46 protein-coding genes (2 of these 46 running past the window's edge) are annotated in these 57671 nt (G+C 72.5%); 19 read left to right on the top strand and 27 right to left on the bottom strand.

Annotated features, from left to right (window positions below; translation table 11 throughout):
* The 3 genes from AC0NH5_RS07365 to AC0NH5_RS07355 all read right to left on the bottom strand — a co-directional run.
* A protein-coding gene (locus tag AC0NH5_RS07365) for an MMPL family transporter (protein WP_474401217.1) crosses the window boundary here: on the bottom strand, nt 1–2335 show its 5' portion. Its footprint begins 62 nt before the window's first position; the window shows 2335 of its 2397 coding nt (coding positions 1–2335); the start codon lies at nt 2333–2335; its stop codon lies off the left edge, out of view.
* Nucleotides 2336–2354: 19 nt separating this feature from the next.
* Nucleotides 2355–2909: a TetR/AcrR family transcriptional regulator gene (locus AC0NH5_RS07360; protein WP_474401216.1), complete on the bottom strand. Its 555-nt coding sequence runs from the start codon at nt 2907–2909 to the stop codon at nt 2355–2357.
* Nucleotides 2910–2991: 82 nt separating this feature from the next.
* Nucleotides 2992–3759, bottom strand: a complete 768-nt coding sequence (locus AC0NH5_RS07355; RefSeq protein WP_474401214.1) for a helix-turn-helix domain-containing protein — start codon at nt 3757–3759, stop codon at nt 2992–2994.
* A 74-nt stretch (nt 3760–3833) separates the two neighbouring features.
* Here AC0NH5_RS07355 and AC0NH5_RS07350 point away from each other — a divergent pair, with 74 nt between their 5' ends.
* Nucleotides 3834–5465: an amidohydrolase gene (locus AC0NH5_RS07350; protein WP_474401212.1), complete on the top strand. Its 1632-nt coding sequence runs from the start codon at nt 3834–3836 to the stop codon at nt 5463–5465.
* Nucleotides 5466–5508: 43 nt separating this feature from the next.
* On the opposite strand, the gene AC0NH5_RS07345 is transcribed toward AC0NH5_RS07350, so the two are convergent.
* Nucleotides 5509–6255, bottom strand: a complete 747-nt coding sequence (locus AC0NH5_RS07345; protein ID WP_474401210.1) for a hypothetical protein — start codon at nt 6253–6255, stop codon at nt 5509–5511.
* 288 nt (nt 6256–6543) lie between these two features.
* Between AC0NH5_RS07345 and AC0NH5_RS07340 the strand changes: the two genes are divergently transcribed.
* The gene (locus AC0NH5_RS07340) at nt 6544–7260 is read left to right on the top strand and encodes a laminin G domain-containing protein (protein WP_474401208.1); all 717 of its coding nucleotides are present in this window, start codon (nt 6544–6546) and stop codon (nt 7258–7260) included.
* Between the two features lie 160 nt (nt 7261–7420).
* Here AC0NH5_RS07340 and araA read toward each other — a convergent pair whose 3' ends face one another.
* From araA to AC0NH5_RS07315, 5 genes are all read right to left on the bottom strand, one after another.
* On the bottom strand, nt 7421–8905 hold the full coding sequence (gene araA, locus AC0NH5_RS07335) for an L-arabinose isomerase (protein ID WP_474401207.1): 1485 nt from the start codon (nt 8903–8905) through the stop codon (nt 7421–7423).
* Nucleotides 8906–9916, bottom strand: coding sequence for a galactofuranose ABC transporter, permease protein YjfF (yjfF, locus tag AC0NH5_RS07330; protein ID WP_474401402.1), 1011 nt, complete (start codon nt 9914–9916; stop codon nt 8906–8908).
* Between the two features lie 11 nt (nt 9917–9927).
* On the bottom strand, nt 9928–10950 hold the full coding sequence (locus AC0NH5_RS07325) for an ABC transporter permease (RefSeq protein ID WP_474401205.1): 1023 nt from the start codon (nt 10948–10950) through the stop codon (nt 9928–9930).
* Nucleotides 10947–12473 (bottom strand): sugar ABC transporter ATP-binding protein, encoded by a 1527-nt coding sequence (locus AC0NH5_RS07320; protein ID WP_474401203.1) that lies wholly within the window; start codon nt 12471–12473, stop codon nt 10947–10949. The genes AC0NH5_RS07325 and AC0NH5_RS07320 overlap by 4 nt, the downstream gene beginning before the upstream one ends.
* 65 nt (nt 12474–12538) lie before the next feature.
* Nucleotides 12539–13534 carry an ABC transporter substrate-binding protein gene (locus AC0NH5_RS07315; RefSeq protein WP_474401201.1) on the bottom strand — a complete coding sequence of 332 codons (996 nt, stop codon included), beginning with the start codon at nt 13532–13534 and terminating at the stop codon, nt 12539–12541.
* 341 nt (nt 13535–13875) lie between these two features.
* Here AC0NH5_RS07315 and AC0NH5_RS07310 point away from each other — a divergent pair, with 341 nt between their 5' ends.
* The 3 genes from AC0NH5_RS07310 to AC0NH5_RS07300 all read left to right on the top strand — a co-directional run bounded on the left by AC0NH5_RS07310 (nt 13876) and on the right by AC0NH5_RS07300 (nt 15969).
* Complete coding sequence (locus tag AC0NH5_RS07310) at nt 13876–14895, top strand: LacI family DNA-binding transcriptional regulator (RefSeq protein WP_474401400.1); 1020 nt, start codon at nt 13876–13878, stop codon at nt 14893–14895.
* 230 nt (nt 14896–15125) lie between these two features.
* On the top strand, nt 15126–15479 hold the full coding sequence (locus tag AC0NH5_RS07305) for a hypothetical protein (RefSeq protein ID WP_474401199.1): 354 nt from the start codon (nt 15126–15128) through the stop codon (nt 15477–15479).
* Between the two features lie 4 nt (nt 15480–15483).
* Nucleotides 15484–15969: a hypothetical protein gene (locus AC0NH5_RS07300; protein WP_474401198.1), complete on the top strand. Its 486-nt coding sequence runs from the start codon at nt 15484–15486 to the stop codon at nt 15967–15969.
* 275 nt (nt 15970–16244) lie between these two features.
* On the opposite strand, the gene araD is transcribed toward AC0NH5_RS07300, so the two are convergent.
* From araD to AC0NH5_RS07270, 6 genes are all read right to left on the bottom strand, one after another.
* Nucleotides 16245–16952 carry an L-ribulose-5-phosphate 4-epimerase AraD gene (gene araD / locus AC0NH5_RS07295; protein ID WP_474401197.1) on the bottom strand — a complete coding sequence of 236 codons (708 nt, stop codon included), beginning with the start codon at nt 16950–16952 and terminating at the stop codon, nt 16245–16247.
* A 20-nt stretch (nt 16953–16972) separates the two neighbouring features.
* On the bottom strand, nt 16973–17998 hold the full coding sequence (gene pstS, locus AC0NH5_RS07290) for a phosphate ABC transporter substrate-binding protein PstS (protein ID WP_474401195.1): 1026 nt from the start codon (nt 17996–17998) through the stop codon (nt 16973–16975).
* On the bottom strand, nt 17995–19248 hold the full coding sequence (locus tag AC0NH5_RS07285) for a hypothetical protein (RefSeq protein WP_474401193.1): 1254 nt from the start codon (nt 19246–19248) through the stop codon (nt 17995–17997). Before AC0NH5_RS07285 ends, pstS begins: the two co-directional genes overlap by 4 nt.
* 38 nt (nt 19249–19286) lie before the next feature.
* Nucleotides 19287–20444 (bottom strand): esterase-like activity of phytase family protein, encoded by a 1158-nt coding sequence (locus tag AC0NH5_RS07280; RefSeq protein ID WP_474401192.1) that lies wholly within the window; start codon nt 20442–20444, stop codon nt 19287–19289.
* 40 nt (nt 20445–20484) lie between these two features.
* On the bottom strand, nt 20485–26646 hold the full coding sequence (locus tag AC0NH5_RS07275) for a DUF3320 domain-containing protein (protein ID WP_474401190.1): 6162 nt from the start codon (nt 26644–26646) through the stop codon (nt 20485–20487).
* A 146-nt stretch (nt 26647–26792) separates the two neighbouring features.
* Nucleotides 26793–28949, bottom strand: a complete 2157-nt coding sequence (locus AC0NH5_RS07270) for a hypothetical protein (protein WP_474401189.1) — start codon at nt 28947–28949, stop codon at nt 26793–26795.
* A gap of 336 nt (nt 28950–29285) precedes the next feature.
* Here AC0NH5_RS07270 and AC0NH5_RS07265 point away from each other — a divergent pair, with 336 nt between their 5' ends.
* Nucleotides 29286–30080, top strand: a complete 795-nt coding sequence (locus AC0NH5_RS07265) for an NADPH-dependent F420 reductase (RefSeq protein ID WP_474401187.1) — start codon at nt 29286–29288, stop codon at nt 30078–30080.
* Nucleotides 30081–30097: 17 nt separating this feature from the next.
* Here the strand turns inward: AC0NH5_RS07265 and AC0NH5_RS07260 are convergent, their stop codons facing one another.
* From AC0NH5_RS07260 to AC0NH5_RS07245, 4 genes are all read right to left on the bottom strand, one after another.
* Entirely contained in the window at nt 30098–30235 is a 138-nt protein-coding gene (locus tag AC0NH5_RS07260; protein WP_474401185.1) for a hypothetical protein, read from the bottom strand.
* Nucleotides 30236–30434: 199 nt separating this feature from the next.
* On the bottom strand, nt 30435–31046 hold the full coding sequence (locus AC0NH5_RS07255; RefSeq protein ID WP_474401183.1) for a TetR/AcrR family transcriptional regulator: 612 nt from the start codon (nt 31044–31046) through the stop codon (nt 30435–30437).
* 31 nt (nt 31047–31077) lie between these two features.
* Entirely contained in the window at nt 31078–31806 is a 729-nt protein-coding gene (locus tag AC0NH5_RS07250; RefSeq protein ID WP_474401181.1) for an ABC transporter permease, read from the bottom strand.
* Nucleotides 31803–32522 carry an ABC transporter ATP-binding protein gene (locus AC0NH5_RS07245; RefSeq protein WP_474401178.1) on the bottom strand — a complete coding sequence of 240 codons (720 nt, stop codon included), beginning with the start codon at nt 32520–32522 and terminating at the stop codon, nt 31803–31805. The genes AC0NH5_RS07250 and AC0NH5_RS07245 overlap by 4 nt, the downstream gene beginning before the upstream one ends.
* Nucleotides 32523–32686: 164 nt before the next feature.
* Between AC0NH5_RS07245 and AC0NH5_RS07240 the strand changes: the two genes are divergently transcribed.
* The gene (locus tag AC0NH5_RS07240) at nt 32687–33076 is read left to right on the top strand and encodes a hypothetical protein (protein ID WP_474401176.1); all 390 of its coding nucleotides are present in this window, start codon (nt 32687–32689) and stop codon (nt 33074–33076) included.
* Between the two features lie 216 nt (nt 33077–33292).
* On the opposite strand, the gene AC0NH5_RS07235 is transcribed toward AC0NH5_RS07240, so the two are convergent.
* Together AC0NH5_RS07235 and AC0NH5_RS07230 are read right to left on the bottom strand one after the other, a co-directional pair.
* On the bottom strand, nt 33293–34666 hold the full coding sequence (locus AC0NH5_RS07235; RefSeq protein ID WP_474401174.1) for a pyridoxal phosphate-dependent decarboxylase family protein: 1374 nt from the start codon (nt 34664–34666) through the stop codon (nt 33293–33295).
* A gap of 102 nt (nt 34667–34768) precedes the next feature.
* Complete coding sequence (locus AC0NH5_RS07230) at nt 34769–35524, bottom strand: DeoR/GlpR family DNA-binding transcription regulator (RefSeq protein WP_474401173.1); 756 nt, start codon at nt 35522–35524, stop codon at nt 34769–34771.
* Nucleotides 35525–35582: 58 nt separating this feature from the next.
* On the opposite strand from AC0NH5_RS07230, the gene AC0NH5_RS07225 reads away from it, so the two are divergent.
* Both AC0NH5_RS07225 and AC0NH5_RS07220 read left to right on the top strand, forming a co-directional pair.
* Nucleotides 35583–36269: an NUDIX domain-containing protein gene (locus AC0NH5_RS07225; protein WP_474401171.1), complete on the top strand. Its 687-nt coding sequence runs from the start codon at nt 35583–35585 to the stop codon at nt 36267–36269.
* Nucleotides 36270–36326: 57 nt separating this feature from the next.
* Nucleotides 36327–37691: a phthalyl amidase gene (locus AC0NH5_RS07220; RefSeq protein ID WP_474401169.1), complete on the top strand. Its 1365-nt coding sequence runs from the start codon at nt 36327–36329 to the stop codon at nt 37689–37691.
* An 11-nt stretch (nt 37692–37702) separates the two neighbouring features.
* On the opposite strand, the gene AC0NH5_RS07215 is transcribed toward AC0NH5_RS07220, so the two are convergent.
* Nucleotides 37703–38620, bottom strand: a complete 918-nt coding sequence (locus tag AC0NH5_RS07215) for a LysR family transcriptional regulator (protein WP_474401167.1) — start codon at nt 38618–38620, stop codon at nt 37703–37705.
* Nucleotides 38621–38722: 102 nt separating this feature from the next.
* On the opposite strand from AC0NH5_RS07215, the gene AC0NH5_RS07210 reads away from it, so the two are divergent.
* Nucleotides 38723–42061, top strand: coding sequence for a bifunctional proline dehydrogenase/L-glutamate gamma-semialdehyde dehydrogenase (locus AC0NH5_RS07210; RefSeq protein WP_474401165.1), 3339 nt, complete (start codon nt 38723–38725; stop codon nt 42059–42061).
* 214 nt (nt 42062–42275) lie between these two features.
* On the opposite strand, the gene AC0NH5_RS07205 is transcribed toward AC0NH5_RS07210, so the two are convergent.
* On the bottom strand, nt 42276–42920 hold the full coding sequence (locus AC0NH5_RS07205) for a maleylpyruvate isomerase N-terminal domain-containing protein (protein ID WP_474401163.1): 645 nt from the start codon (nt 42918–42920) through the stop codon (nt 42276–42278).
* Nucleotides 42921–43124: 204 nt separating this feature from the next.
* Nucleotides 43125–43589, bottom strand: coding sequence for an Lrp/AsnC family transcriptional regulator (locus AC0NH5_RS07200; protein WP_474401161.1), 465 nt, complete (start codon nt 43587–43589; stop codon nt 43125–43127).
* Between the two features lie 169 nt (nt 43590–43758).
* Here AC0NH5_RS07200 and AC0NH5_RS07195 point away from each other — a divergent pair, with 169 nt between their 5' ends.
* The 3 genes from AC0NH5_RS07195 to AC0NH5_RS07185 all read left to right on the top strand — a co-directional run bounded on the left by AC0NH5_RS07195 (nt 43759) and on the right by AC0NH5_RS07185 (nt 45887).
* Nucleotides 43759–44745, top strand: coding sequence for a Glu/Leu/Phe/Val dehydrogenase dimerization domain-containing protein (locus AC0NH5_RS07195; protein WP_474401159.1), 987 nt, complete (start codon nt 43759–43761; stop codon nt 44743–44745).
* The gene (locus AC0NH5_RS07190) at nt 44739–45194 is read left to right on the top strand and encodes a hypothetical protein (RefSeq protein WP_474401157.1); all 456 of its coding nucleotides are present in this window, start codon (nt 44739–44741) and stop codon (nt 45192–45194) included. Before AC0NH5_RS07195 ends, AC0NH5_RS07190 begins: the two co-directional genes overlap by 7 nt.
* Nucleotides 45195–45272: 78 nt before the next feature.
* Nucleotides 45273–45887 (top strand): RraA family protein, encoded by a 615-nt coding sequence (locus tag AC0NH5_RS07185; RefSeq protein WP_474401155.1) that lies wholly within the window; start codon nt 45273–45275, stop codon nt 45885–45887.
* Nucleotides 45888–45900: 13 nt separating this feature from the next.
* On the opposite strand, the gene AC0NH5_RS07180 is transcribed toward AC0NH5_RS07185, so the two are convergent.
* Entirely contained in the window at nt 45901–47355 is a 1455-nt protein-coding gene (locus tag AC0NH5_RS07180; RefSeq protein ID WP_474401153.1) for an aldehyde dehydrogenase family protein, read from the bottom strand.
* A 44-nt stretch (nt 47356–47399) separates the two neighbouring features.
* Between AC0NH5_RS07180 and AC0NH5_RS07175 the strand changes: the two genes are divergently transcribed.
* The 5 genes from AC0NH5_RS07175 (at nt 47400) to AC0NH5_RS07155 (ending at nt 52275) form a co-directional block, all read left to right on the top strand.
* The gene (locus AC0NH5_RS07175) at nt 47400–48194 is read left to right on the top strand and encodes an IclR family transcriptional regulator (protein ID WP_474401152.1); all 795 of its coding nucleotides are present in this window, start codon (nt 47400–47402) and stop codon (nt 48192–48194) included.
* A 96-nt stretch (nt 48195–48290) separates the two neighbouring features.
* Nucleotides 48291–49751: a benzaldehyde dehydrogenase gene (locus AC0NH5_RS07170; RefSeq protein ID WP_474401150.1), complete on the top strand. Its 1461-nt coding sequence runs from the start codon at nt 48291–48293 to the stop codon at nt 49749–49751.
* 76 nt (nt 49752–49827) lie between these two features.
* Entirely contained in the window at nt 49828–50205 is a 378-nt protein-coding gene (locus AC0NH5_RS07165; RefSeq protein ID WP_474401149.1) for a hypothetical protein, read from the top strand.
* A gap of 888 nt (nt 50206–51093) precedes the next feature.
* Nucleotides 51094–51918, top strand: a complete 825-nt coding sequence (locus AC0NH5_RS07160) for an aldo/keto reductase (RefSeq protein WP_474401147.1) — start codon at nt 51094–51096, stop codon at nt 51916–51918.
* An 84-nt stretch (nt 51919–52002) separates the two neighbouring features.
* The gene (locus AC0NH5_RS07155) at nt 52003–52275 is read left to right on the top strand and encodes a YggT family protein (RefSeq protein ID WP_474401146.1); all 273 of its coding nucleotides are present in this window, start codon (nt 52003–52005) and stop codon (nt 52273–52275) included.
* A gap of 60 nt (nt 52276–52335) precedes the next feature.
* Here AC0NH5_RS07155 and AC0NH5_RS07150 read toward each other — a convergent pair whose 3' ends face one another.
* Nucleotides 52336–54333 carry a hypothetical protein gene (locus tag AC0NH5_RS07150; protein ID WP_474401144.1) on the bottom strand — a complete coding sequence of 666 codons (1998 nt, stop codon included), beginning with the start codon at nt 54331–54333 and terminating at the stop codon, nt 52336–52338.
* Between the two features lie 222 nt (nt 54334–54555).
* Nucleotides 54556–55536: an acetylxylan esterase gene (locus tag AC0NH5_RS07145; RefSeq protein WP_474401142.1), complete on the bottom strand. Its 981-nt coding sequence runs from the start codon at nt 55534–55536 to the stop codon at nt 54556–54558.
* 29 nt (nt 55537–55565) lie between these two features.
* Between AC0NH5_RS07145 and recD2 the strand changes: the two genes are divergently transcribed.
* Nucleotides 55566–57671, top strand: the 5' portion of a protein-coding gene (gene recD2 / locus AC0NH5_RS07140; RefSeq protein WP_474401141.1) for an SF1B family DNA helicase RecD2. It continues 75 nt past the right edge of the window; 2106 of the gene's 2181 nt are visible here — the first part of the coding sequence; the start codon lies at nt 55566–55568; the stop codon falls past the right edge of the window.

The raw sequence follows: 57671 nt of genomic DNA, 5'->3' as shown, positions 1-57671 counted from the left end.
CGCCCTCGGCCCCGTCGGACTGCCCGGCGCCGTCGGACTGCCAGGCGCCGTCGGACTGCCCGGCCCCATCGGACTGCCCGGCCCCATCGGACTGAGCGGAACCGGCCGGCCGAGCGGAACCGTCCGGCTGGGCAACACCGGCGGGCTTGACGGCGTCGGCGGCGTGCTTGCCGCGCGGGGCGTCCGCGTCCGGGGCCTTGCGCTGCAGGGCCGCCCCCTCCACGTCGAGCTCCGGGAGCCACCGCAGCCAGCGCGGGAGCCACCAGGCGGACCGGCCGAGGAGCGCGAGCGCCGCCGGCACGGCGATCATGCGGACGATGAAGGCATCGAACGCGATGCCCACCGCCAGCGCGAACGCGATCGGTTTGATCGTGTCGTTGCCCTCCGGGACGAAGGCCGCGAAGACCGCGAACATGATCGTCGCCGCGGCGACCACGACCGGGGCGGCCTGGCGGAAGCCGGTGACGATCGCGTCGCGCGGGGCGGCACCGTGGGCGTGCGCCTCGTGCATGCGGGAGACCAGGAAGACCTGGTAGTCCATGGCGAGGCCGAAGAGGATGCCGACGATGATGATCGGCGCCAGGCTGAGGATGGGGCCGGTGGAACCGGCGTTGACGGCGTCCGCGGCCCAGCCCCACTGGAAGACGGCGACCGTGGCGCCGAACGCGGCGCCGATGGTGAGCAGGAAGCCGAGCACGCCGACGACCGGGACCAGCAGCGAGCGGAAGACCAGCACCAGCAGGACGAAGGCCAGGCCGACGACCAGGGCGAGGTAGACCGGGAGCGCGTCGTTGAGCTTCTGCGACACGTCGATGCTGACCGCGGTGTTGCCGGTGACGTAGACCTCGGCGCCGTCGCGGTCGTCGACCGTGTCGCGGATCGAGCGCACCAGCTCGATGGTCTTCTCGTCCTCGGGGCCGGACGCCGGGATGATCGTGATGAGGGCGGCCGACTGGTCCTGGCTGGGCCGGGCGGGCAGGGTCAACGCGACGTCCGGCAGGCCGGCGACCTGCTTCTGCACCTCACCGGCGTAGCTGACGGCGTTCGGGCCGTCGACGAGGATCAGCAGCGGGTTGCTGACGCCGGGGCCGAAGCGGGTGTCCATGATGCTCTGCGCCTTGGCCTGGGTGCTGCCCTCGGCGGCGCGCTGGTTGAGCGTGGTCTCCATCGAGAAGAACGGGATCGCGATGACGGCGAGCGCGGCGACCGCGAGGATCAGGCTGAGCAGTCGCTGCCGGGTGACCATGTGCGCCCAGGCGCGGATGAAGCCGCGGCCCACGGGCAGGTCCTCCCCGTCGACCGGCGGCAGGTCGCGCACCTTGCGGGGCAGCGCCTTCAGCTTGATGAAGCCGAGGATGGCCGGGACCAGGGTGATGGCGATGAGCACCGCGATGACGATGGTGGCCGCCGCGGCGATGCCCATCTCGCTGAGGAACGGGATGCCGACCACGGAGAGACCGGCGAGCGCGATCACCACGGTGAGGCCGGCGGTGACCACGGCCGCGCCGGCGGTGCCGACCGCCATCGCCGCGGCGGCCTCGACGGGGAGGCCGCGGCGCAGCTCGTGCCGGTGCCGGGTGACGATGAACAGCGCGTAGTCGATGCCGACCGCCAGGCCCAGCATCACCGCCAGGATCGGGGTGGTGGACTGCAGGTCCACGAAGCCGGTGAGCGTGACGATGCCGGCCGCGCCGATGCCGACGCCGACGATCGCGGTCAGCAGGTTCATGCCGGCGGCGACCAGCGAGCCGTACGTCAGGGCCAGCACGATCAGCGCGACCACCACGCCGAGGATCTCGGAGGCGCCGCCGATGTCGGCGGGGTTGCTGAGCGCCTCCCCGCGCGCCTCCACGGTCAGCCCGCCGAAGCGACCGGCGTCGACCGCGCTGAGCACGGCGGCCCGCTGGTCGTCGGTGACCTCGGACGGCTGCACGGTGTAGGTGACCGTGCTGTATGCGGCGCTCTGGTCCCGGGAGACGGCCGGCTGTTGCGGGTCGAGCGGGTTGCTCGCCGAGGCGACGCCGGGCAGCTCCGTGAGGCTGCCGACCACCTTGGCGACCTGCGCGGCGTTGGCCGGGTCGGTGACCTTCTGGCCGGCCGGCGCCTCGAACACCACCTGGACGGTGGCGCCGGACGAGGCCGCACCGAACTTCTCCGTCATCAGGTCGAGCGCGGTGGTCGACTCCTGGCCGGGAATGCTGAACGTGTTCGCCGTGGTGCCGGAGAGCGTGACGGCACCGGCGCCGACGGCCACCAGGGCCACCAGCCAGGCGAGCGTGACGGCTATCCGGTGGCGTGCCGACGCCAGACCGAGGCGATGCAGCAGGGTTGCCATGGTGGGGAATCCCTTTGTGTTAGTGGTGGTGTCCGAGGGCGTCGTAGCCGACCTCGACGAGGACTGCTCTCGCTTCGGGAGTCATGTGGTCGCGCAGCGCCACGCTCGCCACCGCGAGGGCGCCGAGCGCGCCGGTGACCCGCAGGGTCCGGGTCGGGTCGCAGAGGAACTCGACGCCGAAGGCCGCGCCGACGCCGGCGCCGACCTCCTCCAGGGAGGCGCCCATCTCCCCTTCCGGCGAGCTGACCAGCGAGGTGAGCAGGAGCGCGACGGCGCCGGGCTGGGCCAGCGCGAGGCCGGCGAACGCCGTGATCACCGCCCGGTCGCGTTCCGGGCCGGGCGGGAGCCCGGCGACACCGGACGTGATCTCGCGAATCTGCCGGACGCAGCGCTCGACGACCGCCTCCTGCAGCGCCTCCTTGGTGGGGAAGCGGTGCAGCAGGCCGGTCTTGGAGTAGCCCACCGTGTCGGCGATGCGCTGGACCGACGTCTCCTTGAACCCGTGCCGGGCGAACAGGAGCGCGGCAGCGTCCAGGATCTCGTCGTCGATCTGCTGCCTGGTTGGACGCGGCATAGGACCACCGTAGACCGTTGGGGACCAAGTCGGTCCAGGAGGGACCGTGTTGGTCCCCACACTTCATCCGGCAGCGTGGCGGTTACCCGCTGAAGGGGTGACCAACCATCAGGCCCGCGAGGTACGGATCGGGTCCGTCCACCGTCCGCCCGAAGACCAGCGGCCCCTCCTCGCACTCGACCAGATGGACCGGCAGCCACGTCGGGCGCACCCCGGCGGGCTCGGCGGACACCGGCACGACCGGCCCGGTGAAGTCGGCGAGATCGTCGCGAGCGAGCAGGTCGCCCACCGCGCCGGCCGGCAGCGACGTCACCCCGGGCGCGGGGTGGAACCTGGTGCCGTCCGGCAGCGTCAACTCGGGCGCCCGCAGCCATGTCGAGGCGATCACGCACGAGTACGGCACCGGGGCGCCGGCGAACCCGTCGAAACGCAGCAGCAGCCGCCTGCCCTGGTGCAGCTGATATCGGCGGCCGTCGGCGAGCGACCGCCGGCCCAGGGCGGTCAGCGTCAGCCTGCCGTCGCCGTCGCGGGCGAGGTGCCCGATCCCGGCCAGGCACCGCAGCGCCCGAGCGACGGTCGCCTGCTCCACGCCGAAGGACGCGGCCAGTTCGGCGGTGTCCACCAGGCCGCTGTCGTGCACCGCACGGGCGAGATGGCGGTCGAAGACGTCGTAGGGCCGGCTCTCCCGCACCGTGGCGACCACTTCGGTGGCCCACATCGGCAGCAGCAGCGGGACGATCCGCACCGGCCGCACGCCGGGCAGCGCCTCGACCCGCCGGGTCACCTCACTCAACGACAGGCAAACCCCGTCGCCCTCGTCGCGTTTCAGATCGACAGAGGTCGACAGCATCGGACCACCATAGTCGCGGCCCCCGAGGCGGGGAACAGCGGGCGCGGGCCGGCCGCCACGCTAGGGTGCGGATCATGCGCTCTGCTGACCTGATCCTCACGGGTGGCCCGGTCTTCGGCACGCGCGGGTACGCCACCACGGTGGCCGTCCGGGACGGGCGGATCCTCGCGGCCGGCGCCGACGACGTGCGGGAACTGGCCGGCCCGCGCACCGAGATCGTGGACCTGCGCGGGCGGCTGCTGCTCCCCGGTTTCCAGGACGCCCACGTGCACGCGGTGATGGGCGGGATGGAGCTCAACCAGTGCGACCTGACCGGGACGGTCGACGTCGGCGAGTACCTGCGCCGGATCCGCTCCTACGCGGACGCCCACCCGTCGGCCGGGTGGATCGCCGGCGGCGGCTGGGCGATGGAAAGCTTCCCCGGCGGGGTGCCGGGCCGGGAACTGCTCGACCGGGTGGTGCCCGACCGCCCGGTCTATCTGCTGAACCGGGACCACCACGGCGCCTGGGTGAACAGCCGGGCCCTGGAGCTGGCCGGGATCACCGCGGACACCCCGGACCCCGCCGACGGCCGGATCGACCGCGCCGCCGACGGCTCGCCGGCCGGCGGGCTCCAGGAGGGCGCCATGCAGCTGGTGGCCGCGCTGCTGCCCGAGGTGACCCCGGCGGAACGGCTGGCCGGCCTGTTCCGGGCCCAGGAGCTGCTGCATTCGCTCGGCGTGACGGCCTGGCAGGACGCGATGGTCTGCGCGACGAACGGCTATCCGGACGTCTCCGACGCCTACCGGACCGCGGCCGCCGACGGCACCCTGACCGCGACCGTGGTCGGCGCGCTCTGGTGGGACCGGGACCGCGGCGCCGAGCAGATCCCCGAGCTGGTGGACAAGCGTGAGCGGTTCACCCTGGGGCGGCTGCGCAGCGACAGCGTGAAACTGATGCTGGACGGGGTGGCAGAGAACTTCACCGCGGCGATGACCTCGCCCTACCGGGACGGCTGCGGCTGTGCCACCACGAACACGGGGCTGTCGTTCATCGACCCGGCGCTGCTGCCGCGATATGTCACCGAGCTGGACGCGCTGGGCTTCCAGACGCACTTCCACGCGCTCGGCGACCGGGCCGTCCGCGAGGCGCTGGACGCGATCGCGGCGGCCCGCCGCGCGAACGGGTTCCGGGACACCCGGCCGCACCTGGCGCACCTGCAGGTGGTGCATCCGCGGGACGTGCCGCGGTTCCGGGAGCTGGGCGCGTCGGCCAACCTCCAGGCCTACTGGGCGTCGCACGAGCCGCAGATGGACGACCTGACCATCCCGTTCCTGGACCCGGCGCTCGCCGCCCGGCAGTACCCGTTCGGCGACCTGCGGCGGGCCGGCGCGCACCTGGCGGCGGGCAGCGACTGGCCGGTGACCACGCCGGATCCGCTCCAGGCGGTGCACGTGGCGGTCAACCGGGTGCACCACGGCGCCGAATACGAGCCGTTCCTCGGCGAGCAGGCGCTCGATCTGGCGACGGCGCTGACCGCGTACACCGCGGGCTCGGCCCATGTGAACCGGCTGGACGACACCGGCACGCTGCGGCCGGGCAACCGGGCGGACCTGGTGGTGCTCGACCGGGACCCGTTCGCGGCGCCGGCGGACGAGATCGGCGAGACGCGCGTCGCGCTCACCTTCATCGACGGACAGCGGGTGTACGCGGCCCGTGACGCGTGACGGCGCGGTCCGGGACGTGTGACGGCCCGGACCGCGTACCGCCTCACTTCTCGGCGGGCTGGTCCGCGGCGCCGGCGTCCTCGTCGGTCTCGAGCGGCTGCTCACCGGACTGCGCGTGCCGGGCCTGCACCGGGTGCTGGGACTGTGCCGGCTGCGGGGACTGAACCGGCTGCTGCTGAGCCGGCTGCTGCTGAGCCGGCTGCTGCCGGGCCGGGTCGGCCTCGAGCTCCTCGGGAACCGGCTCCGCCTCCAGCACCTCGCCGGTCACCTGCGGCACGTCCATCCAGAGGGCACGCAGCTGGCCCTGCATGAACGCGGTGAGCCGGCCCCGGTACTCCCGGTCGAAGTTCTCCAGCGCCTCGATCTGCTGCTGCAGAGCCTCCCGCTTGACGCCGAGGCTGCCGACCACGTCGTCGTACCGCTGCTGGGCCTGGTGCCGGAGCTGCTCGGCGCCGGCCACCGCGTCCGCGCCGATGGTCTCGGCCCGCGACCGGGCGTCCGCCACGATCTTCTCGGCGTTGCGGCGGGCCTCCTCGGCGTGCGACTGCGCGTCGCGGCCGATCTGCTCGGCCGCGGCACGCGCCTCGGCCAGCACCCGGTCGGCCTCCCGGCGGACGTTGTTCGCGTGCGCCTGGGCGTCCCGGGCGATCTGCTCCGCGGCGGCCAGCGCATCCGTACGGATCTTGTCCGCGTGGTGCTGGGCGCTCGCGACGTGCTCCTCAGCGGTCCGCTGGGCGAGGGCCAGAACCTGCAGCGCCTGGTTCGGCAGGCCGGGGTTGGGTGCGATCACAGCATGCTCCGACGTCTCACCATTCGTACCGTTGAGCAGCAACTTCGACACGATCCTTCACTGATTGCCAGTCTGTCGTCCGCACCGGCCGGGCCGGTGCCGCTCCGGCGACCCTGCACCGGGGCGCTGACATGATCGGCGGATGCTACCAAGCTGACGACGGCGGTCGCGAGAGATCTTCAGTAACCGAACGGGCACACCCGGCAGCCGTTTCGGCCGTTGGGGACAAAAAAGTCAAATCGCCTATTAGGCTCGATATGTTCTGGCCCGACGCCCTGAGGGAAAAGCATGGTTAACCGCCGCTCACTGGTCCTGCTGACCGCCGCCATGATGACCGGGACCGCCCTGCTGGGCAGCGGGGCGCAAGCCGCCGCGCCCCGGTTCCAGGTCGCGGTCTGGAGCATGGACGAGCCCCCGGGCGCCACTCGGATGATCGACAGCAGCGGCCACGCCCACCACGGCACGATCGGCAACGAGGTGGGCACCGGAACGCCGGTCGGCCCCTACAGCGGCGGCTACCACTTCGAGCGTCTCGAGCCGGACACCCCGCCGGCCCGGCCGGGACACCTGGTGGCGGTGCCGCACCACCCGGCCCTGAACCCGGAGAGCCGGGACTTCGGGGTGACGGTGCGGCTGCGCACCACCAACAAGTTCGGCAACATCATCCAGAAGGGCCAGGCCACGGTCGCCGGGGGCAGCTTCAAGCTGCAGATCCCGAACGGGCGGGTGGAGTGCACGTTCCGGGGCGCCAAGGGCACCCGGGAGGTGTTCGCGCCGCGCCCGATCAACGACGGGGCCTGGCACGTGGTCCAGTGTGTCCGGTTGCAGGGCGGGGTCGCGCTGTTCATCGACGGGCAGCGGGTGGCGGCGCGGGCCGGCTGGACCGGGCCGATCGCGAACGCGTGGCCGGTGTCGATCGGCGGGAAGCTGGACTGCGACCAGGTCGAGGTGGGCTGCGACTACTTCGCCGGCGAGCTCGACTACATCTCCCTCGAAGCCCGCTGAGCCGCGTGACTTGAGCTGTGTGTGAAGTTCGGGCTCGATTCGAGCCCGAACTTCACACACTGACGGCGCAGGTCAGCCCGGCGGCCGCGCTGCGGCCCGGACGGACCGCCCGGGCCGCGGTGTAGCGCGAGACTGTACTGGGCGTACCCAAAAGAAGATCTCAGCGCCCGAAGCCGCGGGCCAGGCGATAATAGGCCTGGTTCCAGCGCACCTCCTTGACGAACGACCGGGTGGTGGTCGACCCGTCGATGACCAGCAGCTCGGTGCCGACCATCTCGGCCAGGTCGGCGAGTTCCTCGGCGCCCACCGCGGCCGACAGCACCGTGTGGTGCGGACCGCCGGCCGTCAGCCAGCACTCGGCCGACGTGGAGAGCGACGGCGCCGGCTTCCAGACCGCGCGGGCCACCGGCAGCTTGGGCAGCGGCTCGGTCGGCGGCACCACCTCGATCTCGTTGGCGACCAGCCGGAAGCGCTCGCCCAGGTCGGCCAGACCGAGAACGATCGCCGGGCCGGGCGCCGCGTCGAAGACCATCCGGACCGGGTCCTCGCGGCCGCCGATGCCGAGCGGGTGGATCTCCAGCCGGGGCGTGCCGGCCGCGATGGTCGGGCAGACCTCGAGCATGTGCGCACCGAGGATGACCTCGTTGCCGGGCGTGAGGTCGTAGGTGTAGTCCTCCATGAAGGAGGTCGCACCGCCGGGGGCCATCGCCTTGAGGGTGTGCACCAGGACCGAGGTCTTCCAGTCGCCCTCGCCGCCGAAGCCGTACCCGTCGGCCATCAGGCGCTGCACCGCGAGGCCGGGCAGCTGCCGAAGGCCGCCGAGGTCCTCGAAGTTGCTGGTGAAGGCCTTGAAGCCGCCCTCGGTCAGGAACTGCCGGAGGCCGGCCTCGATGCGTGCGGCGTAGCGGAGGGAGTCGAGCCGCTCGTCCAACAGCTCCGGGGCGATCTCGTAGACGTCCTGGTATTCCGTCACCAGCTTGTCGATCTCACTGTCCAGCACCTGGTCGACGACCGCCACCAGGTCGTTCACCCCGTAGGTGTTGACCGAGACCCCGAAGCGCAGCTGCGCCTCGACCTTGTCCCCCTCGGTGACCGCGACGTCGCGCATGTTGTCGCCGAAGCGGGCCAGCTTCAGGCTGCGCATGGCGGCGTACCCGCGGGCCGCCCGCACCCAGGTCGCGATCCGCGCCACCACGGCCGGGTTGCTGACGTGCCCGGCGACCGTCTTGCGCGGCACGCCGAGCCGGCTCTCGATGAACCCGAACTCCCGGTCGCCGTGCGCGGCCTGGTTGAGGTTCATGAAGTCCATGTCGATCTCGGACCAGGGCAGCGCGACGTTGTGCTGGGTGTGCAGGTGCAGCAGCGGGGCGCGCAGCGCGTCCAGACCGGCGATCCACATCTTCGCCGGGGAGAACGTGTGCATCCAGGTGATCACGCCGAGCACGCCGGGCGTCGACGAGGCCTGCCGGCAGACGTCGAGGATCTGCTCGGCCGACGTGAGCACCGGCTTCCACACGACGTCGGCGTCGAGCTGCGCGCCGAGCGCCCGGGCGATCTCCTGCGACTGGGCGGCCACCTGGTCCAGGGTCTCCGGGCCGTAGAGTCCCTGGCTGCCGGTGAGGAACCAGACTTCCCCGTTGCTCATCTATTTCACCTTTCTGGTGACGAGCCGCTGCATGACGATGAACGCGAAGAGCAGGACGCCGACGATGATCCGGGTCCAGGCCGCGTTCAGGTCGCCCTGGAACGTGATGATGGTCTGGATCAGACCGGTGACCATGACGCCGAGCAGGGTGCCCCAGACGTACCCGGATCCGCCGGTCAGCAGCACGCCGCCGATGACGCAGGCGGCGATCGCGTCCAGCTCCAGGCCGTTGCCCTGCAGTGCCCAGCCGGAGGTCGAGTTGATGCTGAACAGCACGCCTCCGAGCGCGGCGCAGAAGCCGCTGAGCGTGTAGACCAGGATCCTGGTCCGCGCCACGGGCAGGCCCATCAGCAGCGCCGAGTCGGCGTTGCCGCCGATGGCGTAGACGTTGCGGCCGAACCGGGTCCAGGCCAGCACGGCGGCGGCGATCAGCACCGCGGCGAGCGCCACCAGGGCGATCGGCTTGGTGACGACGCCGTCGGCGAGCGGGATCCGGTACTGCGAGATGGCCCGCCAGGTCTCGTCCCGGATCGGGATCGAGCTCTGGTTGATGAACAGCGCGATGCCGCGTGCCAGGAAGAGCCCGGCCAGCGTGGCGATGAACGGCTCCACCTTGAAGTAGTGGATCACCGCGCCCTGGGCGGCGCCGAGCAGGGAGCCGAGACCCAACACCATGATCAGTACGACCAGCGGCGGCCAGCCACCCTGCAGCAGCGTCGCGGTCAGCGTGGTGGTCATCGAGATGACCGCGCCGACCGACAGGTCGATGCCGCCGGTGAGGATCACGAAGGTCATCCCGACCGCGACGACCAGCAGCACCGCGTTGTCACGGAACAGGTTGACCAGCACGCTGGGCTGGCCGAAGTTCTCGTAGCTCGCGACGCCGCCGCCGTACATCAGGATCAGCAGGACGAGGGTCGCGAGGATCGGGATGTACTTGGTGTTCGGCCGGTAGACGCGCCGGCGTGGGTTGGCCGGGTCTCCCGGCTTCTGCCCGGTCTCCGGGCTCATGTCGATGGTGGTCACGCGGGCACCTCCGCCCTGACTGCGGGACGAGACTTGAAGCGCCCGAACACCTTCTCGCGGAAGGCGGGCGACTGGGACAGGCAGAGCGCCACGACGACGACGGCCTTGAACAGCAACGTGGCCTGCGAGGGCACGCCGACCGCGACCACCGTGACGGTGAGCGCCTGGATGAGCAAGGCGCCGATCACGGTGCCGGCGATGGAGAACCGGCCACCGACCAGCGCGGTGCCGCCGATCACCACGGCCAGGATCGCGTCCAGCTCGATCAGGTTGCCGGCCGAGATGCTGTCCGCGCTCTTGATGTTGGCGCTGTAGATCAGGCCGGCGAGACCGGCGAACCCGCCGGCCACCACGTACACCATGATCGTGATCCGCTTGGCGCCGATACCGGCCAGCCGGCTGGCCGTCGGGCTGCCGCCGACCGATTCGAGCAGCAGGCCCAGCGCGGTGCGCCGGGTCAGCAGCACGATCAGAGCCACCGCGGCGGCGGCGATCAGGAACGCCACCGGGAGCGTGAGGAAGAAGCCGGTGGCGATCGTCGCGTACGGCCCGGACTGCACGTTGATGATCTGACCGTCCGTGATCAGCTGGGCGATCCCGCGCCCCGCCACCATCAGGATCAGCGTGGCGATGATCGGCTGGATGCCCACGAGCGCGACCAGCGCGCCGTTCCAGAGGCCGAGCGCCAGCGACACCGCGATCGCGATGCCGATGATGAGCAGCACCGATCCCACGTTGTTCTGGTCGCCCAGGTCGCTGATCAGCAGGCAGGCGACCGCGCCGGAGATGGCCATCACCGAACCCACCGACAGGTCGATGCCGCCGGTGGCGATCACCAGGGTCATGCCGAGCGCGACCAGGACCAGCGGAGCGCTGCCCCGCAGGATGTCGATCAGCGTGCCGAAGAGGTGCCCGTCCTGGACGGTGATGAACTGGTTCGAGGTGAACACGTTGACGGCCAGCAGCACCACCAGGATGGCGGCCGGCCAGAACAGCCTGTTCTTGAGGATGGAGGTCATGGCGTCGCTCCGCTGGCGATGGTCTGCATGATGCGGTCCGCGTCGACGTCGGCGGTGTTGTCGAGTTCCTCGACCAGCCGCCGGTCGCGCAGCACCTCGATCTTGTGGCTGAGCCGGAGGACCTCCTCCAGCTCGGCGCTGACGAACAGCACGGCCATGCCGCCGTCGGACAGCTCGGCGACCAGTTTCTGGATCTCCGCCTTGGCGCCGACGTCGATGCCCCGGGTGGGCTCGTCGATGATGAGCAGCTTCGGCTCGGTGATCAGCCACCGGGCCAGCAGCACCTTCTGCTGGTTGCCGCCGCTGAGGTTGCGGACCGGGCGCTCCGGGTCGGCCGGGCGGATCTGCAGCGCCTTGATGTATTTCTCGACGATCTCGTCCTGCCGCCGGCGCGGGATCGGACGGGTCCAGCCGCGCGCCGCCTGCAGCGCCAGGATGATGTTCTCCCGGACGCTCAGGTCGCCGAGGATGCCCTCGGTCCGGCGGTTCTCCGAGGAGAAGGCGATCCCCCGCTTCATCGCCACCTGCGGGCTGCGCAGGTTCACCGGCTTGCCGTCCAGGCTGACCTCACCCTGATCGGCTTTGTCGGCGCCGAACAACAACCGCGCCAATTCGGTACGACCGGAGCCCAGCAACCCGGCCAGGCCCACCACTTCGCCCTCGTGGATGGTGAGGTCATAGGGGGCGATCGCCCCGGTGCGACCGAGGCCCTTCGCCTCGATGACCGGCTTGGCCTCGGCCGCCCGCACCCGGGTGCGCTGCGCCTTGCCCTCCAGGTCCTCCAGCGCCGCCAGCTCCTTGCCGATCATCTTCTCGACGAGCTGCACCTGGGGCAGGCCGGCGGTCTTGTACTCCCCGATCAGCTGGCCGTTGCGCAGCACGGTGAGCCGGTCGGACACCTCGTAGACCTGGTCCAGGAAGTGCGAGACGAACAGGATCGCGGTGCCGTCGGCCTTGAGCCGGCGCATCACCTTGAACAGCTGCTCCACCTCGGAGGCGTCCAGGCTGGACGTCGGCTCATCCAGAATGAGCACCCGCGCTGAGATATCCACCGCACGCGCGATGGCGACCATCTGCTGGATCGCCAGGGAGTACGTGTTCAGCGGCGCCGAGACGTCGAGGTCCAGGTCGAGCCGGGCGAGCAGCTCGGCGGCGCGGCGGCGCATCACGCTCCACTGGATCCGGCCGAACCGCTTCGGCTCGCGGCCGATGAAGATGTTCTCCGCGACCGAGAGGTTGGTGCAGAGGTTGACCTCCTGATAGACGGTGCTGACGCCGGCCTGCTGGGCCTGCAGCGGACCCGCGATCCGCACCGGCTCACCGCCGAGCTTGATCTCGCCACCGTCGATCTCGTAGACCCCGGTCAGCACCTTGATCAGGGTGGACTTGCCGGCCCCGTTCTCGCCCATCAGGGCGTGCACCTCACCGGGGAACAACCGGAAATCGACGCCGTCGAGGGCGACGACGCCGGGGAAGACTTTTCGGATCCCGGTCATCTCGAGGACCGAGGACTGCTCGCCCATTCTTGCTCCGTTTCGAAGCGCCGCGGGTGTCCCGGCCGGGCCGGCCGGGACACCCGCGGTATCGATCAGTACTGACGGGTGGGGAGGGCTTCCTTGGCCTGCTCCGGGGTGAAGGTGGTCTCCTCGGTGAGGACCCGCTCCGGGATCTGCTCGCCGGCGGCGGCCTTCTTCGCCAGGTCCATCAGCTGCGGGCCGAGGAGCGGGCTGCACTCGACGATGAAGTTGATCTTGCCGGCGGCGAGGGCCGTCATGCCGTCCTTGACCGCGTCCACCGTGATGATCTTGATGTCCTTGCCGGGCACCTTGCCGGCCGCCTCGATCGCCTCGATGGCGCCCAGACCCATGTCGTCGTTGTGCGCGTAGAGCACGTCGATGTCCGGGGTGGACTGCAGGAACTGCTCCATCACGGTCTTGCCGTCGGCACGCTTGAAGTCACCGGTCTGCGACTTGACGACCTTGATGTTCGGGTTCGCCGCGATCGCGTCGGCGAAACCCTTCTGCCGGTCGATGGCCGGCGCCGCGCCCGTGGTGCCCTGCAGCTCCACGACGTTGACCGGCTCGGTCTTGCCCTCGTACTCCTTGACCAGCCAGTCGCCGGCCTTCTTGCCCTCTTCGACGAAGTCCGAGCCGATGAAGCTCTTGTAGAGGGTCTTGTCCTGCGCGTCGACCGCGCGGTCGGTCAGGATCACCGGGATGTCGGCGTCCTTGGCCTCCTGCAGCACCGCGTCCCAGCCGGAGACGACCACCGGCGAGAAGGCGATGACGTCCACCTGCTGCGTGATGAACGAGCGGATCGCCGAGATCTGCTGCTCCTGCTTGCCCTGAGCGTCGGCGAACTGGAGCTTGATGCCGGCAGCCGTCGCCGACTCCTGGATCGACTTGGTGTTCGCCGTCCGCCAGCCGCTCTCGGCACCCACCTGGGAGAAGCCGAGGGTGATCTGACCGTCGCCGCCGCCGCTGTTGGTGCCCGAGCCCGCGTCGTCGCCATTTCCACCACAGCCCGCGAGCGCCGAGACGGCGAGAACACCGCTCAGCACGGCCACGGAGAGTTTGCTGCGCACTATAACCTCCCGAAACTGTTACCGTTCACAAATTAAGCGGCGGCTGGCTGACCTGCCATGACCGCGCGAATCTGGGTGCCGCTGCGACCGGGGTCACAGCTTGCGTTTCGTGAGTGTTACCGTTCTCAAACTCGCAGTCAAGAGATCCTGATCAACGTTTCCGACTCGTTGCAAGAACGGCCCTATCGCTCATGGTCATCGAACCGTCACCTGCTAAACATCCCCCAATGGCTACTCCCGCACCAGCGCCGGGCCCCGACCCGGCCGACGTTTCGCACGCCTCCGGCGGTGCTCCCCGGACGCGTCGCGAGCTCCGGACCGGCAAGGAGCGCGGCACCGTCATGCGCGACGTGGCGAAGCTGGCCGGGGTCTCCCACCAGACGGTCTCGCGAGTGATCAACGAGCATCCGAACGTGCGGGCCGAGACGCGCGAGCGGGTCCTCGCCGCGATGCGCTCGCTGAACTACCGCCGCAACCTGGCCGCGCGGACCCTCGCCACCCGGGAGAGCCACACGCTCGGCATCATCGGGTTCGAGACCACGTTGTTCGGCCCCGAGTCCATGCTGTACGGCATCGAGAGCGCCGCCCGGGCCGCCGGCTACCTGGTCAGCGTGGCCACCGTGCGCGAGCTGGCCCACCGCCCGGTGCTGGAGGCGGTCGACCGGCTCGCCCAGCACGACGTCGACGGGATCATCGCGATCGCGCCGAAGCAGTCGGTCATCACCGCCCTCACCCACGCGCCGACCGGCCTCGCCTGCGTCGCCGTGGGCGGCGCGGCCGCACACTCCGCCGTCGAGGCCTCGGCCGAGCCCTTCCCCACCGTCCGGGTGGACAACATCGCCGGCGCCCGCCTGGCCACCCGCCACCTGCTGGACCTCGGCCACGCCACCGTCCACCACGTGGCCGGCCCACCCGACTGGCCCGAGGCCCAGGCCCGGGTCGAGGGCTGGCGCGACACCCTCTATGCCGCCGGAGCCGTCGTGCCCCCGGTCACCAGCGGCTGGTGGGACGCCGCCGCCGGCTACGAACAGGGCCAGCGCCTCGCCGCCGACCCGTCGGTCACCGCAATCTTCTGCGCCAACGACCGGATCGCCCTCGGCGTGCTCCGCGCCCTCCACGAGGCGGGCCGCCGGGTGCCCACGGACGTCAGCGTCGTAGGTTACGACGACATGCCGGACTCCGGGTACTTCATCCCCCCGCTGACCACGGTCCACCAGGACTTCGCCGAGCTGGGCCGCCGCGCGCTCGCCCTGTTGCTGCGGCACATGGCCCGGCCCGACAGCGACGCACCACCCGAGGCGGTTCTCGTGGCCCCCATGCTGGTGCCCCGGGCCAGCACAGTCGCACCACCACATCGGTGAAACGTCTCAACATCCTTTTCTGGTACGCCCACGCGTCCCACCAGCACGATGCTGCCCGCGGCGCCCGCGCCCCGGGGCCACACGCGACCCGCTGCCACCCCGGGCCGCAGCGCGACCGCCGGGCTGAAGCGCCCGGTCACCCACCGCGGTCCCCTATCCGACAGCGAAGAACTCACCCTGACCGGTGACTGAACGCCGCATGACGGCTGCGGACCGTTAGAGTCCGAAACGTGCTCGACGACGACGCACGACCCTCGGCGCTCCCGGTGCTGCCCACCGGGACGCCGTACCACGTCAGTCGCCGCAACGACGCACCCGCCGGCCTTTCCGGCCCCCTCCGCAACGACGCACCCGCCGGGCCCTCCGTCTCGCGCCGCAACGCCCCGGCTGCCGGCGTCCGGGCCGCCCCCGGCACCGCGCGCGCCGCCGGCAACGCCTCGCCCGCCGGGACTCCGGTCCCCCGCCGCAACGCCCCGCCCGCCGTCGCGGGCCGCAATGCCTCACCCTCCGGCGCCCACAGCAATGCCTCACCCACCGGCGCCGCCACCCCCACCGCGTCCGGCCCATCGACCGAGGGACGGTGACCGAATGAGTCCGGCGCCCTCCGGCTGGCTACGCCGCAGACACCCGCGACTCTCCGGAACCCTGCACATCCGAGACATCGACGGCCACGAGCTGTCCGTGCCACTACGCGGGCGCGCGGCGGTGCTGACAGCGGGCGGCACCGGACTGACCGGCTACGGCGAAGTCTGGGCCGTCCACACCGCACCGTCCGCGGCGGAGACCAGCCTGATGATCGTTTATGGACCCGACGGCCCCGCGGAGAACCGCGAGTCCGGCCTCTGCGCGTCCGGCGAGACAGTCACCCTGGGCAAGGTCGAGTTCACCTGGCGCGGACCGTCGGCCCCCACCGCCGTCACGATCCCGCGTCCCCGCAAAGCCGGCGCCAACGTCCTGCGCATGCCCCCCGCGAAGACCACCAACACCCGCGACGAACCACCGCCGACCGGATCAGCCCGCCTGCGCCGGCAGCTGCGCAACATGGTCCGCATCGTCACCCAGTCCCGCCGCTGACGGCGCTCACCGCCCCATGCAGGGCCACCCCAGCGTGTGAAGTTGCGGCTCGAATCGCACCCCAACTTCACACACCGCTCCACGCTCGGCGGACAGCGCTCACCGCCCCATGCAGGGCCACCCCAGCGTGTGAAGTTGCGGCTCGAATCGCACCCCAACTTCACACACCGCTCCACGCTCGGCGGACAGCGCTCACCGCCCCATGCAGGGCCACCCCAGCGTGTGAAGTTGCGGCTCGAATCGCACCCGAACTTCACACACTGCTCGCCGGGCGCTCAGGTGGTCGGGTTGCCGTAGTAGGCGCCCGGCCCGTGCTTGCGCTTGAAGTGACGCTCCGCCAGGTGCGCCGGGATGGCCGCAGCCGGGTTCAGCGCCAGCGTCTTCAGCGCCATCTCCGCCACCGCCTCACAGATGATCCCGTGCTGCACCGATTTGACCGGGTCAGCCCCCCACGTGAACGGACCATGGTTGGCCACCAGCGCGGCAGGCATCCCCGCGGCAGCCTCGTCGTCCCCGATCAGCTCCACGATCACCCGGCCGGTGTTCAGCTCATAGTCGGTCGCACATTCCTGCTCGGTCAGCCCGCGGCTCACCGGCACCGGCCCGTTGAAGGTGTCGGCATGTGTGGTCCCCAGCAGCGGGATGTCGAGACCCGCCTGAGCGAAGGCCACCGCGTTGGTGGAGTGCGTGTGGGTGACCCCACCGATCGACGGCCACGCGAGATAGAAGGCGCGGTGGCTCTCGCTGTCGACGGACGGCCGCAGGTCCCCGCCGAGGACCTTGCCGGTCTCCAGGTCGACCGGCACGAGGCTCTCCGCGGTCAGGTCCGCGTACGCCACCCCGGACGGCTTGATCAGGTAATACCCGCCGTCGCGGTCGATACCGCTGACGTTTCCCCAGGTCAGCTGGGCGAGCCCGGCTTCCGGGATCATCAGGTTGGCCTGGAGAACAGCCTCGCGCAACGCCTTGGATCCGTGAGTCACCTCGGTATGTTAGCGCTAACTCAGCCCAGTTCGGCGACGGCCTGAGCGACCCGCGCCCGCAACGTCTCCGGCAACGGGACGTAGCCGGCGCCCGCGGCGGCCCGCTGCCCGGCCTCCCCGGCGGCGTACGCCAGGAAGCTGCGCGCCACGGCCGGCGTCCCGGTCCGGCACACCACCTCGTACGTGATGGTGACCAGCGGATAGGCCCCCGCCGGCGGGTCCAGCGTCAACCGCAGGTCGGCACCGGCCCGGGCCGATTCGACGGCCCGGCCGGTGGCGTAGTCGGTCGGCGCCGCGAAGCCCTCCGCCCGGTCCCCGAGCCAGGCCGTGGGCAGGTCGCCGGCCCGGGCGTAGGACGCCTCCACATAGCCGATCGCCCCGTCGGCCGCGGCGATCTCCGCCGCCACCCGGTGACTGCCCCGCCGGCCGGTGCCGACCCGGGCCGGCCACGAGCTGCTACTGCCCGCCGTCCACTCGGGCGCCCGGGACAGATAGCCCGTGAAGTTCGCCGTGGTGCCGGAGCTGTCCGAGCGGTACACCGGCCGGATCCGTGTCGCCGGCAGCACCACGTCCGGATTGTCCAGTACGATCGCCGGATCGTTCCAGACCGTGATCCGGCCGGTGAAGATCTTCGCCAGGATGGCCGGCGTCAGGTTCAGCATCTCCGCCCCGGCCACGTTGTAGGCCACCGCGATCGGCCCGACGACCATCGGCAGGTGGACGACCGGTCCCCCGCACCGCTGCTCCGCCCGGCGCTGGTCCGCCGCCCCGAGCGGCGAGTCGGTCCCGGCGAAGTCGCCCGTCCCGTCGAGGAAGGCCCGCACCCCGGCGCCCGAGCCCACGCTGCCGTACTCCACAGCCGCCTCGGCACAGGCGATCTGATAGTCCTCGATCCACGCGTGCACGGCGCTGGTCTGCGCCGACGACCCCTGCCCGGTCACCGACCCGGCTTCGCACGCGACGGCGGCCGGGGGCGGTGTCGAGAAGGAGGCGCCGCACCCGGCGAGGCTCACCAGGCCCGCGAGGGTGACCGCCAGGCGTCTCATCGGTACTCCGCCAATCTCTTCCGCACTCCCAGCAGGGTCAGGACGATCACCAGCCCCAGCCCGGCGGGCGGCAGCACCACCCATCCGGTGACGGTCAGCTCCGCCGCCCGCAGATCCCGGTCGAACTCGCGCTCGTGCCGGGTGGTGACCGCGGCGACCGCCGCGTCGAAATAGGCGAAGTCGAACGCGGCGTCACCACGCCGGAGGCCGGTCAGCGCCGCGACCGCCTCCGCCCGGCGATCCGCGTCCGCCGCGGCGAGGATCCGCTCGTGGTCGCGTTCGTACGCCTGCCAGCGCCGGTGGGCCTCCGCGCCGGCCAGGACCGGTAACCCGCCGCCGGCCAGGTCGGCGGAGCACACCGCCGCCCCGGTCAGGCACACCGACTTGGCGGTGAAGCCCGCCCGGTAGTACTCGAGGTTCTCGCTCACCACGTACCGGCTGGTGTCGGCGGCGGCGTCGTAGCTGATCGCACGCAGCCGGGACAGCTCCAGATAGGGCGCGAGGTTGTCCGCGCGGGCGCCGGCCAACTGTCGCTCCTGCGCGCCGAGGACCACGACCGCCGCAACGATCAGCAGCGCGCCGGCCCCGGTCGCGGCGAGCAGCGCCGGGTTGACGATCCGGCGGAACCGGCGGGCCAGCCACACCTGCTGCCCGATCAGGAGCAGCAGCAGCGCACCGCCGAGCAGCACGGCGAGAACGGTGCCGGTGGTCTCGGTGCTCCGCTTCGCCGCGTACGCCCGGTCCAGACGTTCCTCGCTCTGTTCCAGCAGACGCCGGGCGCCGGGCAGCAGACGTTGGTGCATGAGGTTCGTGGCCTGGGTGTAGAACCCCCGCTCGCGGGTGGCCAGCGCCTCGCCGACCCGCTGCCGATAGACGGCCAGCCCGTCCGTCAGGTCGACGACCACGCCGAGGTTGGCCGCGGTGAGCGCCCGCAGGTCGGCGTCGACCTGCCGGCCGCGGTCGCGATAGCGGCCCTGCGCGTCGATCCGGCTGCCCGCCGTCTCGTCCGCGTCGCCGGCCAGCAGGATCCGGGTGGCCTGCGCGTCGAGGTCGCTCAGCGCCAGATAGAGGTCGGCGGCCGCGACCGCCTGCGGGGTGGCCTCGTGGCCGATCACCCGCACCTGCTCCTGCACCCGGGACATCACCACGGCCAGGCTCAGCAGCAGGGTGGCCGCCACCGCGACGACCAGCCCGGTCCAGAGGCGCAACCGGGCCGGCGTCGCCGGGCGAAGCACTTCCTCAAGGAACACGCCTTCACCCTAAAACCGCAGGTCAAGACACTTCTTGTTTACCTCAGGGACCTCGGCAGGCTGATTTCGATCCACTCGTTGTTGTCCGCGACCCCGGGGGCACGGCCGCTGGAGAACGGGAAGTTGTTGTCGTTGAGCACAGCGATCCGGCGGTCGTCCAGGATCACGACGTCCTCGATGGTCTGGAACGGGAAGGTGAACGTGGTGCCGAAGCCGCCCAGCCCGCGCGGGTTGGCGATGTTCATCAGGTCGACCAGGAGGGTCTTGCGGAGCGCGTCGCCGTGCCGGGAAGCGATGTAGATCTTCTTGAACACCGCCGTGGCGCCCTGTCCGTTGTCCCGCTCGATGATCAGGAAACGGTTGCGGTCGATCGCGATGGCGTCGCCGATCGCGTTCGACGGCGCCTCGAGCTGATAGGTGAGGCGCTTGCCGGTGTACTTCCCGGTGCGCGTGTCGAACTCGTTCATCCGCAGCTGCCCGGCCGGGTCACCGGTCACGGTGCCCTCCAGCAGCGCCCACAGGTGACGGCCGTCCGGCGCGGCGGCCAGGCCCTCGAAACCCTTGCTGCCGCCCAGGTTGGCGGTGCCGCCGGTGCGGGCCGCGGTCTCCGGGGCGGTCACCCCGGGCAGCGGCACGGGAGCCGACAGCAGCCGGCCCGCGCGGTCGAAGTGCAGCAGGTACGGCCCGAACTCGTCACCGATCCAATAGGACCCGTCCCGGAGCTTGACGATCGACTCCACGTCGAAGTCCGCGCCGGTCAGCACCCGGTCGGCACGCGTGAGCTTCCATGGCACGTGACCGCGCGGGTCGGTGAGGTTGACACCACCGAGCACGTCGACCGTGTTGGTGGCGAACGCCGGGGCCAGCCGCTGGATGCGCAGCAGGAAGTCGCCCGAGTTCGCCTGGTTGCCGTACCCGTTGTCGGAGAGCACGTCGTAGGTGCCGTCGCTGTTGCGGGCGATGCCGGAGAAACCCTGGACCGGCTGGTCGGCGAACGGCACCGGGAAACCGTTGGTGTTGCCGGTGACCAGGCTGCCGGACGGCTCGCTGCCGGGCACGAAGGTGCCGGCCGGCAGCGACGCGAAAGCGGTCAGGGTGGGCGTAGTGATCCTCGAGTGACCGCCCGCGTGGGACGCGTTGCCCGTCAGCGCCAGGCTGAGACCGAGGGCGCCGGCGAGCAGAATGACCTTTCTCATGTGGCCGGACCCTAGGTCTCGCGGGTGAACGGCAGGCGGCTCACCCGCGTCCGGCGGTGGACTTGCGGCGACGTTTCGCCGACGCCTCGTGCCGCGGCAGCGACGCCACGTCCGGCAGGCCGTGGTCATAGGTGAGCCCCTCCCCCGCCTGGACCAGGTGACCCTCGGCGACGAGATCGGCGACCATGCCGGTGAGGCGGGCGTCCAGCTCGGGGGAGCGGCGTGACGCCCAGCCGTAGAGGCGGCCGGTCGCGGTCAGCAGCTCCTCCAGGCTGAGCACGCCGCCGTCGTGGACCAGGTGTTCCATGGCGAGGCGCACCTCGGCGTCGGCGATCTGGTCCGGTTTGCGGGACACGCCCTCGGCGCGCAGGCGCACCGCCGGGACCGGCTGCTCCGGGTCGCTCAGGAACGCGCCGTCCCAGCTCACGCCCGCCTGCCCGGCCTCGAGGAGACCCTCGATGACGGTGCGGGCCTGCTTGGTGATCCGGGTCAGCTCCCACTGCTCCCGCATCCGCTGCAGGACGAGGTCGACGTGCACCGGGCCCTCCACCCGGGCGATCTCCCGCAGGGCCTCGGCGATCTGCGGGCGGGTGCCGGCTTCGGTGAGGCCGGCGCCGGGCCGGATCTTGGAAAGACGGGCCTTCTGGTACGGGTGAGCCCACTCGCTGCTGCGGTCCACCGGTTCGGGAACAGCTGTCGAGGCCGTGGCGGTCTCGGCCACGGGCATCGCGGTCGCCGGCATCTCGGGCCCGAGCGCTTCCGCGGCCGGCGCGGTGACCGTCGGGGCCGCCGGCACCTCCCACTCGACGCCCAGGGTCGCCAAGCCCTCGAAATCCGGTGTGGCCAGGCCCTCGGCGCCCGCGGTCGCCAGGTCCTCGGCGGGCACTGTCCGCGGGCCCTCGAACGCCGCCACCGGCACCACGAACGGCGGCTCCTCCGCCGGCGGGTGCACCGGGTGCAGGTCGGTGACCTCCTCCCGGTGCAGGTGCTCGAAGATCGCCGGCTCGACGTGGTGCTCCTCGGCCGGGGCCGCCACGTCGGCGGCGTGCCGGCCGAAGTCGTCGGTGCCGGCCAGATAGGCGCGAGCCTGCTCGGCGCCCACCTCGAACTCCTCGTCGACCGCGAACTGCTCCTCGCGGCTCGCGGCGGCCACGTACAGCTCCGCCTCCGCCTCCGCCTGCAGGTCCGCCTCGGTCTCCGCGGCCAGGTACGGCTCGCCCTCCGCGGCCACACAGGGCTCGCTGTCCGTGGCCAGGAACGGCCCGTCGACCTCGGCGACGTCCGCACCGGCCGGGTACGGGTCGTCGACCGCCGTGACGTCCTCGGCCGCCAGATACGGCTCGTCGACCGGGGCCGCCTCCTCGTCCGCCGGGAAGCGCTCCGCGACCACGTGACCCGCCACGTCCTCCGGCTCGGCGGGTGCCGTTCGGTCGTACCCCCCGATCTCCTGCTCCTGAACCGGCTCGAAGCCGGCGGCCGGCGACGGTGCCGGCGCCGCGGTCTCCGTCGCCGTGACCGTCAGTTCCGGCGCCTGCTCGACGGGGAACTCGGCGAAGGCCGCGTCCACCGCGGCCCGCAGGCGGTTCTCCTCGTTCTGCCGATCCAGGTACCACGCGGTGCCCCAGATCCGGTGCAGCCGCCAGCCGAGGCTCTGCAGCTCCTGCTCACGCAGCCGGTCCCGGTCCCGGGCGGCGGGCGCGGAATCGTACGTGGTGCCGTCGCACTCGATACCGAGGGCGAACGGGGCGTTACGGCGGGCGTTGCGGCGGATCGCCAGGTCGATGCGAAAGGAGCCGGTACCGACCCGGGTCTGCACCCGGTAGCCCCAGGCCCGGAGCACGTCGCGCACCGAGTCCTCGAACGGCGTCTGCTGGTCCGGGCGGCTGTCCTCGACGCCGAGGGCCGCCTCGCCGCGCACCGCGTAGTCCAGATAGGCGGCCAGGTGCCGGTGGTCGTCGGTGTCCGGCAGGTCCCGCCCACGGACCGCGGAGATCACCTCCAGCCGCCGGGCGGCGCGTGTGGTGGCCACGTTGAGCCGCCGCCAGCCGTCCGGGCCCGCCAGCCCACCCAGCTCCTCGCCGATGGCCAGGATGACCACGTCCCGCTCGTCGCCCTGCACCGTGTCCAGGTCCTTGACGAAGAACCCGCGCAACCGGTCCTCGTCGTGCGCGGCCACCATGTCGTGTACCGCGACCTCGATCTCGTGCGCCTGCTCCGGCGTGCAAGCGACCACGCCGAGGCTCAGGTCGGGACGGGTGACCAGGTGATGGGCGACCCGGCTGGCGACCATGCCGCTCAGCGGGGTGTCGCCGCCGGCCGGGAACAACTGCACCCCGGCGTCCGGGCCGGGCGGACCGGCGGCCGGGAAGGTGCCGAGCCCGCCGCGGTAGAAACTGTGGTTGGCGAACGAGATCAGCGACTCGTGCCGGCTGCGGTAATGGGTGGGCAGGTCGATCACCCGGAACGCGCCGCAGGTGATGGCCAGGTCCAGGATCGACAGCCCGTCGCCCGCGGGCACCGGCGCCGTGGTGAGCTGCCGGTCGTCGCCGACCACGATCAGCGAGCTGCCGCGGTACGCGCAGGCGACGGCGTCCGCCACCGGCATCCGGGACGCCTCGTCCACGATCACCACGTCGAACTGGAGCTCGGCCGGCAGCAGCCGGCTGGCCCCGGCCGGAACGGTCACGAAGCAGGGCTTCACCGCCATCGTGGCGTGCCGGGTCTGCGCGATCAGGTCGCGCACGGCCGGGCGGCGACCCTGCTGGGCGGCGCAGGCCCGAAGCAGCGCGGCCTCGGAGGCGGCGGTGTCCGAAGGCTGCCGGGCGTCGACGGCGTTCATCACGTCGGCAGCGGCGGCCCGCTGCAACCGGGCGTCCCAGAGCCGGAACTCGCTGATCAGCCGGTCGTGACCGATCGCGTCGAGCGGTGGCAGCCGGTCGTCCTCGCGGATCACGGTGTCCGCCCAGGACTGGAAGAGGGCCCGGCCCAGCACCGGCAGGATCTGCTCGACCGGCAGGTCCTCGCGGGCACAGAAGTCGACCACCGCGTCCAGGCCGTGTTCGGACAGCACCGTCCGCGCGGCCTGGTACTCGAACCACTCCTGCTGGCCGCGGCTGTCCTCCAGCAGCGCGTGCAGCAGCTCCCCGGCGTGCTCGAAGTCGTCGAGCGCGGCGGTCAGCGACGGGTGCCGGCGCGGCGCGAAGGCCCGCAGGATCCAGTCCCGCGCCGCCTGCCACTCGCCGACCCGGGACGGCAGCGGATCCGTCGGCCGGGCCTTGCGCAGCACCGCCACCTGCTCGGGGGTGAACGCGATGTCCCCACCGGTGCGCACCCGGCGCGCCTCGGAGGTCCAGGCCATCGCGGCGGCGAGCGCGTCCACGTCGGTCTGGGTGCCGCGGTAGACGGCGCCGAGCACCTTCGCGTACTCGGCGGCGTTCGCGGACAGCGCCGCGGCGGCGTCGGAGGCGCTCTCCCGGAGCATCCCGATCGCGGCCGACTCGGCGAGGGTGAAGTCCCGCCCGGCCGCCGCGCTGTACGCCTGGACCAGCTCCGCCGCCGCGGTGAACGGCTCCACGTGCGCCCGCAGCCAGGTGACCGCGTCGTGGATCGGGCCGGCCGCGAGTTGCGGGCGCGGCGCCGGCTCGGGCGCCGGGCGCAGCGCCGCGGTCCACCGGTCGAACTCCTTGCGCGCCTCGGAGACGATCCGGATGATCGCGCTGTTCGGGGTCGGTGCGCTGACCCGCTCGATCACCGCCGGCAGCGCCTCCGGCGGCGTCACCTGCAGCACCTCCTCGGCGGTGCGCAGGGCGTCGTCGATCGCGTCGAAGTCGGTGTCGAGCCGCCGCCAGTGCCGCCCGAGGATCTTGGCGTGCTGCTTCTCCGCCTCCTCCAGGTCGAGGATGGACCGCTTCCACGCCGCTGCCGCGCTCAGATTGGCGACCGCCTGCGACCGCTTGACGTCCGGCCGGGCGATCTCCGCGGCGGCCTTCTTGTCCCGGCGGTACGGCGCCCGTAGCTTGCGCATCCCCTTGTGCACCGTGGCGAAGCGCTCGGCCAGCTCGTCCACCGGCTCGTGCAGCGCGGCGTCGTTGAAGTGTTCGCGAGCCCTGGCCTCGGCCGCCCGCGCCGCTTCGACCGAGCGTTTGAGCACCGCCGACGCGGTCCGCGCGGCAGCCGTCCCAGCGACGTCGAACCAGCCCGGCTCCGGCTTGTGCGGCCGGGACAACAGGTCGACGATCGCGGCGACCCGGCCGATGTCGGTGAACGCCACGACGTTGGGCAGGCCCAGCCGGGCGGTCACCCGGTCCAGGCTGTGCTGGTGCTGTTCGAGGCGGTCCGCCTCGTCGGCGAACCGGCGGGCCAGCCCCCGGGCCTGGGCCGCGGTGATCGGCAGCAGCTCCACGGCCGGCGGCTCCAGGTGCGCCAGACTCGGCACCACCGGCAGCTTGGCCGGGTTGGGCAGCGACGACCAGGTCACGCCGGCCTTGGCGCGCACCGCGTCCTCGGCCTCGTGCAGCGTCTTGAGGTGACGCAACAACCCCTCGGCGGCGCGGGCCACCGGCTCCAGGCTGGGCAGTGTCAGCCACTCGTCGACGGCTTCGGGCGGGCGCCGGGCAGCGTGCGACACCAGCGTGGTGAGCGTGATCGTGTCGGTCAGCGCGTGCACGCCGAACACCGCGGCCAGGGAATCCTTGGCGGCCGCCTCGACGAGGTGCTCCAGCGCGGTCTGCGCCTGGTGCAGGCGGGCGTCCAGGCGGTTGCGGTCGATCACGTCCCGCCACAGGAAGTCGTCGCCCTGCACGGCGGGCCGCCACGCGCGCCCGAGACGTTCGGCGGCGTCCCGCACGTTCTGCAGCGACTGGGTGGTCAGCGGCACCGGCAGCGTGGACGGCACCGGGGCGGCCGGCACGTCGATCATCTGCGCGCACATGCCGAGCACGTCGTGCAGCCGGTGCCCGAGCGGCTCGCGGACCTCGTTCATCGCCTCCGCGTAAGCGTTGAGCCGGCGCCGGTGCTCGCGCAGCTCCTCACGCTCGTCGGTGGACAGGCTCGGCGGCGGCAGCGGGATGAAGTCGAGTGCCGCGGCCAGCGCGGACGCCACCTGCAGCCGGCCGGTCCGCCCACTGTGCAGCTCGAGCAGATAGTCCTCCAGCCCGGCCCGGGCCAGCCGCTCCTTGACGGTGTCCAGGGCGGCCGCCTTCTCCGAGACGAGCAGCACCCGCTTACCGCCGTGCAACAGGCACGCGACCATGTTGGCGACAGTCTGCGTCTTGCCGGTGCCGGGCGCGCCGCGCATCACGAAACTGCGGCCGGCCAGGGCGGCGGAGACGCAGGACCGCTGGGCGGCGTCGGCGTCGAGCACCAGCGGCACGTCGTCCGGCGGGGCCAGCTCGTCGATGCGCCGCGGCGGGATCGGCTCGAACCTGAACGCGTCGATCTGCGCCTTCGGGTCGGTGGCCAGCGCACGGACCACCGGGTGAGCGAGGATCTGCCGCTCGTTGTCGACCAGGTCGGCGTAGAGCACCTCACGGTCCACCGGGAACCGGGACAGCATGATCGCCTCGTCGGTGCGCCACTCCTGATGCTCGCTGATCGCGGCGTCCAGCCGGGCCCAGAAGACGGTGACGTCCAGGCCGGTCAGGCTGTCCACGGTGGGCAACTCGACGCCGTACGCGCGCAGGCGCACAGCCAGCGCCGGGTTGACGATGGGGTCCTCCGCGCGGGGCCGCAGTCGCGGGTAGTCCAGCGGGTCCGGGTGTTCCAGATCGACCGGCAGCAGCAGGATCGGGCTGGCGAAGTCCTGGTCGCCGTCCCGCCAGTGCAGCGTGCCGACCGCCAGGTAGAGCGCCGACCAGCCGTGCTCCAGCTGATCACGCCGGTCGACGCGGCGCAGCGCGTGCAGCGTCGCATCCATGTCGGCGTCCGCCATCGGGGTCTGGAACACGTGCGCGGCGCGGGGCCGGGGCCCCTCGGCCTGCTCCTCGATGCCGAGGAAGCCGCACTCACGACCCTGCTGGAGCGCCTCAACGACGCTGCGCGGCGACGGGCTGACCACCGGCACCACGGCGGTGCCGGAGGTCTCGACGTCGATCAGCGGGTTGGCACCGGTGAGATCGAGCAGATCGTTCCGCCAGGTTTCGAGCACACCCCGGACACGTGCATCCGGCCGCCCGGCCAGCCCGTCCGCATCATCCCACCGCATCTGCCCATTCCAACAAGGAGAGGTGGGTCACCGTGGCGATTTTGCGGGTTAATCCGACGTTCCGGACGCCAACCGGCCGAAATCAACCCCTTTTCCGGCCCGCTCAGCCCCCTGGAGCAGCTCTCACCACCCGCCGCCCGGCTCGCTCAGTCCCAGGTGGGCACCCACCACTGCCAGCCGGCCGGGGCGAGCGGCCAGCTCGCGTCGGGGCGCCAGCCCTCCGGCGGGAACCAGCCCTCCGGCGGGACCGGCCAGCCCGGCGGCACCACGAACTTGATCCCGGTCGGCGCCGATGGGATCGGCGGGTGCGGGTTGCTCTCCGGCGCGGGCGACACCGGGGCGACACCGCTGCGCCGGGCCGCGTTGCCCTTGACCACAGCGGTCAGCGCCGGGATGACCGTGGTCTCGGCGTGCACCGCCGCTCCCGGGTCGTCCAGCAACGACACCGGCCGGCCCGCCGACCTGGACCGCTCACCGGACCCGAACCGCTCATCCGGCCCGAACAGCTCACCGGGCCCAGAGCGCTCAGCGGGCCCGGAGCGCTCGCCGGACCCGGACCGCTCACCCGATGCAGAACGCTCCGCCGACCTGGCGCGCTCCGCGGGCACGGACCGTTCCTCCGAGGCTGACGGGGCCGCCGGCGCGGGACTGACCGGACGCATCGGTGCGGACGCCGGGCTGACCGGGCGCACCGGCTCCGGCGCCAGCGGCGCGCGAGCGGCCGCACCCCGCGTAGCCAGCAGCGAACCGGCCGGGTCGGTGAAACCCGGCCCGCGCGGATCACCGAAGCCCGGCCCGCGCGAGTCGTTGAAGGAAGAGCCGGGCAGCTCGTTGAAGAAAGAGCCGGGCAGCTCGTTGGAGGCCGGAGCGGGCAACTCGTTGACGGCCGGGCTGGGCAACTCGGTGAAGGCCGGCGCAGGCGGGTCGTCGAAGGACGCGCCGGCCGGGTCGAGCCGCGGGTTCGCGCCGCCGGGCAGGGACCCGGTCGACGGCAGCGTCGGCAGGCCGGAACTCGGCGACGTGGCCCAGCTCGGCACGCCACCGCTGGGTATCGCCCAGCTCGGCATCGCGTCCCCGGCCGGCGCCCACGTCGGCAGCGACTCGGCGGGCGCGGCCCAGCTGGGCACCGGCTCCCCCGCGGGCATCCAGCTCGGCGCCGGCTCCCCCGCCGGACCCCGGCCCGGCGTCACAGGGAAACCGCCCGAACCCGACGCCGAGGAACCAGCCGGGCCCGGCGTCACGGGGAAACCACCCGAGCCCGGCGTCACAGGGAAGCCGCCGGATCCCGACGCCGGAGGAGAACCGGCCGGGCCCGGCGCCGCGGTCACCGGCGCGGTCGTGCCCGGTCCCGTGCTGGTCACACCGGAGGCCGGCGAACCTGCCGGGGCCCGGCCGGTCGTTGCGGGAGCGGCCTGGGCACTGGCCGGTCCGGAGGGAAAGACAGCCGGTCCGGAGGGGAGGACGGCCGGCCCGGCGGGGACGACCGCAGGCCCGGAGGCAGGGGCCGCCGGGGAGACCGGCGCGAGCCCGGCCTGGCGCCCGGCGTTCGGTTGCCACACCTCCGGAAGGTCCTGGACGCGGGCGATGTGCAGCATCACCTCGGCCTTGCCGTCGTGGCCCTTGACCATCGCACGGGCCGCGGTGACCAGTCCCCGCTCCGCCAGGTGCCGCAGCGCGGGCAGCAGCTCGCCGCTCATCTTCGGGCTCAGGTCGCCGACCCGTGCGTCGCCGATGCGGACCTCGATCAGGTGGTCGGCCATCTCGTGCAACGTCACGTACGCCCAGCACTCGCCCTCCGGGCGCAGCAGCGGCCGGAGCGCTTCCAGGAGCTGCTGCTGGCCGGTGACCTGCACGGCCGAGCCGCTGGGCAGCACCCGATGCTCCTGCGCCGGCGGCGGGTTGGCCGGCACCAGCAGGTGCGGCTCGGCCAGGTCGAGCCGGATCGAGCCGTCGAAGGTGGCCGCACGCCCGTCGTAACCGGCCCACTCCCGGCCCTGGACCCGGGCGTTGACCTCGGGCACCAGGCCGCGGGCGGTCAGCGACGAAAGGACCTCGACGTAGCGGGCCGCCTCCGAGCGCGGCAGGTGGCCGAGCAGGGCGGCACCGGACCAGACGCCCACGGCGTTACGGTCGTGCCGGTTGCTGCGATCGGGTATCAGCTGGAGCGGAACGGTTATCTCGGTTCCGGCGGGGTTGAAGTCGCTGCCGAAGAGCGCACGTATCGCCTTGGCGTAGTGCGTCTCGCCGACCACCTCGGCACTTGCCCAGCCCGCTTGTCCCCACAGTTGGAACCGATTCGCCACACGGGAACGCTAGTGTCTGCTTTCCGTCAGTGACCTCACCCGTACGGACGAGGGCGACCATCCATACGTTCCGTATCGGCTTCGGTCCGCCAGAGCGACTGACGCAACGTTCAGGCGACCATATTCCGGACTCCCCCGCGCAAGCTCGGCGTTCTTCGCACGCTTCCTTTTTGGGTACGCCCACCGAACGGTCCCGGGGCCACACCGCGACCTCGCTGCCGGGCCCGGACCGCCCGGCGGCCGCCGGGCTGACCTGCCGGGCCGGGCAGCCGGGGCGCCGCCACGGGATTCGCGATTCACCACTCGCAGGCAGGACCCGGAAGGCACGCTGAGGTCATGCGTATCGGTGTGATCGGGGCGGGCCGGCTCGGCGGCACTCTGGCGGCATGGTGCGCCGAGAGCGGACACGATGTGGCGGTCACCTCGCGGCATCCGGAGCGGGTGCGCGAGCTGGTGGACCAGATGAACTGGCAGATGCAGGTGATGTCGGTCCCGCAGGCGGCCGCCTTCGGTGACGCGGTGATCTTCGCGCCGAACTGGGCGTCCGCGAAGGAGGCCATCGAGGCGACCCGTCCGCAGATCGACGGCAAGGTGATCATCGACGTCACCAATCCGGCCGTTCCGATCGACGGGGCGCGCGGGCCGGGAGTCTTCTCCGGCGTCGCGTCCGAGATGCCGGGGCCGGGGGCGTTCTCCGGTGCCGCGTTCGCCGGCGACTCCTACCGGGTCAGCAGCAAGAGCCCGGAGGCGCTGGCCGCCGCGGTCACCGGCCCGCCGACCGACGTCACCGACCGGATGCTCGCGCGGTCCGCCACGAAGAGCGGCCTGGAGACGCTGATGGAGTGGGCGCCCGGTGCGCACTGGGTGAAGGCGTTCAACACCATCCCGGCCGAGGTGCTGAGCCGGCGGCGCGGACACGATCCGCTGCTCGCCGAGTTCGTCTGCACCGACGAGCGGGACGCCCGGGAGACCGCCTCGCGGATCATCCGGGATCTGGGTTTCGCCCCGTTCTACGCCGGCGGCGCCAAGGCGGCCCGGCTCACCGAGACCGGCGGCCCGCTGCAGAGCCGCGAGGTGGACGTCCGGGACGCCACCGACGCCCTCGCCGAGGCACTCAACACCCTGCACTGAGCAGGCGAACCGGCCGTTCACCGCGCCGCGCTGAGTTCCCGGGTCATTTCCGGGCGGGGCGTCTGCACCGTCCGGCTGTCCTCACGGCGGCGCAGCCACGCCACCTGCGTGTCGCGGGTCGAGGACGCGTTGGCGGTTCCGATGCTGATGGTCACGACGGCTCCTTCTCCGGTGCCCCCATTCGGTGTGTGAAGTTCGGGTGCGTATACGGGCCGAACTTCACACACACATCCGCACGCTGGGAGGGGCGGGTCAAGTGCACCGCCTATCGGCCCGCACCGCGGATCGTGAAGGATTTCCCGCGGATTTCCCGGCCGGAGCGCCGGAGCGGCCGACATGGCCCGCGTTGCCCGTTCAGCCCGGCGGGAAGACCCCGGGCATCTCTCCGGTCAGGTAGCGCTGGACGGTCGGGCCGAGCGCGGCCACGATCACCTCCGGCGGCGCGGAGGCCATCGGCTCCACCTTGAGCACGTAACGGGCCATCGCGAGGCCGACGATCTGGCTGGCCGCGAACGTCATCCGCAGCCTGCCCTCCACCGGGTCCAGGCCCAGCTTGGGCACCGCGCGGCGGAGGATCTGGGTGATCACGAACTCGCGCATCAGCTTCGTGGTCCACTCGCTGCCGACCACGGAGCGCAGCATCGCCACCCCGGCCGCCCCGGCCGGCCCGTCCCAGACCCGCAGGAAGGCCCGGACGAGGCGGGGGCCGAGGTCCGCGCGGTCCCCGGCCGCCGCCTCGCTGATCAGGTCGATCGGGCTGAACGGCGCTTCCACACTGGCCAGGAAGAGCTTCTCCTTGGTGCCGAAGTAGTGGTGCACCAGCGCCGGGTCGACCCCGGCGCCGGACGCGATCCCCCGGATCGAGGCGCCGTCGTAACCCTTCTCGGCGAACGCCGCGCGGGCAGCGGTGAGGATGACCTCCCGCGTGTCCGGGTTGCCGGGCCGGCGGCCGGTCCGTCGCACCACGTGCAGTCCTCTCGTCGTACCCCAGCCGGGGTCATGGCGTCCTGCGGCGCAGCGTCGCCGCTCCCAGGACGAGCGCGACGATGATCGCGCCGACCACGACCGTGAGGTCGCGCCACATGACGCCGGTCGGCTCGGTGTGCGCGCCCACCTCGGTCAGCGCCCCGACCGAGTACGACATGGGTAGCACGTTGCTGATCGCCTGCAACCAGCCGGCCATCTCGGCGCGCGGCACGAACAGGCCGCACAGCAGCAGTTGGGGCGCCACGACCAGCGGCATGAACTGCACGGCCTGGAACTCGGTCCGGGCGAAAGCGCTGCACAGCAGGCCCAGAGCGACCCCGAGGACCGCGTTGGCGACCGCGATCAGGATGACCAGCCCGACGCTGCCGGCCGTCCGCATGTCCAGCGCCCAGTAGGCGAAGCCGGCGGCGACGGCGGCCTGCGCGGTGGCGGCCAGGCCGAAGGCGACGCCGTAGCCGAACAGCAGGTCGAGCTTGCCGGCCGGGGTGGTGAAGAGGCGTTCCAGGGTGCCGGTGGTGCGCTCGCGGAGCATGGCGATGCTGGTGATCAGGAACATCACGGTGAAGGGGAAGACGCCCAGCATGGTCAGCGCCACGCGGTCGAACGCGCCGGGCCGCCCGTCGTACATGAAGTAGATCAGCGTGATCAGCAGCGTCGGCACGACGATGATCAGCGCGATGGTGCGCGGGTCGTGCCGCAACTGGGTGAGGATCCGGCGGATCGTGCTGACGAGGATCATGCCGGCACCGCCTGCTTCTTGATCAGGCGGAGGAAGGCCTCGTCCAGGTCCGGCGTGCCGGCCGCGTCCTTGACCGCCGCGGGCGTGCCGTCGGCGATCAGCGCGCCCTCGCGGATCAGCAGCAGCCGGTCGCAGCGGTTGGCCTCGTCCATCACGTGGCTGGAGACCAGCACGGTGGCACCGTCGGCGGCGAGCCGGCGGAAGTGGTCCCACAGCTCGTCGCGGAGCACCGGGTCCTGCCCGACGGTCGGCTCGTCGAGGACGAGGACGTCAGGGCGGCTGACGATCGCGCAGGCCAGCGAGGCCCGGCTGCGCTGGCCGCCGGAGAGGTTCGCCACCAGCTGGTCCCGGTGGCCGGTCAGCCCGACCGCCTCCACCGCCTCCTCCGCGGCGGCCGCCCCGAGCCGGTAGAGGCTGGCGAAATACCGGGCGTTCTCGGCGACGGTGAGGTCGGCGTAGACGCTCGGCGCCTGGGTGAGGTAACCGATCCGCCGGCGCAGCGGCGCGGAGCCGGCGGGGTGGCCGAGAACGGTCACCGTGCCGCTCGCGACGACCTGCACGCCGACGATCGCGCGCATCAGGGTGGTCTTCCCGCTGCCGCTGGGGCCGAGCAGCCCGGTGACGCTGCCGCGCGGGATGACGCAGGAGAAGCCGTCGAGGACGAGGCGCCTGCCCCGCTTGACGACGAGGCCGGCGACCTCGATCGCGGTGTCCATCTGTACCTCCCGGAGAAACTCATCAAGTGTTGAACTCAACGCTAGATGAGTTTCTTCATGATCGATAGACGTAGGGCGTGGCATCGGGCGGAAAAGCTCTCAGGTCGTGTCGCCCACGGCCGATCAGGAGGGAGAAGAGCGACCACGGCCTTCGGGAGCCCGCCATGTCCGTGTCCCGGGTGCGACCCGGCCATCAGCCGACCGCGATCACCCCGGTCCGCCCGCCGGCCCGCGAGCGCAACCAGACCGCCCGCCAGGACTCGGCGTCACTCACCGCGCGGGACCGGGAGCTGATCTTTCAGGCCACCGGGCAGCGGATCGGCGCCGGGACCAACCAGGGCTGGATCAACTCACTCGCCGCGGCGATCGCGGCCGACCGGGCGTCCGGCCGGCTGGCACCCGGGCAGGAGGTCACCGCGCCCTACCTCAAGGACCTGTCCCACCGGTACGACCAGACGCCCACCGGCCGCAACCCGGTGAGCGGCTACCTCGAGCCGGCGCTGCGGTACCTGGCCCAGCACGGCGGCGGCGGACGGCTGGACGTGCGGGCCTGACGGTCCCCGTGCCCGGTCAGGCGCCCGGCTCGCGCTGGGTGCGTCAGAGGTTCCCCGCACCCCTCCGGCCGCCGCCCCTGGGTTCTGGGGCCGATCTCTGCGGAGAAGTCCGGGCGCCCCCTCGACGCCCGGACCGAGTCAGTTCGCACGGCGGACCGGGGCGGATGACCGATCGGGTGGGTGAATTCCGGTCCGCCCCCGGTCAGTGCCGGCGGGTCACCCCATGAGGACCTTGCTGAGCAGGTCGAAGACGCGGTCCTCGTCGGCTTCCACGGTTCGCCAGTTGCTGAAGGCGGCCCGCAGCGCCGGCTCGCCCCGACAGACCGTGGGCGTCAGGAAGGCCTCGCCGGACTCGGCGACCGCCGCCACCACCGAGGAGGTCTCGGCGGGGACGGCGAAGCAGACGACGTTGAGTCGCACCGGAGCGAGCAGCCGCACCCCGGGCAGGGCCGCCAGCCGCTCCCCCAGACGGTGCGCCGCGGCGACGGTGCGCAACACGATCTCCCGGTGCCCGTCCACGCCGTACGCGGCCAGCGCGAACCAGGCGGCGAGCGCCCGCAGGCGGCGGGAGTTCTCCGGGGTGAGGTGGAAGTGGTCCGGGGCGCCACCGGACGCAGGCAGATAGGCGGCCGCGTTGCGGAACACCCGGAGCTGCAGGTCACGCCGGCGGGTGAACTGCACCGCGGAGTCGTACGGGACGTTGAGCCACTTGTGCAGGTCCACGCAGACCGAATCGGCCTCGGCCAGGCCGTCGACCAGGTGCGCGTGCGCCGGCGAGAGGGCCGCGAAACCCCCGAAGGCGGCGTCGACGTGCAACCAGAACGGATAGCGGGAACGCAGCGCGAGGATCGCCCGCAGATCGTCGAAGTCGACGGTGTTGACCGTGCCGGCGTTGGCCACCACTATCGCGGGACGGCCGCCGAGCGCGGCCAGGGCCTCGTCGAGGGCGGCGACGTCGACGGCTTCCCGGCCGGGCAGCAAGCGCACCTCGCGCACCGCGTCGCGGCCCAGGCCGAGCATCGACAGCGCCTTGAGGACGCTGGAGTGCGGCGCGCCGGAGAGCACGGTGACCGGGCCGAGCGCGGCCACGCCCTGCCGGGCCACCTCGACGCCGAGCTGCTCGCCGACCCACTCGCGGGCGATCGCCAGGCCGACCGTGTTGGACATCGTGGCGCCACTGACGAAGGCGCCCTCGTGCGCGGCGCCGAGCCCGAGCATGTCCCGCAGCCAGGACACGGTCTCGTCCTCGAGGCCGGCCGCCGAGGATCCGGCGCGGTTCGAGGCGTTCTGGTCGAAGGCGCTGGTCAGCCAGTCGCCGGCGATCGAGGCGGGGGTCGCGCCGCCGGTGACGAAGCCGAGGTAGCGGGGGCCGGCGCTGCCGGAGAAGCCCGGCGCCCAGCGTTCGTCGAAGAGGGCCAGCGCCCCGGCGGTGCCGATGCCCTCGACCGGGAGGGCGGCGGCTCGTTCGGTGTGCGGGGTGCGGGCGACGGGGCGGTCGCCGAGACCGGCGAGGACGTGGGCGGCGTAGTCGCGGGTGGACTGGAGCAGATCGGGCAGGGCGGTCAGGTCGTCGGCGAGTCGTGGGTGCACGGCTCGACGCTAGGACGGCCCGGCCGGGTGTGTCGCGGGCCAGTTCCGAAGCGCTGGCCCGCCACACTCGGCAAAACTGTGCACAAACGCGTACCCAAAGAATCAAGCGGGAAGGATGGCGAGGCCGGCGTCGCGCAGGGAGCGCAAGGTCGGATGGTCCGGCGGCGCGTCGGTGATCACACCGCTGACCGCGCGCGGCGCGAGCACCGAGAACGGTGACGCGGCGCCGATCTTCTCCCGGCTCGCCAGGACGTAGGTGTCGGCGGCCCGCCCGGCCAGCGTGCGCTTCATCGCGGCCTCGTCGGCGTCACCGGTGGTCAGGCCCGCCTCGTGATGGACTCCGGTCACGCCGAGCAGGAACAGATCGGCCGTCACCTGGCGAGCAGCCTCCGCCGCCGCCGCGCCGCAGGTCACCGCCGAGTGCTTGAACAGACGGCCGCCCAGCACATAGACGTCGACGGCCGGATGGTGCACCAGGGCCGCGGCGACGGTGGGACTGTGCGTGACGATCGTGGCGGTCAACTCGGGCGGCAGGGCGGCCGTCACGGCGAGAGCGGTGGTCCCGCCGTCGAGCAGCACCGTCATCCCCGGCCGGATCAACGCCACGGCGGCGGTGGCCACCCGCTCCTTGCTGGAGGTGGCGACCGTGGCCCGGGTGGCGTAGTCGGCGACGGCGGGCGAGACCGGCAGCGCGCCGCCGTAGACCCGCTGACAGAGCCCGGCCGCGGCAAGTTCCCGCAGGTCACGTCGGATGCTGTCCTCGGCGACGCCGAGCTCGAAGGCGATCTCCTTGGCCACCAGCTTGCCCTCGGCCGCCAGCCGGGCCACCAGGACGTCGCGTCGTTCAGCCGCCAGCATCCGTGATTCTCCTTATTGTTATCGACTGTTGCGTGTTTATCAGTGTAGGTTCGCGGTCGTGACGAAGCCAATGCTCACTCCCACCACCGGCCCACGGCCCGGCATCGACGTGCCGGACGCCCGCGGGCGCACCGGGCTCGACCGGGCCGGGCGCGATCTGACCGGCAACCCCGGCGTGCTCGTGCGCGACGTCGAGCTGCTGGCCGCCGCCTGGCACGTGCTGCGGCGGACCACCTACGACTACCGGCGGCGGGACGGCACCTGGACGCGCGAGCAGCGGGAGACCTACGACCGCGGCGACGGCGCGACCGTGCTGCTGCACGACCCGCAGCGACGGACCGTGCTGCTCACCCGGCAGTTCCGGTTCCCGGTCTACGTCAACGAGCACCCGGACGGGATGTTCGTGGAGACCGCGGCCGGGCTGCTCGACGGCGACGACCCGGCGGCGGCGATCCGGCGGGAGGCGGCCGAGGAGCTGGGTGTCGAGATCGGCGAGCTGACACCGGTCTTCAACGTCTGGATGAGTCCCGGGTCGGTGACCGAGCGGGTGCACTGCTTCGCCGCGCCGTACAGCGTGGAGTCGCGCACCGGCGAGGGCGGCGGGCTGGCCGACGACGGCGAGGACATCGAGGCCGTCGAGCTGCCGTTCGACGAGGCGCTGAACCGGATCGAGACCGGCGAGATCGCCGACGCCAAGACGATCATGCTGCTGCAGTGGGCGGCCCTGCGCGGGCCGTTCGCCTGACGCGCTCTATTGACACATCCTGATCGGCGACCTTGGATGTTACCGGGAGGTAACGTCATGATCGCTCGTGCTCTGCAGGCGGCCCTGCTGGTGGTTGCGCTGTTGCTGGTTCCGGCAGCCGTCCCGGCGCAGGCCGCCGCGGCCCCCGTCTGCACGGCGCCCACGCCGAGCGAGACGCAACCCGGCTATCTGGTCGCCGACCCGGACTGTGATCTCAACGGGACCCCGTTCACCGCGCTGCCCGGCGCCCGGGCGCACACCGGGATCCGGGCCGGCGCGGGCTGGCGGATCGAGGTGCCGGAGAACTGGAACGGCCGCCTCGTCCTCTACGCGCACGGCTACCGCGGCACCGGGACCACGGTGCACGTCAGCTCCCCCGGCCTGCGCGCGCACTACATCGAGCGGGGCTTCGCCTGGGCGGCGTCCAGCTACGCCACCAACGGCTACGACGTCGGCCAGGGCGTCCGCGACTCGCACGCGCTGATCAGCCTGTTCCGGCAGGTGACCGGCAAAGCCGCGGGCCGGGTCTACATGACCGGTGACTCGATGGGCGGGCACATCACCGCGGTGGCCATCGAGGAGTTCCCGCGCTCGTTCGCCGGCGCGATGCCGACGTGCGGGGTGCTCGGTGACGTCGAGCTGTTCGACTACTTCCTGGACGCGAACGTGACCGCCGCCGCCCTCGCCGGGGTGGACATCTCGTTCCCGCTCCAGCCGGGCCCGGACTACGCGGCGGAGTGGGCCGGCCAGGTCGCCAGGATCGTGCCGGCCCTGCACGGAACCCCGGCCGGCCGCACCTGGTCGGACGTGGTGGAACGGCGCAGCGGCGGCGAGCGGCCCGGATTCGACTCGGCGTTCGCCTTCTGGAACGCGGCGTCGCAGGGCGGGCTGCCGTTCCTGCAGAGCCTGTGGCCGGGCCTCAGCGGCGGCACCGCGGGCATCGCGCCGGGCAACCTCACCGACAACCGGCACGTCTTCTACCGCGCCGACGACTCCCTGTTCCCCAGCCGCACGGAGCTCAAGCTGAACCGTGACGTGCTGCGCGTCAGGCGGACCGCGGTGGCGGACCGCGGCCTGGCCGGCGTCCCCCGCATCGACGGCCGTCCGTCCGTGCCGGTGCTGTCGCTGCACGGCATCGGCGACCTGTTCGTGCCGTTCTCGATGGAACAGGAGTACGCCCGCGAGACCCTGCGCCAGGGCCGCGGCCACCTCTTCGTCTCCCGGGCCGTCCGCGACGTCTCGCACTGCGGCTTCACCCAGGCCGAGCTGCGCCGCGGCTTCGACGACCTGGTCCGCTGGGTCGACCACGGCCGCCGCCCGGCGGGCGACGCGATCCTCGACCGGCGCAAGGTCGCCGCGGCGGACTTCGGGTGCCGGTTCACCGAGGGGGTACGACCCGCGTTCACCGCCCCGCCCTGCTGACACCGGACCCGTCACCGGGGCGGCTGACCCCCGCCGGACGCCGCGACCGTCTCCTGCAGGATCTCCCGGAAGGCCCGGGCCGCCGGTGACGCCGCCCCGGACACCCGCTGCGCCGTGAAGATGGTCCGCCGGGGCCGGTCGGCCAGCTCCAGCAGCCGGCACGCGGTGGAGCGGCCGGCCCACACCAGGTCCGGGATCAGCGCCACCGCGTTGCCCGACTCCACCAGGCGCATGTGGGCCTGCAGGTCCGCCGTCTCGAACCGGACGTCCGGCTCGAAGCCGGCCCGCCGGCACACCTGCTCGGCGAAGTGCCGGGACGCCGCCCCGCGTGGCTCCATCACCCACGGCATGTGCCGGGCCTCGTCGAGCGAGTCCACCGGCCGCAACGACAGCTCGCGGGCGGGCACCGCGAGCCGGATCGCGTCCGTGGTCAGGTCCCGGCGGTCCAGCCCGGGGTGGTGCGGGGCGGCGTGCGCCGGGTACTGCTCGGCCACCACCATGTCGAAGTCGCGGGCCCACGTCTCGCGCAGCGCCTCCTCCGGCTCGCGCTGCACCATCTCCACCCGCACGTCCGGATGTCGCAGTGCCATGGCCCGCAGCGTCGCCGGCATGAACGCCAGCGCGGCCGACTGGAACACGGCGACCCGGACCCGGCCGGTAACGCGGGTGGCCGCCGCCTGCAACCTGGCTTCGGCACGCTCGAGGGTGTCCAGCACCTCACCCACCGACGCGACCAGAACCTCGGCCTGCGGGGTCAGCTGCACCCGCCGGCCGGCCTTGCGCAGCAGCTGGGTTCCGGTCTCCTTCTCCAGCTGGCTGAGCTGCTGACTGACCGCGGAAGGAGTGAAGTTCAGCGCCTCGGCGACGGCCGCGATGGTGCCGCGGACCGCCAGCTCACGCAGCAGGATCAGACGTCGGATCTCCAGCACCGCGAAACAGTAGCTCAACTGAAGATTACCGCTCAGAAAGCGTTGCTTTTTCTTACCCAAAGGGCACTACACACTGACTGGGCATACGGAAGGAGCATCCCGATGTCTGAGATCGCCGAAGAGACGATCGTCCTTGTCCGCCGCTGGCTGCGCGAGGCGTCGACCGTCCCGGTCGGCGGCTCCGCCGCGCAGCTCGCCGCCGTGCTGCGCGACCCGAAGGGCCTGGCCTTCACCGTCGGCTTCGTCGACGGGGTGATCCGCCCCGAGGACCGGCGCGTCAGTGCCCGCGCCCTCCGCTCCCTCGCCGGCGACGTGCCGCGCTTCCTCCCGATCCACCTGCGCACCGCGGTCAAGCTGGGTGGCTTCCTCGCACCGCTGATGCCCGGCGTGGTCGTCCCGATCGCCCGCCGCGCGCTGCGGCAGATGGTCGGCCACCTGATCGTGGACGCCTCGGACGCCCGCCTCGGCAAGGCGATCAAGCGGATCCGCAAGCGCGACGTCCGGCTCAACATCAACCTGCTCGGCGAGGCGGTGCTCGGCCGCAAGGAGGCCGAGCAGCGGCTGAAGAGCACCGAGCGCCTGCTGGCCAGGGACGACGTCGACTACGTGTCGATCAAGGTTTCCTCGACGGTTCCCCCGCACAACCCCTGGGCCTTCGACGAGGCGGTCGCCGACATCGTCGAGGAGCTCACCCCGCTGTTCACGCTCGCCGCGCGTACCGGCAAGTTCGTGAACCTCGACATGGAGGAATACAAAGACCTCGACCTGACGATCGCGGTCTTCACCCGCCTGCTGGACCGCCCCGACCTGCAGAACCTCGAGGCCGGGATCGTGCTCCAGGCGTACCTGCCGGACGCGCTGAGCGCCATGATCCGGCTCCAGGAGTGGTCGGCGGCACGCCGGGCCCGGGGCGGCGCGGGCATCAAGGTGCGCCTGGTGAAGGGCGCCAACCTCCCGATGGAGCGGGTCGAGGCCGAGCTGCACGGGTGGCCGGTGGCGACCTGTGACTCCAAGCAGGCCACCGACACCAACTACAAGCGCGTCCTCGGGTACGCGCTGCAGCCGGACCGGATCCGCAACGTCCGGCTGGGCGTGGCGGGGCACAACCTCTTCGACGTCGCGTACGCCTGGCTCCTCGCCGGTGAGCGCGACGTGCGTGACGGCGTCGAGTTCGAGATGCTGCTCGGCATGGCCGAGGGCCAGGCCGAGGCGGTCCGGCGCGAGGTGGGCGGGTTGTTGCTCTACACGCCGGTGGTACGGCCGGAGCAGTTCGACGTCGCCATCGCGTACCTGATCCGCCGTCTCGAGGAAGGCGCCAGCTCGGACAACTTCATGTCCGCGGTGTTCGAGCTCAACGCCGACCAGGCGCTGTTCGAGCGGGAGAAGGACCGTTTCCTCGCGTCGCTGGCCGACCTCGACGACACCGTGCCCGCCGCGCACCGGGTGGCGGACCGCTACGCCGCCGTGCCGCGCAGCGGACCCGGCGTCTTCGTCAACACCCCGGACACCGACCCGGCGGTGCGGACCAACCGCGACCGCGTCCGTGCCCTGCTGGGCCGCGTCGACGCCTCGCCGCTCGGCATCGCCGTCCCGCGGATCACCGACCGGGAACACCTCGACGAGGCCCTGGAGAAGGCCGCCGCCGCGAGCTGGGGCGGCGCGAACCGCCGGGACGTGCTGCACCGGATCGGCGTGGCTTTGGAAGAACACCGTGACACGCTGCTCGAGGTGATGGCCGCCGAGGCCGGCAAGACCGTCGACCAGGCCGACCCGGAGGTGTCCGAGGCCGTCGACTTCGCCCACTACTACGCCGAACTGGCCGCCGAACTGGAGCAGACCGACGGCGCCACCCCGGTCCCGGTCCGGCTCACCCTGGTCACCCCGCCGTGGAACTTCCCGGTCGCGATCCCGGCCGGCTCGGTGCTGGCCGCCCTGGCCGCCGGCTCCCCGGTGGTTCTCAAGCCGGCCGGTCCGGCCGAACGCTGCGGCACCGTGCTGGCGGGCATCCTGCGGGACGCGCTCTCCGCGGCCGGCGCCGACCCCGACCTGGTCACGCTCGTGCAGGTGGACGAGGGCACGCTGGGCCGGGAACTGATCGCGCACCCGCTCGTCGACCGGGTCATCCTCACCGGCGCGTACGAGACCGCCGAGCTGTTCCGCTCGTTCCGCGCCGACCTGCCGCTGCTCGCCGAGACCAGCGGCAAGAACGCGATCATTGTGACCCCCAGCGCAGACCTGGACCTGGCCGTCAAGGACGTGGTCTCGTCCGCGTTCGGGCACGCCGGCCAGAAATGCTCGGCCGCCTCCCTGGTCGTGCTGGTCGGCTCGGTGGCCCGCTCCGAGCGGTTCCGCACCCAGCTGCTCGACGCGGTGTCGTCGCTCACCGTCGGCTACCCCGCCGACCCGCGCAGCCAGGTCGGACCGCTGGTCGAGCCGGCCGCCGGCAAGCTGCTGCAGGGCCTCACCGAACTCGGTCCCGGCGAGCGCTGGCTGCTCGAGCCCCGCAAGCTCGACGACACCGGCAAGCTGTGGAGCCCCGGCGTCCGCGACGGCGTGCGGCGCGGCTCGGAGTACCACCGCGTCGAATACTTCGGCCCGATCCTCGGCATCATGACCGCCGACACCCTGGACGAGGCGATCGACCTGGTCAACGACGTCGACTACGGCCTCACCTCCGGCCTGCACTCGCTCGACGAGGACGAGATCCGTACCTGGCTGGACCGGGTCCAGGCCGGCAACCTCTACGTGAACCGCGGCATCACCGGCGCGATCGTGCGCCGTCAGCCGTTCGGCGGCTGGAAGCGCTCGGCGGTCGGCCCCGGCACCAAGGCCGGCGGCCCGAACTACCTGGCCGGCCTCACCGGATGGCAGACACGCCCGGCGACGTCCACCGCCACCGTCACGCACGCCGGGGTCCGTGACCTGCTCGACGCCGCCCGCGGCGCCCTGACCGACGACGAGTTCGCCGCCGTGGAACGCGCCGCCCGCAGCGACGCCGCGTTCCCGCTCGCCCCGTCCGACGTCTCCGGCCTGGCCGCCGAACGCAACGTGCTGCGCTACGTGCCCTGCCCGGTCACGGTCCGGCTGGCCGCCGACGGCTCGCTCGCCGACCTGGTCCGGGTCCTCGCCGCGGGCCGCCTGGCCGGCGCCGAGGTGCGCGTCTCCAGCGCCGTCCCGCTGCCCGCCTGGGCCGGCGCGCACGTCGTGCAGGACGACGCGGCCTTCGCGGCGGATCTGGAGGCGGGGCGGGTCCGGCTGATCGGCGGTTCCTGGAAGGCGGTGGCCGAGGCCACCGGCGGGCGGGCGGACCTGGCGGTGTGGGCCGGGCCGGTGACCGAGGCCGGGCGCGTGGAGATGGTGCCGTTCCTGCGCGAGCAGGCGGTGAGCGTCACCGCCCACCGGTTCGGCAACCCGCTGCCGCTGGCCCAGCAGATCCTCTAGCCCGTACGCCCGAAGCCCGCGTGTGAAGTTGCGGCTCGTATACGGCCGCAACTTCACACACACATCCCGCCCCGCCCGATGCACGTCGCCCGCCACGGACCGTGTGTGAAGTTGCGGCTCGTATACGGGCGCAACTTCACACGCAATCTCCCGCCACGGACCGTGTGTGAAGTTGCGGCTCGTGTGCGGGCGCAATCTTCACCCGGTGGGTGGGTCAGAGGATGGTGAAGTCGGGGGGTAGCGGGTCGCGGCCGGTGAGGGCGCGCAACGCCGGCAGCCCGTCGCCGACCATGACGGCCACTCGCGCGGCCAGGGCAGTGGCCTCGCCGAGCGTCTCCGGCTCGAAGTCGATCGGCAGGCCGGCCGCCGCCGCCGCGTCCGAGCCGTGCACCACCAGCTCGAACGTCCGGGTGGGCAGCCAGTCCCGGACCCGCATGCCACCGGCCGGCGTGGCCACCAGGTCATCGTCACCCGCCCCGGCCAGCGCCGAGGTGGCCTTGCCGATCATCTCGCTGACCGCCTGGACCGGCTCGGCGCCGAGGATTTTGCCGGTGTCCCGGGCGTCGTCGGTGGACGCGGTGCGGGCCGCCGCGACCATCGCCGGCGGCGCCATGCGGATCATCGCGAAGTACCCCTCCGGCACCGGGACGTGCAGCTGCGGCGCCGGGTTCGCCAGCACCGCGGGGACCTGCCGCAGCGCCGAGCTGGCGGTGTGCCCGAGCAGGTCGCGCATCGTCCACTCGCCGAGACCGGGCCCGTCCAGGCGGTCCGGCGGGATCCGGGACACCAGGTCGGCGAAGGCGATGGCGGCGGACCGGAACGTGCGGCGGTAGTCGAGGCCACCGAGACGGGAATCCATGCCGTCCAACCTGCCACGCCGACCGCCCCTCTGCCGCCCCGGGCGGCCGTCGTCGCCTCGCAAACGGCCGCCCGGTGCGGCGCAGGTGCGAGCGCAGGCGCGGGCAAGCGAGCGCGGGACGCGGGTGTGGTGGCAGGCGCAAGCGGGCGGCGGGCGGCGGGCGGCGGGCGGCGGGCGGCGGGCGGCGGGCGGCGGGCGGCGGGGTCAGTCCAGCGGCTCGACGAGCCGGTTGCGGGCGTGCTGATAGATCACCGAGCTGCGGAACCCGACGATCTCCCGGCGATCGGTGAACCGGTCCATCAGGAACGCGTGCAAATCGTCCACGCTGCGCACCGCCACGTGCACCAGGAAGTCGTCGCCGCCGGCCAGGACGAACACCGACAGCACCTCGGGCAGGCCGGCGGCGTACGACTTGAATCCCTCGATGACGGGCCGGGTCAGCGGCCGGACCTGCACGTGCAGCAGCGCCTGGACCTCCCGGCCGAGGGCGCGGAGGCTGACCTCGGCGTGATAGCCGGTGATCACCCCGCGCTCGCGCAGCAGCCGGACGCGTTCCAGGCAGGTCGACGGCGCGATGCCGACCGCGCGGGCCAGGTCCCGGTTCGTCTGGCGGGCGTTCTTCTGGAGTTCCCGCACCAGCGCCGAATCAATGTCGTCCACGGCCGCCATCCAAGCACATTCTCCGAATTTCGTTCGGCGCGACGGTAAGGGTCCCGGTTGACGTCCTACGGTCAGGGCCATCAACCCAACTTATGTACGGGAGATTGCCATGCCGTTTCAATCTCAGCGAGTCGTTGTCGAACGTGGTTCGCGGTCCGGTCTCCCGATCGTGGTGTCGGTGCACTCCACGGCCCTGGGACAGGCGATCGGCGGCTGCCGGCTCGCACAGTACGCGGACTGGCGGGACGGCCTCGACGACGCGTTGCGCCTGTCCGCCGCGATGACCGAGAAGGCGGCGCTGGCCGGGCTGCCACACGGCGGCGGGAAGACCGTCATCGCGCTGCCACCCGGCACGGTCCTCGACGAGGCCGCCCGCCGCAACGTCCTGCACGACGCGGGAGACGTCATCGACAGCCTCGACGGCGCGTACGCGACCGGGCCGGACGTCGGCACCGGGCCGGCCGACATGGTGACGATCGGCGAGCGTACGCCCCACGTCTTCTGTCGTCCGGCGCCGGTCGGCGGCAGTGGCGACTCCTCCCCGCACACCGCCGCCGGGGTGATCGCCGCCCTGCGTGCGGTGTCCGCCGAGCGGTTCGGCTCGCCGGAGCTGGCCGGCCGCAGCTTCGCGGTGCTCGGCCTGGGCCGCGTCGGCACGCATGTGCTGCGCCTGCTCACCGCGGCCGGCGCCCGCGTGCTGGCCGCCGACGTGGACGGCTCCCGGCGGGCCACGGCCGAGGGACACGGCGCCACCTGGACCGATCCGCACAGCTGCCTGACCGCCGAGGTGGACGTGCTGGTGCCGTCCGCCCTCGGCGGCGTCCTCACCGCGGACACGGTGCCGCTGCTGGCCTGCTCCGCGGTGGCCGGCCCGGCGAACAACCAGCTGGACGTGCCGGAGACCGCGGAGCTGCTGCACGCGCGCGGCATCCTGTGGGCGCCCGACGTGGTGGTCAGCGCCGGCGGCATCGTGCACGCGATCGCCGCCGAACTGCACCGGGAGTCGGCCGCCCAGATCAACGCCCGCATCGACGGGATCGGCGAGACCCTGGCCGGGATCCTGCGCGCCGCCCGGGAGACCGACTGCACCCCGTCCGTCGCCGCTTCCCGGCTGGCCCAGTTCCTCATCGGCGAGCGGGCGGTGCCTACGCTGGCGGCATGCTGACGGCGCAACGAACGAGTATGTGGCGGTCCCGGTACGACATCCGCAACGACGACACGACCATCGCGGTCTGGGACGGCCGGTCCTGGACCAGCGGCGGCAGTTTCGACCTGGACGGGCGCTCGTACCGGATCCGCGCGAACGGCTGGGGCACGCGGTACACGATGACCGACGATCGGGAGGCCGTGGTGGCCGAGGCCGAGCGGGTCGGCCGCAAGCAGTGGAAGGTGCACGCCGGCGGCCGCTCGTACGACTTCGTGCGGGACTCCATCTGGCGCGGCAGCGACGAGCAGCTGATGGACGGCGACACCGTGGTCGGCCGGATCCGCAAGACCAGCGCCTGGCGGGGCGACGTCGCGGCCGAGCTGCCCGGTCTGCCGCTGCCGGTGCAGATCTTCGTCCTCGGCGTCGTCATCACGAACTGGAACAACCAGGCGGCCGCCGCCGCCTGACCGCCCTTGTGTGTGAAGTTCAGGTGCGTATCGCACCCGAACTTCACACCGGACGGTGAGCGTGAGGATGATCGGGGCATGAGCGGATTCGCGGACGTGCCCCCGACCACCCTGGCCGATGTGCTGGACCGCGGCCAGGTCATGGACATCGACATCCGTCCGCTCTGGACACCCGTGCCGCGGGTGGCCGGCCCGGCGTTCACCGTCCGCTGCCCGCCCGGCGACAACCTGATGCTGCACGCCGCGATCTACCGGGCCGAGCCGGGCTCGGTGATCGTGGTGGAGTCCGGCGACCTGGACCACGCCCTGGCCGGCGGCAACGTGTGCGCGGTCGCGCACCGGCACGGTATCGCCGCGTTCGTGCTGGACGGCCTGATCCGCGACCTGGGCGAGGTCCGCGAGGTCGGCTTCCCGGTCTTCGCCCGCGGGGTCATCCCGATCGCCGGCACCAAGTCGCAGCTCGGCACGCACCGGTCCGAGATCCGGGTCGGTGGGGTGACGGTGCGCCACGGCGACATCGTGGTGGCCGACGAGGAAGGCGTCGTGGTGGTGCCCGCCGACCGGGGCGACGAGGTGTTGCAGGCGGCTCAGGCCCGGCTCGCCAGGGAACGCACCGAGAACCTCTTCGACTGGGAGGCCGCGCACCGGGTCCGGATCGAGAAGACGCTGGGCGACCTCGGGTTCACCGGCTGACGGGCGGGGCGGGTCAGAAGGGGAAGGTGCGGGGTTCGGAGCGGGCGGTCACCCACTGCACCTCGGTGAACTCCTCGGCGGCGAGGCCCAGCCCGAACCGGCCCGCCCCGCTGTCCTTCACCCCGCCGAACGGCATCTGCGGCTCGTCGTTGACCGGCTGGTCGTTGACGTGCACGATGCCGGCCTGGAGGCGGGCGGCCAGGTCGAGGCCCCGGTACGGGTCGCCGGTGATGATGCCCGCGGCCAGCCCGAAGTCGGAGGCGTTGGCCCGGCGCACCGCGTCCTCCACCCCGTCCGCCTCCTCGAGCAGCACCACCGGCCCGAACGTCTCGTCGAAGGCCAGTTCCGCCGCCGCGGGCACCTCGGCCAGCACGGTCGGCGGAAAGCAGCGCCCGGCCGGGACACCACCGGTGAGCAGCCGCGCGCCGAGCCCGACCGCCTCGTGGACCCGGCGTTCCAGCAGCGACAGCGCCCACTCGTTGATCACCGGCCCGATGACCGTGGCCGGGTCGGTGGGGTCGCCGACCGGCAGCGCCGCGGCCCGGGCCACGAACCGCTCGGTGAACTCGGCCGCGATCGAGGAGTCCACCACGATCCGCCGGGCGCACATGCAGGTCTGCCCGGTGTGCACGAAAGCGCCGTAGATCGCGGCGTCGACCGCGTACCCCGGGTCGGCGTCGGCGAGCACGAGCAGCGGGTTGTGGCCGCCGAGCTGCAGCACCACGCGTTTGAGGTGGCGACCGGCCTGCTCGGCGAGCCGCCGGCCGGTCGCTGTCGAGCCGGTGAAGCTGATCCGGCGTACCCGGGGATCGGCTATCAAGGTCTCCGCGACGGCGCCGGCCTCCCCCGGCGCGTGGGTGACCACGTTCAACACGCCGGCCGGCAGCCCGGCGCCGGCCAGGAGCTCCGCCCAGAGCGCGCCCCCGGTGAGCGGAGCCTCCTCGGACGGCTTGAGCACGACGGTGCCGCCGACCGCGATCGGGGCCACGATCGCACGGCCGGCCAGCACGAGGGAGGCGTTCCACGGGGCGATCGCGGCGACCACGCCGACCGGGCGCCGCATCGCCAGCGCGCGGGTGCCGGCCCGGTCCGACGGGAGGATCTGGCCGCTCGGCGCATAGGCCAGACCGGCGCCCTGCCGCAGCAGGCGCACGCAGAAGTCGAGCTGGACGGTCGCGAAGTGCACGCCGCAGCCGGTCTCCGCCGCGAGCAGCGCACGCACCTCGTCCCGCCGGCCGTCGAGGATCTCGGCGGCCCGCAGCAGGATCTGCTGACGCTGCGCGGGCGCGGTCTCCGCCCAGTCGGGGAAGGCTTCGGCCGCGGCGTCGACGGCGGCCCGGGCGTCGTCCGCATCCCCGGCGGCCACCCGGGCGAAGACGTCGCCGGTCCACGGGTTCCGCTTCTCGTACGCCCGGCCGGTGCCGCCGTCCGTCCATTCGCCGCCCACGAAGTGCCGGGTTCTGAGCATCGGCACATCGTTTCAACAAACCGAACGCGTGGCTACCATGCGGCATGGCCACCGAAGACAGCGCCGCGTTCTCCCAGTCCCTGCAGCGCGGCCTGAGCATCCTGTCGGCGTTCAGCGAGTCCCGGCCGGTGCTGGGCATCGCCGAGCTGTCCCGGGCGGTCGCGCTGAACAAGAGCACCACGTTCCGGTACGTCGCGACCCTGGCCCGGCTCGGCTACCTGCACCAGGACCCGGAGACCAAGAAGTACTCGCTCGGGCCGAAGGTGGTCGACCTGGGCTTCGCCGCGATCAACGCGCTGGAGATCAACCGGGTGGCGGCGCCCTGCCTGCAGGCGCTCGCGGACGAGACCGGCTACACGGTGAGCATGGCCGTGCTGGACGGCGCCGACATCGTCTATGTGGAGCGGCGGCGCAGCGGACGGGCGGCGGCGTTCGCGGTGGGGCTGAACCTGCACGTCGGGTCGCGGCTCCCGGCGTACTGCACGTCGATGGGGAAGGTGCTGCTCGCGTACCAGGAGGCCGGCACGCTGCGCGGGCTGCTGGACCGGACCGACTTCGCCCGGCGCGGCCCGCGGACGCTGACCAACCGCGAGCAGCTCACCGCCGCGCTCACCAGGATCCGGCAGGCCGGGGTGGCGGTGAACGACGAGGAACTGGCGTCCGGCCTGCGCTCGGTGGCCGCCCCGGTGCGGGACCGGACCGGCCAGGTGGTGGCCGCGATCAACATCGCGGTGCACCTGACCGTCTGGCCGACGGCAGCGGACACCGTGGTGGCGCGCCTGGAACGCCCGCTGCGGCACACCGCGGCGGAGATCTCCACCAGGCTGGGGTTCCGCTGAGGGAGCCGGCGTTCGGATGGCTCGAACGCTCCGTTGATCTGGCTGAAACACCGGCCTACGGTCGGCGCACCCCGACGACCCGCGGAGGCGAGCGCCATGTTCCTGGACGAGAAACTCTGGACCGGCAACATCTTCATCGGCGGCGAGTGGCGGCCGGGGCGGGGCGGCGCGTACGACGTCGTCGAACCCGCCACCGGCGCCGTGCTCGGCCGGATCGGGCAGGCCACGCCCGAGGACGTGGACGAGGCAGCCCGGCACGCCGCCGAGGCGCAGAAGGCGTGGGCCGCCACCCCGCATCCGGCGCGCGCCGCGGTGCTGCGGCGGGCCGCCCAGCTCTGGGGCGAGCACGCCGAGGAGATCTCCGGGTGGAACGTCCGCGAGGTCGGCGCGATCCCGCCGATGGCCGGGTTCGCGCTGCACGTCGCCGAACAGGAGTGCTACGAGGCCGCCTCGCTGCCCAGCCGCCCCTACGGCGAGCTGCTGCCCAGCGAGGAGCCCCGGCTGTCGATGGCGCGGCGCGTCCCGGCCGGCGTGGTGACCGTGATCGCCCCGTTCAACGTGCCGATCATCCTGGCCATCCGGTCGGTCGCCCCGGCCCTGGCGCTGGGCAACGCGGTGCTGCTCAAACCGGACCCGCGCACCGCGGTCACCGGCGGCGTCACGCTGGCCCGGATCTTCGAAGAGGCCGGCCTGCCGCCCGGCGTGCTGCAGATGCTGCCGGGCGCCACCGACGTCGGCGAGGCCCTGGTCACCCACCCCATGGTCCGGGTCATCTCGTTCACCGGCTCCACCCGGGCCGGCCGCCGGGTCGGCGCCCTCGCCGGCGAGCACCTCAAGCGGGCGCACCTGGAGCTCGGCGGCAACTCGGCGCTGATCGTGCTGGACGACTCCGACGTCGAGGCGGCGGTGGGCCTGGCGTCCTTCGGCTCATGGTTCCACCAGGGCCAGATCTGCATGACCACCGGGCGGCACCTGGTGCACGAACGGGTCTACGACGAGTTCGTGGACCGGCTCGCGGCGAAGGCGGCCGCGCTCCCGGTGGGCGACCCGAGCCGCGAGCAGGTGGCGCTCGGCCCGATCATCGACGCCGGGCAGCGCGACCGGATCCACGGCGTGGTGACCCGGTCCCGCGATGCGGGCGCCCGGGTGGCGGCCGGTGGGACGTACCGGGATCTGTTCTACGCCCCCACGGTCCTCGCCGACGTCGCCGGCGACACTCCCGCCTTCACCGAGGAGATCTTCGGTCCGGTCGCCCCGGTGATGCGGTTCAGCGACGCCGAGGAGGCGGTCCGGCTCGCCACAGCCAGTGAGTACGGCCTGTCGCTCGGCATCATCACGCGCGACGTGATGAAGGGCCTGGCACTGGCCGAACAGATCCCGACCGGCATCGTGCACATCAACGACCAAACCGTCAGCGACGAGGCGAACAGCCCGTTCGGCGGCGTCGCGGCCTCCGGCACCGGCTCCCGGTTCGGCGGCGCGGCGGCCAACATCGAGGCGTTCACCGAGACCCGCTGGGTGACCGTGCGTGACAAGCCTCCGGCGTACCCGTTCTAGGGAATTGATGTTTCCGGGGCGTTACCGGCACTCCGGGAGGCTTGCGTTAAATGCACGTTCATCAATAATGAGCGCCATGTATCGAGCCGAGGCGATGCCGGTTGACGGATCCCGGAGCACGACCGAAGCCCCCGCCGGCGCGCTGCCGCCGGGGGCCTCACGGGACGCCGAACCGCCCGGCAGCCCACCGAGACCGCAGGTCACCGGGCCGGTCCCCACCGCCGGTGAGATGCTCGCGGTTCCCCCCGCGGCGATTCGCCCCGCCGCGCCCTTCCCCGCACCCGGCCGCTCCCCGGCGGCCGCCCTGTCCCATCACGCGGAACCGGAGACCACCGGCGAAGCTGTCGCTCGCTCGCAGAGCCTGGTCCTGCGCACGGCGGCCCAGGACCTCGTCGCCCGGGCCGGAGCCCGCCGGACGAGACGGGCCCCGACGCGCAGACTGGTCGGGTTGTGAACCCACCGGCGCGGCCATCGGCGATCATCGTCGCGGACCGCGTGACCAGTTTCCCGGACCGGCCGCCACCACCGCACGGCGTGACCCCGTGCCGGCTGAGCCGCCCCCTCACCCGCGTCGAGCGGGCCGGCCCCCGGCGAACCTCCGAGCGCCTCCTGACCGGTTCTGCCCACGGACGCCGGTTCGCTCCGGCAGCGGCCCCGACCGGTTCTGGGCACGGATGCGGGTTCGCTCCGGCAGCGGACCAGCCGGACCTCGGTCAACCGGGTCACGGGACACCGGGATCCACGCCTGGCCGGCGGGTGGGTGCGCTCACCCGTACCAGCACAGGTCCTTCCGGCACGGCGATGCTCGCACCGCCGCACCCACCCGGACCCGCCGGGCAGATCGCGGCCCACCCCGCTGCCGCGCCGCACCCTCCGCGCCCACCACCGGAGACCACTGCGGGGGTACGAGTCAGCAAGAGTCCCCGAGTGTCACCGCGATCCTTCTGCCACCCCGGGCCGCAGCGCGGCCTCCGGGCTGAAGCGGTGGTCCGGCCGGCAACCCGGCGCTGTCCCGTCCGTCGTGAGACAACGCCGCGAGCCGGCCGGCCGCCACACCCGCCGTTGCTTCCACTCGCCCCCGCCTTCGCTTCGCGCCCGCCTGCGCCTCCCGCCCGCCTGGGCCTCCCGCCCGCCTGCGCTTCCCGCCCGCCTGTGCCTCCCGCCCGCCTGCGCTTCTCACCCGCCTGTGCCTCCCGCCCGCCGCTCGCCGCAGTGAGATCTGCCGCTCTGCCGACGTTGAGGTAGGAAGACGGGCCCCGCCGGGTATGGATAGAGCGTCGCGCGCCGCCGCCGGCCACCGTCGGTGTGATCAGGCGCGCCCGATCGCACCGGAGGCACCCGCATGGCCGGCATTCCGAACGTCACCCTGAACAACGGCATCACCATGCCGCAGATCGGCTTCGGCGTCTTCCAGATCCCCGAGGCCGACACCGCGGCCGCTGTCAGCACCGCCCTCGAGGCGGGGTACCGCAGCATCGACACCGCCTCCGCCTACGGCAACGAGACCGGGGTCGGCGCCGCACTGAAGGCCAGCGGCATCCCCCGCGACGAGCTGTTCATCACCACCAAGCTGTGGAACTCCGACCAGGGATACGACGAGACCCTGCAGGCGTTCGAGGCCAGCATGTCCCGGCTCGGCCTGGACCGGCTCGACCTCTACCTGATCCACTGGCCGACCCCCAAGCACGGCCGTTACCTGGACACCTGGCGTGCCATGGAACAGCTCCTGGAGCAGGGCCGGATCCGCGCGATCGGCGTCTCCAACTTCCTCCCCGAGCACCTGCGGGCCGTCGCCGGCCTCGGTGGCACGGTGCCGGCGGTCAACCAGATCGAGGTGCACCCGGCCCTCCAGCAGCGCGACGCGCAGGCCGTGAACACCGAACTCGGCGTGATCACCGAGGCGTGGAGCCCGCTCGCCCAGGCCGCGGTCCTGCGCGATCCGGCGGTGACCGGCATCGCCACCACGCACGACCGCACCCCGGCGCAGGTGGTGCTCCGCTGGCACGTCCAGCAGGGCCGGGTCGTCATCCCGAAGTCGGTCACGCCGGCCCGCATCCAGGAGAACCTGCGGATCTTCGACTTCGAGCTGACCGCCGACGAGATGGCCGCTGTCGACGCGCTGGAGAGCGACGGCCGCACCGGGCCGCACCCGGACCACTTCAACTAAGCCCGGCGCCCTCTCAGCCGACGTTTAGGGAACCCACAGCCGGCCGCCGCATAGTGGGAGCACATCCCTTGACGGAGGTACTTGATGGGTCTTCTTCGCCTGGTCGATCTGATTCTGCTGGTGGTGCAGATTCTGCTGATCGCCCGTGCCGTGCTCGACTGGAGCGTGGTGTTCGCCGGCCCGGCCGTGCCGGGATCGTTCCGGTCGCGCGCGATGGACGGGGTGCAGCGGATCACCGAGCCGATCCTGGCGCCGGTCCGGCGCGTGCTGCCTCCGCTGCGCGCCGGTGGCGTCGGGATCGACCTGGCGTTCCTCGTGGTCTTCCTGGGCATCAGCGTCATCCGCATGTTCATCTGACCCGTCACGCGCCGCACCCGGACCGGCCTGATCCCCCCGTGTGATCAGGCCCGTCCGCTTCTATGCCGGGTGTTGAGCGACCACCGCCGGCGCCGTGGTGCCGGGCGCCGGTTCCGGGGCGGGGCCCGGCTGCCCGGCGGGGGCCGGGGCGCCGCCCTCCCGGGCGGTGGCCAGCAGTCCTAGCGGGACCAGCAGCACTGCCACCCCGGGGACGACGGAGAGCCCGTCGGCCGGGTAACTCGACCCGTCGACCAGGAAGAGCATCGACGGCACCGCCATCAGCAGCGAGAACGAGGCGAAGATCAACGGGACGGTCGCCACAGCGCCGGCCACCGTCAGCCCGGTCCAGACCAGGGCGGTGCGCCCGCGCCGTCGTGGCCGGTGCCGGCGCAGCACCGCGGCGACGAGCACCGCGAGCGGCAGGCCCAGAAATGTCGCCAGGCCCGCGACCGTGTCGCTGCGCCCGTTGCCGAGGTAGGGCCCGGTCACCGCGAGCACCACGAGCGGCACCCCGATCAGGGCGCCCGCCGCCACCGGGTGCAGCCGCCGCCCGGTCGCCACAGCGGTCACCGTCCCGAGCAGCACGCCGAGGACGGCCAGCAGCGCGGTGGTCAGCGGCAGGCCGAGCGGCATGTACGCGTGGTTCTCCGGCGGGGTGCTCTGGAAGTAGAGCAACGGCCCGCAGGCGCTCGCGGCCACCGCCGCGGTCACGGTCCGCCGGCGGACGACAACCCGTGTGCCGACCGGCAGCGCCCGCCCGGCCAGGACCCAGCCGGCCACGATGACGACGGCCGCGACGAGCAGCGCGACCCGCAGACCCGGCCCGCCGGACGTCTGCCCGCCCAGCAGCACCGCCTCGGCGGCCAGCAGCCCGGCGCCGAGGACCAGTGCGCCCCGGACCGCGGACCGGCGGTTGGCGGTGGCCACCACCAGGCCGAGCGCGGCGAGCAGGATCGCCGACCAGCGCAGCTCCGCGGCCCACAGGTAGATCTCGCCGTCCCCGCCGGGCATCGGCGCGTTCGCCGACCAGACCGGCAGGTCCGGCGTCAGCACGGTCACCGTGTAGGCCCAGGCGACCGCTCCCCCGGCGACCGCGAGCACCCCGGCCAGCACGGCGGCGAGCGGGAGCGTGGGAGGTTCGCCGCCCGCCTCCGGGGCCACGGCCGGCCGCGGTTTACGCTCGGCGCCCGCGGCGCGCAGGCCGTAGACGACGGCGAGCCACCCGTACGCGGTGTAGAGGCAGACCGAGCCGCCGACCATGGCGAACGAGAGGATCCCGTCCGGCATGACGATGGCGTCGCTGTCCATCAGCAGCGACCACGACGCGGCTTCGAGCCCGCCGGCGAGACCGGTCGGCCAGGTCAGCACCATCGGCAGCGTGGACACGGTGACCGCGATGGCCGCGACCAGCGGCACGCCGGCGATGGCCAGCGCGCCTGCTCGCCGCCGGGACCTCCCGGCGGCCCGGACCGCGGCACGGCCCAGCACCGCCGTCCCGATCGCCCAGACCAGCACGGCGATCAGCAGGGCGACATCCGGTTCGAAGGCGCCCTGCGACAGCACGGCCGGCAGCAGCGCGACCGGGGCCAGCACCGCCGGGGTGGCGACGCCGAACCGGCCGTCCCGCGACATCGGCATCCGCCGGCCGAGCCACCAGCCCAGCGGCACGCAGCAGAGCGCCACGACCAGGCCGTTGACCAGCGAGCGGCCCCAGCCGAAGGCGATCGGCTCGAAGAGGAACGAACTGACGAGCCGTTCGGCCAGACCCCAGACCAGCGTGCCGAGCAGCGCCACCGCCATCAGCGCGGCGCCCGCGCCGGCGCCGGATTCCGGGCGCGCGCCGCCCCAGCCCTGCGGCACACCGGCGGCGTCCCGCACGGGCGGGGAAGTGAGCAGGCTGAACGCGTACCCGAGGCGGCGCGGGGCGGTGCCCGGCCGGCTCTCCAGGTCGGCCAGCTCGGCGTGCCACTCGCGGGACATCTCGTCGCGGACGTCCGCCGGCCAGCGCCGGGCCGCCGCACGCAACGCCCATCGAGTGATTCGGGTCAGCGCGATCATGCCGACACCGTAGCCGACCCCACTATCTTTTCTCTACATAGCCCCGAGCGCGACCCGATCCCGAACCCAGTGTGTGAAGTTCGGGTGCGAATCGGACCGCAACTTCACACGCTGAAAGCGCGCGCCAAGTGTGTGAAGTTGGGGTGCGGATCGGACCGCAACTTCACACGCTGAAAGCGCGCGCCAAGTGTGTGAAGTTGGGGTGCGGATCGAACCGCAACTTCACACGCTGGTGAGGTGGTCGGCTACGAACTGCAGGGCGGTGGTGTCGAAGAACGAGCGGCCGCCGTCGTGGCCGTCCCACTCGAACACCTCGATCTGCTTGGGGCCGGCGAGCGCGTTGTACGCCCCGAACACCCCGGACGGCGGGCACACGTCGTCCATCAGCGCCACCGACACGATGGCCGGCGCGGTGACCCGCTTCGCGAAGTGCACCACGTCCACGAAGTCGAGGGTCTCCAGCGTCGGGGTCGCGAGGTGCGGGTTCGCCCGCAGGAAGCGCACCACCTCGGCGAACGGATAGCTGTCGGTGATCGTCACGGCCCGGCGGATGTCGCAGAGGAACGGCACGCCCGACACCACCGCCGACACCCGGTCCGGCACCAGCCCGGCCGCCGCGATCGCCAGCCCGCCACCCTGGCTCTTGCCGGTGACCACCAGGCGGGACGCGTCGACGCCCGGCAGCTCCGCGGCGACCTCGACGGCCCGGGCCGCGTCGGTGAACAGCCGCCGGTAGTAGAACGTCTCCGGCGTCTGCACACCCCGGGTCAGAAAACCGGGGGTGGACGGGCCGGCGCCCGACTCGTCCACGTCCGGGGTGTCCCCGCCCCGCCAGTTGCCGCCCTGGCCACGGGTGTCCATCACCAGGTGGGCGTACCCGGCACTGGACCACAGCAGCCAGTCGATCGGCAGGCCGCGCCCGCCGCCGTACCCGATGAACTCGACGACGACCGGGAGCGGTCCGGTGGCGCCGGCCGGCCGGTTCAGCCAGGCCCTGACCGGCTGACCTGCGTACCCGATGAACGTGACGTCGTGGGTGGTGACACCGCGCAGCGGGGTGTCGACGGGAGTGAGCGTCGGCGGGAGGGCGGCTCCGCGCGCGGTGGCGAGGGTGTCGGACCAGAAGTCGTCGAACCGCTTCGGCTCGGGAGCGGAGGAACGGTACGAGCGGAGTTCCGCGAGCGGGAGGTCGAAGTGCGCCATGAGGGATCACGTTAGTTAGCGTGTGGTCCGTGTCCAACAGCCCTCCCAAGGCCCAGCACGTGCTCGAGGCGGTGCTGGAGCGGCTGACGTACGTCAACGAGGAAACCGGTTACACGGTCGCCCGGGTCGCCACCGGCCGTGGCTCCGATCTGCTCACCGTGGTCGGGGCGCTGCTCGGCGCGCAGCCCGGGGAGAGCCTGCGGCTGTCCGGCTGGTGGTCGTCACATCCGCAGTACGGGCGGCAGTTCGAGGTCCTGTCGTACACCACAGTGCTGCCGGCGACCATTCAGGGCATCCGCCGCTATCTCGGGTCCGGCCTGGTCAAGGGCATCGGCCCGGTCTTCGCCGAGCGGATCGTCGACCACTTCGGACTGGACACGCTGCAGATCATCGAGGAATCGCCGGAGCGGCTGATCGAGGTCGCCGGGCTGGGCCCGAAACGCACCAAGAAGATCACCGCGGCGTGGGCCGAGCAGAAGGCGATCAAGGAGGTGATGGTCTTCCTCCAGGGTGTCGGGGTGTCCACCTCGATCGCGGTCCGGATCTTCAAGAAGTACGGCGACGCCAGCATCAGCGTGGTGAAGAACAGCCCGTACAAGCTGGCCGCCGACGTCTGGGGCATCGGGTTCAAGACCGCCGACACGATCGCGCAGGCGGTCGGCATCCCGCACGACAGCCCCGAACGGGTGAAGGCCGGCCTGCAGTACACGCTGTCGCAGGCCACCGACAACGGCCACTGCTTCCTGCCGGTCGACGAACTGACCGCGGAAGCCGCCAAGATCCTCGATGTGCCCGGCGGCCTGATCCCGGCCTGCCTGGACGAGCTGGTCACCGAGGAGGGCGTGGTCCGCGAGCAGGACGCGGTCTATCTGGTCCCGTTCCACCGCGCCGAGCAGTCCCTGGCGTCCACGCTGGTCCGGCAGCTGCGGGACCGGGCCGACCGGATGCCGCACTTCCACGACGTCGACTGGACGCGAGCCCTGACCTGGCTGCACAAGCGCACCGGCTCCACGCTGGCGAAGGAGCAGGAGCAGGCGGTACGGCTGGCGCTCACCGAGAAGGTCGCGGTGCTGACCGGCGGACCCGGCTGCGGCAAGAGCTTCACCGTACGATCAATCGTCGAACTCGCCGCCGCCAAACAGGCGAAGATCCAGCTCGTCGCGCCCACCGGCCGCGCCGCGAAGCGGCTCGCCGAGCTGACCGGCCACCCGGCCGCCACCGTGCACCGCCTGCTCAAGCTGCAGCCCGGCGGCGAGGCCAGCTATGACCGGGACAACCCCCTGGACGCCGACCTGATCGTCGTCGACGAGGCTTCGATGCTCGACCTGATCCTGGCGAACAAGCTGGTGAAGGCCATCCCGGCGGGCGCGCACCTGCTGCTCGTCGGCGACGTCGACCAGCTGCCGTCGGTGGGCGCCGGCGAGGTGCTGCGCGATCTGCTCGCCGCCGGCGTGATCCCCCGCGTGCGCCTCACCCAGATCTTCCGGCAGGCCGCCGAGAGCGGTGTGGTCACCAACGCGCACCGGGTCAATCAGGGCCGGCCGCCACTGCTCGACGGCATGCGTGACTTCTTCCTCTTCCCGAGCGACGACACCGAGGCCACCGCCGCGCTCACCGTGGACGTCGCGTGCAACCGCATCCCCCGCCGGTTCGGCCTCGACCCGCGCCGCGACGTGCAGATCCTCACCCCGATGCACCGCGGGCCGGCCGGCGCGGGCGCCCTCAACACGCTGCTCCAGCAGCAACTCACCCCGGCCCGGGAGGGCCTGCCGGAGCGGCGGCTCGGCGGGCGGGTGTTCCGGGTGGGCGACAAGGTCACCCAGATCCGGAACAACTACGACAAGGGCGCGGCGGGCGTCTTCAACGGCACGGTCGGCGTGATCACCGGGCTTTCGCCCGAGGAGCAGTCCTTGACGGTACGCACGGACGAGGACGAATCGATCGACTACGACTTCGACGAGCTGGACGAGCTGGCACACGCGTACGCGATCACCATCCACCGGTCGCAGGGTTCCGAGTACCCGGCGGTGGTGATCCCGCTGACCACCAGCGCATGGATGATGCTGCAGCGCAATCTGCTCTACACCGCGATCACCCGGGCCAAGAAGCTCGTGGTGCTGGTCGGGTCGCGCCGG

This window comes from Actinoplanes sp. 13, from assembly GCF_056134165.1.
This window is presented reverse-complemented; position numbering and strand designations above follow the sequence as displayed.

Coding starts and splice junctions, on each gene's coding strand:
- AC0NH5_RS07300 (WP_474401198.1), top strand. CDS start 15,484: ATGAGTCCGGCGCCCTCCGGCTGGCTACGCCGCAGACACCCGCGACTC.
- AC0NH5_RS07320 (WP_474401203.1), bottom strand. CDS start 12,473: ATGGGCGAGCAGTCCTCGGTCCTCGAGATGACCGGGATCCGAAAAGTC.
- AC0NH5_RS07200 (WP_474401161.1), bottom strand. CDS start 43,589: ATGGCGGCCGTGGACGACATTGATTCGGCGCTGGTGCGGGAACTCCAG.
- AC0NH5_RS07360 (WP_474401216.1), bottom strand. CDS start 2,909: ATGCCGCGTCCAACCAGGCAGCAGATCGACGACGAGATCCTGGACGCT.
- AC0NH5_RS07355 (WP_474401214.1), bottom strand. CDS start 3,759: ATGCTGTCGACCTCTGTCGATCTGAAACGCGACGAGGGCGACGGGGTT.
- AC0NH5_RS07350 (WP_474401212.1), top strand. CDS start 3,834: ATGCGCTCTGCTGACCTGATCCTCACGGGTGGCCCGGTCTTCGGCACG.
- AC0NH5_RS07265 (WP_474401187.1), top strand. CDS start 29,286: ATGCGTATCGGTGTGATCGGGGCGGGCCGGCTCGGCGGCACTCTGGCG.
- AC0NH5_RS07155 (WP_474401146.1), top strand. CDS start 52,003: ATGGGTCTTCTTCGCCTGGTCGATCTGATTCTGCTGGTGGTGCAGATT.
- AC0NH5_RS07230 (WP_474401173.1), bottom strand. CDS start 35,524: ATGCTGGCGGCTGAACGACGCGACGTCCTGGTGGCCCGGCTGGCGGCC.
- AC0NH5_RS07150 (WP_474401144.1), bottom strand. CDS start 54,333: ATGATCGCGCTGACCCGAATCACTCGATGGGCGTTGCGTGCGGCGGCC.
- AC0NH5_RS07205 (WP_474401163.1), bottom strand. CDS start 42,920: ATGGATTCCCGTCTCGGTGGCCTCGACTACCGCCGCACGTTCCGGTCC.
- AC0NH5_RS07210 (WP_474401165.1), top strand. CDS start 38,723: ATGTCTGAGATCGCCGAAGAGACGATCGTCCTTGTCCGCCGCTGGCTG.
- AC0NH5_RS07310 (WP_474401400.1), top strand. CDS start 13,876: ATGCGCGACGTGGCGAAGCTGGCCGGGGTCTCCCACCAGACGGTCTCG.
- AC0NH5_RS07145 (WP_474401142.1), bottom strand. CDS start 55,536: ATGGCGCACTTCGACCTCCCGCTCGCGGAACTCCGCTCGTACCGTTCC.
- AC0NH5_RS07240 (WP_474401176.1), top strand. CDS start 32,687: ATGTCCGTGTCCCGGGTGCGACCCGGCCATCAGCCGACCGCGATCACC.
- AC0NH5_RS07175 (WP_474401152.1), top strand. CDS start 47,400: ATGGCCACCGAAGACAGCGCCGCGTTCTCCCAGTCCCTGCAGCGCGGC.
- AC0NH5_RS07160 (WP_474401147.1), top strand. CDS start 51,094: ATGGCCGGCATTCCGAACGTCACCCTGAACAACGGCATCACCATGCCG.
- AC0NH5_RS07185 (WP_474401155.1), top strand. CDS start 45,273: ATGAGCGGATTCGCGGACGTGCCCCCGACCACCCTGGCCGATGTGCTG.
- AC0NH5_RS07170 (WP_474401150.1), top strand. CDS start 48,291: ATGTTCCTGGACGAGAAACTCTGGACCGGCAACATCTTCATCGGCGGC.
- AC0NH5_RS07190 (WP_474401157.1), top strand. CDS start 44,739: ATGCTGACGGCGCAACGAACGAGTATGTGGCGGTCCCGGTACGACATC.
- yjfF (WP_474401402.1), bottom strand. CDS start 9,916: ATGAGCCCGGAGACCGGGCAGAAGCCGGGAGACCCGGCCAACCCACGC.
- AC0NH5_RS07275 (WP_474401190.1), bottom strand. CDS start 26,646: ATGCGGTGGGATGATGCGGACGGGCTGGCCGGGCGGCCGGATGCACGT.
- AC0NH5_RS07165 (WP_474401149.1), top strand. CDS start 49,828: ATGTATCGAGCCGAGGCGATGCCGGTTGACGGATCCCGGAGCACGACC.
- AC0NH5_RS07280 (WP_474401192.1), bottom strand. CDS start 20,444: ATGAGAAAGGTCATTCTGCTCGCCGGCGCCCTCGGTCTCAGCCTGGCG.
- AC0NH5_RS07325 (WP_474401205.1), bottom strand. CDS start 10,950: ATGACCTCCATCCTCAAGAACAGGCTGTTCTGGCCGGCCGCCATCCTG.
- AC0NH5_RS07220 (WP_474401169.1), top strand. CDS start 36,327: ATGATCGCTCGTGCTCTGCAGGCGGCCCTGCTGGTGGTTGCGCTGTTG.
- AC0NH5_RS07250 (WP_474401181.1), bottom strand. CDS start 31,806: ATGATCCTCGTCAGCACGATCCGCCGGATCCTCACCCAGTTGCGGCAC.
- AC0NH5_RS07340 (WP_474401208.1), top strand. CDS start 6,544: ATGGTTAACCGCCGCTCACTGGTCCTGCTGACCGCCGCCATGATGACC.
- pstS (WP_474401195.1), bottom strand. CDS start 17,998: ATGAGACGCCTGGCGGTCACCCTCGCGGGCCTGGTGAGCCTCGCCGGG.
- araA (WP_474401207.1), bottom strand. CDS start 8,905: ATGAGCAACGGGGAAGTCTGGTTCCTCACCGGCAGCCAGGGACTCTAC.
- AC0NH5_RS07180 (WP_474401153.1), bottom strand. CDS start 47,355: ATGCTCAGAACCCGGCACTTCGTGGGCGGCGAATGGACGGACGGCGGC.
- AC0NH5_RS07245 (WP_474401178.1), bottom strand. CDS start 32,522: ATGGACACCGCGATCGAGGTCGCCGGCCTCGTCGTCAAGCGGGGCAGG.